At 63.7% G+C, this 57,528-nt stretch carries 51 protein-coding genes (2 of these 51 only partly in view); 21 read left to right on the top strand and 30 right to left on the bottom strand.

Features of this window, described 5'->3' with window-relative positions; genetic code table 11:
• The 5 genes from ACQR10_RS09035 to ACQR10_RS09015 all read left to right on the top strand — a co-directional run.
• On the top strand, positions 1–612 hold the 3' portion of the coding sequence (locus ACQR10_RS09035) for an ABC transporter ATP-binding protein (protein WP_316180084.1). It extends 228 nt beyond the left edge of the window; 612 of the gene's 840 nt are visible here — the last part of the coding sequence; the start codon falls outside the window, past its left edge; it ends in the stop codon at positions 610–612.
• A gap of 140 nt (positions 613–752) precedes the next feature.
• A complete protein-coding gene (locus ACQR10_RS09030) occupies positions 753–1,976 on the top strand; it encodes a phenylacetate--CoA ligase family protein (protein ID WP_316216909.1) in 1,224 nt (407 codons plus the stop codon).
• Between the two features lie 135 nt (positions 1,977–2,111).
• Complete coding sequence (locus ACQR10_RS09025) at positions 2,112–3,302, top strand: CaiB/BaiF CoA transferase family protein (protein ID WP_316216910.1); 1,191 nt, start codon at positions 2,112–2,114, stop codon at positions 3,300–3,302.
• Positions 3,303–3,468: 166 nt separating this feature from the next.
• Positions 3,469–3,630 (top strand): hypothetical protein, encoded by a 162-nt coding sequence (locus ACQR10_RS09020; protein ID WP_316216911.1) that lies wholly within the window; start codon positions 3,469–3,471, stop codon positions 3,628–3,630.
• Between the two features lie 579 nt (positions 3,631–4,209).
• Positions 4,210–8,121 (top strand): autotransporter domain-containing protein, encoded by a 3,912-nt coding sequence (locus ACQR10_RS09015; protein ID WP_434911916.1) that lies wholly within the window; start codon positions 4,210–4,212, stop codon positions 8,119–8,121.
• 268 nt (positions 8,122–8,389) lie between these two features.
• Here the strand turns inward: ACQR10_RS09015 and ACQR10_RS09010 are convergent, their stop codons facing one another.
• From ACQR10_RS09010 to ACQR10_RS08985, 6 genes are all read right to left on the bottom strand, one after another.
• A complete protein-coding gene (locus ACQR10_RS09010; RefSeq protein WP_316180076.1) occupies positions 8,390–9,910 on the bottom strand; it encodes a tripartite tricarboxylate transporter permease in 1,521 nt (506 codons plus the stop codon).
• A 120-nt stretch (positions 9,911–10,030) separates the two neighbouring features.
• Complete coding sequence (locus ACQR10_RS09005) at positions 10,031–10,573, bottom strand: tripartite tricarboxylate transporter TctB family protein (RefSeq protein WP_315803566.1); 543 nt, start codon at positions 10,571–10,573, stop codon at positions 10,031–10,033.
• Positions 10,574–10,605: 32 nt separating this feature from the next.
• Complete coding sequence (locus ACQR10_RS09000; protein ID WP_315803567.1) at positions 10,606–11,592, bottom strand: Bug family tripartite tricarboxylate transporter substrate binding protein; 987 nt, start codon at positions 11,590–11,592, stop codon at positions 10,606–10,608.
• Between the two features lie 133 nt (positions 11,593–11,725).
• A complete protein-coding gene (locus ACQR10_RS08995) occupies positions 11,726–12,523 on the bottom strand; it encodes an enoyl-CoA hydratase/isomerase family protein (RefSeq protein WP_315803568.1) in 798 nt (265 codons plus the stop codon).
• Positions 12,523–13,716 carry a pyridoxal-phosphate-dependent aminotransferase family protein gene (locus ACQR10_RS08990; RefSeq protein WP_316216913.1) on the bottom strand — a complete coding sequence of 398 codons (1,194 nt, stop codon included), beginning with the start codon at positions 13,714–13,716 and terminating at the stop codon, positions 12,523–12,525. Before ACQR10_RS08990 ends, ACQR10_RS08995 begins: the two co-directional genes overlap by 1 nt.
• Before the next feature lie 208 nt (positions 13,717–13,924).
• The gene (locus ACQR10_RS08985) at positions 13,925–15,130 is read right to left on the bottom strand and encodes a pyridoxal-phosphate-dependent aminotransferase family protein (protein ID WP_315803570.1); all 1,206 of its coding nucleotides are present in this window, start codon (positions 15,128–15,130) and stop codon (positions 13,925–13,927) included.
• Between the two features lie 128 nt (positions 15,131–15,258).
• On the opposite strand from ACQR10_RS08985, the gene ACQR10_RS08980 reads away from it, so the two are divergent.
• The 5 genes from ACQR10_RS08980 (at position 15,259) to ACQR10_RS08960 (ending at position 21,288) form a co-directional block, all read left to right on the top strand.
• Positions 15,259–16,017 carry a GntR family transcriptional regulator gene (locus tag ACQR10_RS08980; RefSeq protein ID WP_316216914.1) on the top strand — a complete coding sequence of 253 codons (759 nt, stop codon included), beginning with the start codon at positions 15,259–15,261 and terminating at the stop codon, positions 16,015–16,017.
• Between the two features lie 113 nt (positions 16,018–16,130).
• A complete protein-coding gene (locus ACQR10_RS08975) occupies positions 16,131–19,085 on the top strand; it encodes an FAD-binding and (Fe-S)-binding domain-containing protein (protein WP_434911915.1) in 2,955 nt (984 codons plus the stop codon).
• 122 nt (positions 19,086–19,207) lie between these two features.
• Positions 19,208–19,636: a GlcG/HbpS family heme-binding protein gene (locus ACQR10_RS08970; RefSeq protein WP_316180062.1), complete on the top strand. Its 429-nt coding sequence runs from the start codon at positions 19,208–19,210 to the stop codon at positions 19,634–19,636.
• 207 nt (positions 19,637–19,843) lie between these two features.
• Positions 19,844–20,848, top strand: a complete 1,005-nt coding sequence (locus ACQR10_RS08965) for an SDR family oxidoreductase (RefSeq protein ID WP_316216916.1) — start codon at positions 19,844–19,846, stop codon at positions 20,846–20,848.
• Positions 20,849–20,928: 80 nt separating this feature from the next.
• Positions 20,929–21,288: a VOC family protein gene (locus ACQR10_RS08960; RefSeq protein WP_315803575.1), complete on the top strand. Its 360-nt coding sequence runs from the start codon at positions 20,929–20,931 to the stop codon at positions 21,286–21,288.
• Here ACQR10_RS08960 and ACQR10_RS08955 read toward each other — a convergent pair.
• Complete coding sequence (locus tag ACQR10_RS08955) at positions 21,285–22,109, bottom strand: GNAT family N-acetyltransferase (protein ID WP_409997949.1); 825 nt, start codon at positions 22,107–22,109, stop codon at positions 21,285–21,287. The genes ACQR10_RS08960 and ACQR10_RS08955 overlap by 4 nt on opposite strands.
• A 486-nt stretch (positions 22,110–22,595) precedes the next feature.
• Between ACQR10_RS08955 and ACQR10_RS08950 the strand changes: the two genes are divergently transcribed.
• On the top strand, positions 22,596–23,804 hold the full coding sequence (locus tag ACQR10_RS08950; RefSeq protein ID WP_316216917.1) for a TIGR03032 family protein: 1,209 nt from the start codon (positions 22,596–22,598) through the stop codon (positions 23,802–23,804).
• A 369-nt stretch (positions 23,805–24,173) separates the two neighbouring features.
• Here the strand turns inward: ACQR10_RS08950 and ACQR10_RS08945 are convergent, their stop codons facing one another.
• From ACQR10_RS08945 to ACQR10_RS08925, 5 genes are all read right to left on the bottom strand, one after another.
• Positions 24,174–24,953 carry an enoyl-CoA hydratase/isomerase family protein gene (locus ACQR10_RS08945; protein ID WP_316216918.1) on the bottom strand — a complete coding sequence of 260 codons (780 nt, stop codon included), beginning with the start codon at positions 24,951–24,953 and terminating at the stop codon, positions 24,174–24,176.
• A gap of 72 nt (positions 24,954–25,025) precedes the next feature.
• Entirely contained in the window at positions 25,026–25,763 is a 738-nt protein-coding gene (locus ACQR10_RS08940; RefSeq protein ID WP_315803791.1) for an esterase/lipase family protein, read from the bottom strand.
• The gene (locus tag ACQR10_RS08935) at positions 25,763–29,188 is read right to left on the bottom strand and encodes an acyl-[ACP]--phospholipid O-acyltransferase (RefSeq protein WP_316180052.1); all 3,426 of its coding nucleotides are present in this window, start codon (positions 29,186–29,188) and stop codon (positions 25,763–25,765) included. Before ACQR10_RS08935 ends, ACQR10_RS08940 begins: the two co-directional genes overlap by 1 nt.
• A gap of 271 nt (positions 29,189–29,459) precedes the next feature.
• Positions 29,460–29,726 (bottom strand): hypothetical protein, encoded by a 267-nt coding sequence (locus ACQR10_RS08930; protein WP_315803580.1) that lies wholly within the window; start codon positions 29,724–29,726, stop codon positions 29,460–29,462.
• A 187-nt stretch (positions 29,727–29,913) separates the two neighbouring features.
• Entirely contained in the window at positions 29,914–32,001 is a 2,088-nt protein-coding gene (locus ACQR10_RS08925) for a molybdopterin oxidoreductase family protein (RefSeq protein ID WP_315803581.1), read from the bottom strand.
• Positions 32,002–32,368: 367 nt separating this feature from the next.
• Here ACQR10_RS08925 and ACQR10_RS08920 point away from each other — a divergent pair, with 367 nt between their 5' ends.
• From ACQR10_RS08920 to ACQR10_RS08910, 3 genes are all read left to right on the top strand, one after another.
• Positions 32,369–33,055: a GntR family transcriptional regulator gene (locus ACQR10_RS08920; protein WP_434911955.1), complete on the top strand. Its 687-nt coding sequence runs from the start codon at positions 32,369–32,371 to the stop codon at positions 33,053–33,055.
• A gap of 55 nt (positions 33,056–33,110) precedes the next feature.
• Positions 33,111–34,109 (top strand): TRAP transporter substrate-binding protein, encoded by a 999-nt coding sequence (locus ACQR10_RS08915; RefSeq protein WP_316216919.1) that lies wholly within the window; start codon positions 33,111–33,113, stop codon positions 34,107–34,109.
• A gap of 130 nt (positions 34,110–34,239) precedes the next feature.
• Positions 34,240–34,596 carry a TRAP transporter large permease subunit gene (locus tag ACQR10_RS08910; protein ID WP_434911914.1) on the top strand — a complete coding sequence of 119 codons (357 nt, stop codon included), beginning with the start codon at positions 34,240–34,242 and terminating at the stop codon, positions 34,594–34,596.
• Here ACQR10_RS08910 and ACQR10_RS08905 read toward each other — a convergent pair.
• Together ACQR10_RS08905 and ACQR10_RS08900 are read right to left on the bottom strand one after the other, a co-directional pair.
• Complete coding sequence (locus tag ACQR10_RS08905; protein WP_315803585.1) at positions 34,578–35,309, bottom strand: Crp/Fnr family transcriptional regulator; 732 nt, start codon at positions 35,307–35,309, stop codon at positions 34,578–34,580. The genes ACQR10_RS08910 and ACQR10_RS08905 overlap by 19 nt on opposite strands.
• Positions 35,310–35,881: 572 nt before the next feature.
• The gene (locus ACQR10_RS08900; protein WP_315803586.1) at positions 35,882–36,595 is read right to left on the bottom strand and encodes a helix-turn-helix domain-containing protein; all 714 of its coding nucleotides are present in this window, start codon (positions 36,593–36,595) and stop codon (positions 35,882–35,884) included.
• 140 nt (positions 36,596–36,735) lie between these two features.
• Here ACQR10_RS08900 and ACQR10_RS08895 point away from each other — a divergent pair, with 140 nt between their 5' ends.
• Complete coding sequence (locus ACQR10_RS08895; protein WP_315803587.1) at positions 36,736–37,053, top strand: c-type cytochrome; 318 nt, start codon at positions 36,736–36,738, stop codon at positions 37,051–37,053.
• 10 nt (positions 37,054–37,063) lie between these two features.
• On the opposite strand, the gene ACQR10_RS08890 is transcribed toward ACQR10_RS08895, so the two are convergent.
• The 3 genes from ACQR10_RS08890 to ACQR10_RS08880 are packed head-to-tail and all read right to left on the bottom strand — an operon-like array spanning position 37,064 to position 40,086.
• Positions 37,064–38,164, bottom strand: coding sequence for an ABC-type transport auxiliary lipoprotein family protein (locus tag ACQR10_RS08890; RefSeq protein WP_316180045.1), 1,101 nt, complete (start codon positions 38,162–38,164; stop codon positions 37,064–37,066).
• Positions 38,165–38,167: 3 nt separating this feature from the next.
• Positions 38,168–38,947: an ABC transporter ATP-binding protein gene (locus ACQR10_RS08885; protein ID WP_315803589.1), complete on the bottom strand. Its 780-nt coding sequence runs from the start codon at positions 38,945–38,947 to the stop codon at positions 38,168–38,170.
• A 2-nt stretch (positions 38,948–38,949) separates the two neighbouring features.
• Positions 38,950–40,086 carry an MlaE family ABC transporter permease gene (locus ACQR10_RS08880; protein WP_315803590.1) on the bottom strand — a complete coding sequence of 379 codons (1,137 nt, stop codon included), beginning with the start codon at positions 40,084–40,086 and terminating at the stop codon, positions 38,950–38,952.
• 161 nt (positions 40,087–40,247) lie between these two features.
• Between ACQR10_RS08880 and ACQR10_RS08875 the strand changes: the two genes are divergently transcribed.
• Together ACQR10_RS08875 and ACQR10_RS08870 are read left to right on the top strand one after the other, a co-directional pair.
• Positions 40,248–40,517 (top strand): hypothetical protein, encoded by a 270-nt coding sequence (locus ACQR10_RS08875; RefSeq protein WP_315803591.1) that lies wholly within the window; start codon positions 40,248–40,250, stop codon positions 40,515–40,517.
• The gene (locus ACQR10_RS08870; RefSeq protein WP_316216921.1) at positions 40,518–41,024 is read left to right on the top strand and encodes a phage holin family protein; all 507 of its coding nucleotides are present in this window, start codon (positions 40,518–40,520) and stop codon (positions 41,022–41,024) included.
• 38 nt (positions 41,025–41,062) lie between these two features.
• Here ACQR10_RS08870 and ACQR10_RS08865 read toward each other — a convergent pair whose 3' ends face one another.
• Positions 41,063–43,756, bottom strand: coding sequence for a bifunctional acetate--CoA ligase family protein/GNAT family N-acetyltransferase (locus ACQR10_RS08865; RefSeq protein WP_316216922.1), 2,694 nt, complete (start codon positions 43,754–43,756; stop codon positions 41,063–41,065).
• Between the two features lie 252 nt (positions 43,757–44,008).
• Here ACQR10_RS08865 and ACQR10_RS08860 point away from each other — a divergent pair, with 252 nt between their 5' ends.
• A complete protein-coding gene (locus ACQR10_RS08860; protein WP_316216923.1) occupies positions 44,009–44,998 on the top strand; it encodes a zinc-dependent alcohol dehydrogenase family protein in 990 nt (329 codons plus the stop codon).
• A gap of 22 nt (positions 44,999–45,020) precedes the next feature.
• Positions 45,021–46,565 carry an AAA family ATPase gene (locus ACQR10_RS08855; RefSeq protein ID WP_316216924.1) on the top strand — a complete coding sequence of 515 codons (1,545 nt, stop codon included), beginning with the start codon at positions 45,021–45,023 and terminating at the stop codon, positions 46,563–46,565.
• 40 nt (positions 46,566–46,605) lie between these two features.
• On the opposite strand, the gene ACQR10_RS08850 is transcribed toward ACQR10_RS08855, so the two are convergent.
• A complete protein-coding gene (locus ACQR10_RS08850) occupies positions 46,606–48,279 on the bottom strand; it encodes a PHA/PHB synthase family protein (RefSeq protein WP_410051428.1) in 1,674 nt (557 codons plus the stop codon).
• Between the two features lie 206 nt (positions 48,280–48,485).
• On the bottom strand, positions 48,486–48,848 hold the full coding sequence (locus ACQR10_RS08845; protein WP_315803596.1) for a hypothetical protein: 363 nt from the start codon (positions 48,846–48,848) through the stop codon (positions 48,486–48,488).
• A gap of 162 nt (positions 48,849–49,010) precedes the next feature.
• On the opposite strand from ACQR10_RS08845, the gene ACQR10_RS08840 reads away from it, so the two are divergent.
• Positions 49,011–49,739 (top strand): CBS domain-containing protein, encoded by a 729-nt coding sequence (locus ACQR10_RS08840; RefSeq protein WP_315753506.1) that lies wholly within the window; start codon positions 49,011–49,013, stop codon positions 49,737–49,739.
• Between the two features lie 53 nt (positions 49,740–49,792).
• On the opposite strand, the gene ACQR10_RS08835 is transcribed toward ACQR10_RS08840, so the two are convergent.
• The 6 genes from ACQR10_RS08835 to ACQR10_RS08810 all read right to left on the bottom strand — a co-directional run bounded on the left by ACQR10_RS08835 (position 49,793) and on the right by ACQR10_RS08810 (position 53,471).
• Entirely contained in the window at positions 49,793–51,055 is a 1,263-nt protein-coding gene (locus ACQR10_RS08835; protein WP_316216925.1) for a CaiB/BaiF CoA transferase family protein, read from the bottom strand.
• Positions 51,056–51,247: 192 nt separating this feature from the next.
• On the bottom strand, positions 51,248–51,709 hold the full coding sequence (locus ACQR10_RS08830; RefSeq protein WP_316180036.1) for a GNAT family N-acetyltransferase: 462 nt from the start codon (positions 51,707–51,709) through the stop codon (positions 51,248–51,250).
• A gap of 4 nt (positions 51,710–51,713) precedes the next feature.
• Entirely contained in the window at positions 51,714–52,013 is a 300-nt protein-coding gene (locus tag ACQR10_RS08825; protein ID WP_316216926.1) for a hypothetical protein, read from the bottom strand.
• Complete coding sequence (locus tag ACQR10_RS08820; RefSeq protein ID WP_315739049.1) at positions 52,010–52,393, bottom strand: hypothetical protein; 384 nt, start codon at positions 52,391–52,393, stop codon at positions 52,010–52,012. The genes ACQR10_RS08825 and ACQR10_RS08820 overlap by 4 nt, the downstream gene beginning before the upstream one ends.
• A gap of 1 nt (position 52,394) precedes the next feature.
• Entirely contained in the window at positions 52,395–52,637 is a 243-nt protein-coding gene (locus ACQR10_RS08815; RefSeq protein ID WP_316216927.1) for a hypothetical protein, read from the bottom strand.
• Between the two features lie 141 nt (positions 52,638–52,778).
• Positions 52,779–53,471 (bottom strand): hypothetical protein, encoded by a 693-nt coding sequence (locus ACQR10_RS08810; RefSeq protein WP_316216928.1) that lies wholly within the window; start codon positions 53,469–53,471, stop codon positions 52,779–52,781.
• 93 nt (positions 53,472–53,564) lie between these two features.
• Between ACQR10_RS08810 and ACQR10_RS08805 the strand changes: the two genes are divergently transcribed.
• Positions 53,565–54,329 (top strand): class I SAM-dependent methyltransferase, encoded by a 765-nt coding sequence (locus ACQR10_RS08805; protein WP_316216929.1) that lies wholly within the window; start codon positions 53,565–53,567, stop codon positions 54,327–54,329.
• On the opposite strand, the gene ACQR10_RS08800 is transcribed toward ACQR10_RS08805, so the two are convergent.
• The 4 genes from ACQR10_RS08800 to ACQR10_RS08785 all read right to left on the bottom strand — a co-directional run.
• Positions 54,283–55,257 carry a phage tail protein gene (locus tag ACQR10_RS08800; protein WP_316216930.1) on the bottom strand — a complete coding sequence of 325 codons (975 nt, stop codon included), beginning with the start codon at positions 55,255–55,257 and terminating at the stop codon, positions 54,283–54,285. The two genes, ACQR10_RS08805 and ACQR10_RS08800, sit on opposite strands and share 47 nt — an antisense overlap.
• Before the next feature lie 253 nt (positions 55,258–55,510).
• Positions 55,511–56,032, bottom strand: a complete 522-nt coding sequence (locus tag ACQR10_RS08795; RefSeq protein WP_316216931.1) for a hypothetical protein — start codon at positions 56,030–56,032, stop codon at positions 55,511–55,513.
• 9 nt (positions 56,033–56,041) lie between these two features.
• Complete coding sequence (locus tag ACQR10_RS08790) at positions 56,042–57,196, bottom strand: hypothetical protein (protein ID WP_316216932.1); 1,155 nt, start codon at positions 57,194–57,196, stop codon at positions 56,042–56,044.
• Positions 57,197–57,228: 32 nt separating this feature from the next.
• Positions 57,229–57,528: the 3' portion of a tail fiber domain-containing protein gene (locus ACQR10_RS08785; protein ID WP_316216933.1), read on the bottom strand. Its footprint extends 567 nt past the window's final position; the window shows 300 of its 867 coding nt (coding positions 568–867); the start codon falls outside the window, past its right edge — the gene reads right to left on this strand; it ends in the stop codon at positions 57,229–57,231.

Raw genomic sequence — 57,528 nt, 5'->3', positions numbered from 1 at the left:
GAGGTCACGCGCGGCGAGATCATGTTCGACGGCGCGCGCATCGACGGCATCGATCCGGAGAAGATCGTTCGCCGCGGCATCTTCCAGGTCATGGAGGGGCGCCGCATCGTCTCCGACATGACGTCGCTGGAGAACCTCAAGCTCGGCGCCTTCACGCGATCCGATCGCGAGGTCGCAAGCGACATCGAGATGGTGTTCAACTATTTCCCGCGGCTGAAGGAGCGCACCGGCCTCGCCGGCTATCTCTCCGGCGGCGAGCAGCAGATGCTGGCGATCGGGCGCGCGCTGATGGCGCGGCCGAAGATGATCCTGATGGACGAGCCGTCGATGGGACTGTCGCCGCTATTGGTCAAGGAAGTGTTCGCGATCATCAAGGAGATCAACCGCGATCTCGGCGTCACCATCCTGCTGGTCGAACAGAACGCGCGCGCGGCGCTGTCGGTGGCCAGCCACGGCTACATCATGGAGCAGGGAAAGGTGGTGCTCGACGGCACCGCCGACAGCTTGCGCGACAACGAGGACGTCAAGGAATTCTACCTCGGCGGCGCCGGCGACCAGCGCAAGAGCTTCAAGAACCTGAAGAGCTTCAAACGGCGGAAGCGGTGGCTGTGAACGTCACACTCCGTCATTCCGGGGCGCGCGGCACGCGCGAACCCGGAATCTCGAGATTTCCGGGTTCGGTCCAGTGCGCCAAATGGCTTCGCCAGTTCGCGCAGCGAGCCGTCCCGGAATGACGTGCCAGGACACGAGCAATGACCACCCACTACGACGCCCTCGAAACCCGTGATCCCGCAGCCCGCGAGCAGGAGCTGTTCGCCCGCCTGCCCGACGTGCTGCGTGCGGCGATGACGGCGCCGGCGTATGCGGCGCTGCTGCAGGGCATCGATCCCGGAGAAATCACGACCCGCGCCGCGCTGGCGCAGCTGCCGGTGCTGCGCAAATCCGAACTGCCTGCCCTGCACAAAGCTGCCCCGCCGTTCGGCGGCTTCGTCGCGCAGGCGCCCGGCGCGTTCTCGCGCCTGTTCACATCGCCCGGACCGATCTTCGAGCCGGAGGCAGCGCACAACGATCCCTGGCGCGGCGCCCGCGCGCTGTTCGCGTCGGGCTTGCGCAGTGGCGACGTCGTGCTCAACACCTTCAGCTATCATCTGACGCCGGGCGGCTTCATCTTCGATGCCTCGGCGCGCGCGCTCGGTTGCGCTGTCATTCCGGCGGGACCAGGGAACACCGAGGCGCAGTTCGAGCTGATCGAGGCCTATCGCCCGATCGGCTACAGCGGCACGCCCGACTTCCTCAAGATCCTGCTCGACGGCGCTGCCAGCGCTGGCCGCGACGTCTCCTCGCTCAAGCGCGCGCTGGTGTCTGGCGCGGCGTTCCCGCCGTCGCTGCAGGCCGAGATCAAGGCGCGCGGCATTGATGCCTATCAGGCGTTCGGCACCGCCGATCTCGGCATCATCGCCTATGAGACCGCAGCGCGCGACGGCATGGTCGTCAACGAGGACCTGATCTTCGAGATCGTCCGCCCCGGCACCGGCGATCCGGTGGCGCCAGGCGATGTCGGCGAGATCGTCGTCACGTCGCTCGATCCTCATCACCCCTGGATTCGCCTGGCCCTCGGCGACCTCACCGCCGCCCTGCCCGGCATCAGCGCCTGCGGCCGCACCAACATGCGCATCAAGGGCTGGATGGGCCGCGCCGACCAGACCACCAAGATCAAGGGCATGTTCGTGCGCCCCGAGCAGGTCGCCGAGATCGGCAAGCGCCACCCGGAGCTCGGCCGCCTCAGGCTGGTCGTGACCCGCGCCGGCGAGACCGACGCGATGACGCTGAAGGCGGAATGCGCCTCGCCGTCGGATGGCCTGCAGGACGCGCTCTCAGCGAGCCTGCGCAACATCACCAAGCTCGGCGGCGGCATCGAGCTGGTCGCGCCAGGCGCGCTGCCCAACGACGGCAAGGTGATCGCAGACGAGCGGTGAGACGGCGCGATGTTCCCGTAACGGGAAGCCCTGCACCAGCGGCATGAGCTGGGCGGCCCGCACCGCCCGCACGCAATTGTCGCCTCCCGCGCGCTCTCCTATACAGCCATGTCCCGTCTCTCGGAGTTCGTCCGCATGGCCTTTCCGCGCGCGTCCAAAGCCCTGTCCCGCTTCACCGTGCTCGATCTGACGCGGGTGCGCGCCGGCCCGACCTGCGCGCGGCAGTTCGCCGATTGGGGCGCCAACGTGATCAAGATCGACGCGATGATGGAGGACGGCGGCGAGGCGCTCGGCGGCCCGCGCCGCGGTTCCGACTTCCAGAACCTGCACCGCAACAAGCGCGCGATGACGCTCAACCTGAAGGACCCCAAGGGCGTCGACGTGTTCATGCGGCTGGCGAAGCAGGCCGACGTGGTCATCGAGAACTATCGGCCCGACGTGAAGACCAAGCTCCGCATCGACTACGAGGCGGTGCGCAAGGTCAATCCGCGCATCGTCTATGGCAGCATATCCGGCTTCGGCCAGGACGGCCCCTATGCCAAGCGGCCCGGCTTCGATCAGATCGCGCAAGGAATGGGCGGGCTGATGTCGATCACCGGCGCGCCCGGCGAGGGGCCGATGCGCGCGGGCATCCCGATCGCCGATCTCTCCGCGGGCCTGTCCTGCGCGATGGGCATCCTCACCGCGCTACTCGAGCGCGAGGTCTCCGGCGAGGGCCAGTGGGTCCAGACCTCGCTGTTGCAGGCGCAGATCTTCATGCTCGACTTCCAGGCCGCGCGCTGGCTGATGGAGAAGGACGTCGCGCCTCAGGCCGGCAACAACCATCCGACCAGCATCCCCACCGGCGTGTTCAAGACCTCCGACGGCTACATCAACATCGCCGCGACCGGCGGGCGGATCTGGGAGCGGCTGTGCCAGACGCTCGGCGCGCCCGAATGGATCGACAATCCGGACTACGCCACCGCGCCGGCGCGCTCGAAGAACCGCGATGCGCTCAACGCCGAGATCAACGCGCGCACGCTGGCGAAGACGAGCGAGCAATGGGTCGCCGGGCTCAACGCCGCCGGCGTGCCCTGCGGCCCGATTTACGCGATCGATCAGATGTTCGAGGATCCGCAAGTGAAGCATCTCGGGATGGCTCAGCAGGTCGCCAGCGACGACGGCCGTGACATCACGCTGGTGGCGCAGCCCTTCACCTTGTCGCGCACGCCGAGCCGGATGGCGGCGCGGCCGCCGGAATTCGGCGAGCAGACCGAGGAGATCCTTTCGGAATTCGGCTTTACCGACGGCGAGATCGCCGATCTCCGCCTGCATCGCGTCGTGTGAGCAGGTGCAATATGACCAAGCCGCGGCATCCCGCCGCTGTGGCCCAGATGTCACCACGTTGGAACTTCGACCTGGGCGGGATTGAGGCCAGAGCGAGACCGCGTTAACCTCTTCTCATCAGTTGACGCGGACCCCTAGGGCCCGCGGGCGTGAGGAGTAGCGGGTCATGAGCGCATCGGAATTGAACGAGTTTCTGTCGGCGATGGATATCGTCCGCGACGTCAACGCCGCCGCTCTGAATCACGACGGCGCGCTGCCCTTCGATGAGACGATGCTGGACAACGAGTCCGACTGGTACCACATGCCGCTCGCGGAGAAGGCCAACTGAGGCTGGCCTGCCTCAGGTTCATGCGCTCGCTGACCTGCATCACCTTTGCTCGAAGCCTTCGTTCCGAAAACCGGACGGAGGCTTTTTCTTTTCGAGGGTGACGGGATGAGCTGCGAACCCTGATCCACCGAATGCAAAAAAAAGCCCGACGCACGCGCCGGGCAAGGTGATCGTCTCGGGAGGAAACATCAGGGCGCGATGACCAAAGATCAGGCACCGCGCGTGAGCAGCACGACGTCTGCCCATGAATGAAGCCTACCACTGTGCTGCCTAAAATGCTGTCATCGCAAAGACACAACCTCTGGAGAAGCGCGGAAGCGATTCGAACAACGGTCCGTCGCTGCCGATCCGGCCTCTCGTAAACGTGTCGGCGGTGCCACAGTCCGATTACGATCTGCACTGCCGCTCAATTCACCCAAAAAGTCACAATTCCCGCCCCCGCAAATTTGCGTGCTTTGGACGACGGCCTGCGTCCGTCGATCGGTACCGGCCTGATATCGAGTCGCGCGAAGGGCTGAAGTGCTGATCCCAGGCAGATTGAAGAACGAGACATCGGCCGATTCACTCCGACGTACTCAGTTGCGTTGGCTGACAGCGACGACAGCGCTACTCACCGTCATGCTCGCCAGCCCACTCCTCGCCCAGGCGACGAGTGGCGGCGACGGCGGCGCAGCGACTGGGAATGGCGGCACGAGTTCGGCCACTGGTTCGGGCGGCGATGGTGGTGCCGGAGCCAGCATTGCGCAAGGAGGCGGCGGCGGCGGCGCGGGTGTGAACGGCGGCAACGGCGGAGGTGACAGCACGGGCCAGACCCTGGGGGGCCAAGGCGGCATCGGCGCGGGCGAGCGGGGACATGCCGGCGAAAGCGGCAGCGGGAGCACCGGCGGCGGCGGTGGCGGTGGTGGCGCTCATGGCGCGGTGGTCATCACGAACGACGTCAATTCGACAACCGTAACCGGCGGCAATGGCGGACGGGGCGGCTCGACCAGCCTCAGCTTCGGAGCCGGCGGCGGTGGAGCGGGCGGCTACGGGGTGGTCGTGGATGGCAGCGGCCTGACGTACACGAACGTTGGGGTGATCACTGCTGGTGGCGGCGGTCCCGGCGGCGTCGCCAACGGCACTGGTCGTGGAGGCGACGGCGGCGATGGTGGTTACGGCGTCTATCTGACCGGCACCAGTATCCTGGTCAATTCTGGCGCGATTTTCTGTGGCGTAGGCGGCGATGGCGGCAACACCGCCAACAGCATCCAATTCCACGCCGGTGGCGATGGCGGCAATGGCGGTGCAGGCGCGGTCTTCGCAGCCGGTGGAACCTTGATCAACTCCGGGAGCATCAGCGGTGGCGCTTCAGGAAACAAGGGCGTTGGCCCAAATGCGAACGACGGCGACTACCGTCCGGCCGGGGCCGGCGTCACCGGCGCCAATCTCACCATCATCAACAGCGGCACGATCTCGGCCGGGTTCAATACCGGCGGCGTCGCCGTGACCAGCGCCAACGCAATCACCTTCACCGGCGGCAGCAACACGCTGGAGATCTGGGCGAACTCGATCATCAACGGCAACGTGGTCGGCACCGGCAGCGACACCTTCCGACTCGGCGGCGCTGTGAACGGCACCTTCGACGCGTCCACGATCGGCGCCTCGGCGCAGTATCAAGGCTTCTCGAGCTTCGTGAAGACCGGCACGAGCACCTGGACGTTGACCGGCACCACGACCGCCGTCACGCCCTGGGCCATCAACCAGGGTGCGCTCGCGGTCTCCTCCGACGCCAGCCTCGGCGCGGCCTCCGGCGGGCTCTCGTTCGGCGGCGGCACGTTGCAATATCTCGCGGGCTTCAGCTCCAGCCGCAACATCACGCTCAATGCCGGCGGCGGCAGCTTCGACACCAACGGCAACAACGCCACGCTCAGCGGCACGATCACCGGCAGCGGCGGACTGACCAAGCTCGGCGCTGGCACCCTGACGCTGACCGGGACGACCACTTTTGCCGGCGACACCGTCATCAGCGGCGGCACCCTGCGGACCGGTGCGTCCGGCGTTCTCTCGGTCGCCAGCAGCTACATGATCGCGAGCGGTGCGACGCTCGACATCGATGGCACGGGCCAGACCATCGGCGGACTTGGCGGCAGCGGCAGCGTCCTCCTCGGAACCAACGGGTCGCTGGCGATCGGCGACAATGGCGGCGCCACCGTGTTCTCGGGCACGATCTCGGGCAGTGGCACCTTCGTCAAGAGCGGCCCGGGCGTGCTCACACTCGGCGGCACCAACACCTACACCGGGGCGACCATCGTCGATGGCGGCACGCTGCGCGCCGGCGCGGCCGGCGCCTTCGCCCCCTCGAGCTCCATCGAGGTCGACAATGGCGGCACTCTCGATCTCAACGGCTTCAATCAGACGATCGCCTCGCTGACGGGCGGCGGCGCCGTGCTGCTCGGCGCGGGCACGCTGACGTCAGGCGGCGACAACGCCAGCACGAGCTACACCGGCACGATCTCCGGCAGCGGCGGCTTCACCAAGGTCGGCACCGGCACGATGCGGTTCGACGGGCCGACCAGCTACACCGGCGCGACCACGATCGGCGCCGGCACCTTGCAGGCCGGCGCCTCCGGCGTGCTCGCCTCGGCCAGCGCGTTCATGATCGCGCCGGGTGCGACGCTCGATCTCAACGGCTTCGATCAGAGCATCGGCTCGCTGGCGGGGAGCGGAAGCGTCCTGCTCGGCGCGGCGACGCTGACGGCGGGCGGCAACAACGGCAATACGACCTTCTCAGGCACGATCTCCGGCAGCGGCGGTTTCACCAAGGCCGGCAGCGGCCGGATGACTCTCACCGGCGCCAGCAGCTACACCGGTGCGACCACCATCAACGGCGGCGTGCTCGACGTCGAGGGCGCGATCACCAATACCTCGGGTGTGACCGTCAATGCCGGCGGCACGCTGATGGGCGCGGGCCTGGTCGATCCGCCGATGACAGTCAGCATCAACAATGGCGGCACGCTCGCGCCCGGCAATGGCGCAGCCGGCTCGTCGATGACCATCGTCGGCAACCTCGCGTTCCAGTCCGGCGCCTTCTATCTGGTGCAGCTCGATCCGACGACGGCCACGTTCGCGAGCGTGACCGGATCGGCCACGCTCGGCGGCTCGACGGTGAACGCGGCGTTCGCCGGCGGTGGCTATGTCGACAAGCGCTACACCATCCTGACGACGAGCGGCGGCGTCTCCGGCCGCTTCGGCTCGGTGGTGCAGACCAACCTGCCCTCCGGCTTCAAGACCAGCCTGAGCTACGACGCTAACAACGTCTATCTCGATCTGATCCTCGCCTTCGCCCTGCCCGGCGGGCTCAACGGCAATCAGAAAGCGGTCGGCGACACGCTCTCGATCTTCTTCGACCGAACCGGCGACATTCCGATCGTGTTCGGCAAGATGAATCGAGCCGGGCTGACGCAGGCGTCCGGTGAGAGCGCGACCGGGAGCCAGCAGACGACGTTCAACGCGATGAGCCAGTTCGCGGGCCTGCTGACCGATCCGTTCGCACAGCGTGCTGGCGGCGGTACCGGCGGTGGCAGCGCGAGCAGCTACGCGGACCCCACGCGCAAGCGCACCAATGCCTTTGCGATGCTGACCGACGACAGGCCGGCGGACTTCGCGCAGCGCTGGAATGTCTGGGCGGCCGGCTTCGGCGGCTCACAATCGACCAGCGGCAATGCGGGCGTCGGCTCCAGCGACACCACCAGCCGCATCGCCGGCACCGCTGTCGGCGCCGATTACCGGATCGCGCCGCAGACCTTTGCAGGCTTCGCGCTCGGCGGCGGCGGCACCAACTTCAGCGTCGGCGGCCTCGGCTCCGGCCGTTCCGACCTGTTCCAAGCCGGCGCCTATCTGCATCATCATATCGGCCCGAGCTATCTCGGAGCCGCCCTGGCCTATGGCTGGCAGGACGTCACCACCGACCGTGCCGTCACCATCGCCGGCGCCGACCGGCTGCGCGCGACCTATCAGGCCCACGCCTGGACCGGCCGCATCGAGGGCGGCACCCGCTTCCTTGCGCCGGTCGGCGGCATCGGATTGACGCCGTACGCAGCGGCGCAGGTCACGAGCCTGCGGCTGCCCGGTTACGTCGAGCAAGCCGTCGCCGGGGCCTCGACGTTCGCGCTGAGCTACAACGGCAAGACGGTCGCTGATACGCGCACTGAGCTCGGCCTGCGGACTGACAAGTCCTATGCCTTGAGCGATGGCACACTCACCCTGCGCGGCCGACTCGCCTGGGCGCACGACTTCAATCCCGATCGTTCAGTCGCCGCGACCTTCCAGACGCTGCCGGGCGCGAGCTTCGTCGTGAACGGCGCAGCGCAGGCGCGCGATTCCGCGCTAGCGACCACATCGATCGAGATGAATTGGCTGAACGGCTGGAGCGCAATGGCCACATTGGAGAGCGAGCTCTCGAACGTCACGCGCTCCTATGCAGGCAAAGGGACCGTGCGCTACGCGTGGTGAGAGCTGGCGCGGCGCTCACCTCTCCCGAGGCAGTCCTTCGAGACGCCCGCCTAGGGGCGGGCTCCTCAGGACGAGGTCTGAATCCGCGGCGCGATCAAGATCCTCTCCATGAATACGCGGTCGGCGTGTTCATGGCCTCGTGTAAGGCGGCCGCTCGGTCCCTAGCCCGTCATGGTGAGGAGCGCCGCGCCCAGACCAACGAAAACGGCAACGGTCGAGCGCGGCGCGTCTCGAACCATGAGGCCCAATACGTCGCGGCCAGCTTGCCCTACGCCTCGGCCTTCGCCGCAGGCGCGCTGGACTTGCCGAAGCTCGCCACCAGCCGATCGATCAGCGGCCAGAACAGCAGCAGGATCGCCAGCGTCGTGATGGTGCCGACGAGACCGTTGGCCCAGAACACCTTCATGTTGCCGCCGGAGATGATCATCGACTGCCGGAATGCATCCTCGGCACGGCTACCGAGCACCAGCGCCAAGGTGAACGGCGCCAGCGGGATCTTGATCTTCTTGAAGACATAGCCGACGACGCCGAAGCCGAGCATCAGCCACACGTCGAACATCGCGTTCTGGATGGCGTAGGCGCCGATCGCGCAGGACACCACGATCATCGGCGCCACCGCCGCGAACGGCACGCGCAGGATCGAGGCGAAGATCGGCACGGTCGAGAGCACCAGCACGAGGCCGACGACATTGCCGAGATACATCGAGGCGATCAGGCCCCAGACGAAGTCCTTGTGCTCCACGAACAGCAGCGGGCCGGGATTGAGGCCCCACACCATCAGGCCGCCGAGCAGGATCGCCGCGGTACCCGAGCCGGGAATGCCGAGCGCCAGCATCGGCAACAGCGCCGCGGTGCCCGAGGCATGCGCTGCGGTCTCGGGTGCGAACACGCCCTCGATACGGCCCTTGCCAAAACTGTCCTGGTTCTTGGAGAAGCGCTTGGCGAGGTTGTAGCCCATGAAGGAGGCCGCAATCGCGCCGCCCGGCGTGATGCCGAGCCAGCAGCCGATCACTGAGGAACGCAGCAGCGTCATCCAGTATTTCGGCAGATCCTTCCAGACGGCGAGCACCGTGCGCAAGGAGATCGCGGCGGCGTGACCGCGCAGCGCCAGGCGTTCCTCCATCGTCAGCAGGATCTCGCTGATGCCGAACAGGCCGATGACCGCGACCAGGAAGTTGATGCCGCGCAACAGATCGGTCGAGCCAAAGGTCATCCGCAACTGACCGGACACGGTGTCCATCCCGACGCCGGCAAGCAGCAGACCGAGCGCCATCGCAATGACCGTCTTGTGCTTGTCCTCGCGTCCCAGGCCCACGAACGAGCAAAAGGTCAGGAGATACACGGCGAAGAATTCAGGCGGACCGAACTTCAGCGCAAACGACGAGATCCAGGGTGCCAGGAAGGTGATCAGCATCACCGCGACCAGCGAGCCGATGAACGACGAGGTGAAGGCGGCGGTCAGCGCTTCCGCTGCTTTGCCCTGCTGCGCCATGGGATAGCCGTCGAAAGTGGTCGCCACCGACCACGCCTCGCCGGGAATGTTGAACAGGATCGAGGTGATGGCGCCGCCGAACAGCGCGCCCCAGTAGATGCAGGACAGCATCACGATGGCCGAGGTCGGGTCCATCGAGAAGGTCAGCGGCAGCAGGATGGCGACGCCGTTGGGGCCGCCCAGCCCGGGCAGCACGCCGACGAAGACGCCGAGCACCAGCCCGACCATCATCAAGAGCAGCGTCTTCCAGGTCAGGAGGACCGCGAACCCGTGCAGCAGCAGACCCAAGGCTTCCATGATTTCAATCCAACTGTTACCGCGTCATTGCGAGCGCAGCGAAGCGATCCAGAGTAGAGTGCGCAGCCCTGGATCGCTTCGTCGCTTCGCTCCTCGCAATGACGGGGGATAGACCGGTGTTTAGTACCCGAACGCCGCTTCGAGCGGCCCCTTCGGCATGATCACGTCGAACACGACATCGAACGTCACGAACATCACGGCGCTGAACAGGAACGCCGTGAGCAGCGATTTCCAGATCGCGATCTTGCCGACGAGGCGCATGAACCCGGCGATGAGCAGGAAGCTCGCGACATAGATGCCGAGGAACTGCATCGCGATGCAGAACAACAAGGTCGGCACGAACACGGCCATCACGCGGCGCAGTTGCGCGCGCGTCACGAAGGTCTCGACTGCTTCCTTGCTCGACAGGAAGGCGGCGCCGATCCCGTAAAGGCTGGCGCCGCCGAGGATCACCGACAGATAGAACGGAAAGTAGCCGGGCTCCGGACCGGTCGAGTCCCAGGACGCACCGGTCCGCCAATTGTCCCAGGCGAGCACGACCGCGAGCGCGAGCAGCAGCAGCGACACCGCGACGTCGACGGTCCCGGTAGAGGTGACGGCCGGAGAATTCTCCTCCGGCGCGGTCGGATCGTCGACGGCAATCTCGAGCTCAGCGTTGGACATCGATCCTCCTCATCCCCTCGCCCCGTCCAGCCTTACTTGGCGACGAAGCCCGCTTCCGTCATCAGCTGCTTGTTGAGCGAGCCATCCTCTTCGAGGAACTGCAGCATGTCCTTGCCAGTGAGGAAGATCGGCTTCAGCGCCTGCTTCTCCATGTAGTCCTTGTACTCCGATGTCTGCACCAGCTTGCTGAACAGGTCGATGTAGAACTCCTGCTGTTCCTGCGTCACCTTGCCCGGCAGGAACATGCCGCGCAGCATCAGGTACTGCACGTCGAGCCCCTGCTCCTTGCAGGTCGGAATGTCGTTCCAGGACTGCGTTTCGGTGACCTTCGTCGTGTAGGAGATGCGCTCCTTGTCGAATACGCACAGCGGACGCACCTGGCCGGCGCGCCAGACTTCGAGATTTTCCGACGGATTGTTGACGTTGGATTCGGTGTGACCGCCGACCAGCTGGGTCGCGGCCTCGCCCCCCGACTTGTAAGGCAGATAGGAGAACTTGGCGCCGGTCTTCTTCTCCATGAAGACGGTCAGCACGTGGTCCTCTCGCTTGGAGCCGGTACCGCCCATCTTGAACGGCGAGGCCGACGTCTTGGCGGCATCGATGAACTCCTTCACCGTCTTTGGGCCGTTGACGTTGTCCCACAGCACGAACTGGTCGAGTGCGATCACCGCAACCGGCGACAGCTCGTGCCAGTCGAACGGCAGCTTGGCCGACAGCGGCAGCATGTAGATCAGCGAATAGGCGATCAGGATCTTGTTCGGATCGCCGTCGCTGGACTTCATGTACATCAGGGCTTCGGCGCCCGACGCGCCGCCCTTCAGCGACACGACAACCGGCTGCTTCAGAAGATTGTTCTTCTGAATGGCAGCCTGCATCATCCGCGCCATCTGGTCGGATGCACCGCCGGCGCCCGCGGCGACGACGATCTCGACCGGCTTGGTCGGCTCCCAGCCGGCAAAGGCCGGAGCGCTTGTGAAAATGGCCGCCGTCGCGGCCGCGATCTTGATCAGTTTGCGCACGTGTTTTCTTCCCCGTTCGAAACGCCAGCTTGCATCCTACCAGGATACTGCTGGCTTATTGTGGTCAGTTCAAGAACACAAGCACGATGCGGCCTCATGTTCCTCGGCATAAGGTCGCAAGCACGGCATCGGACTACTTGCCTTTCCAGTTCGGCGTCCGCTTGTTGAGGAACGCCTCCATGCCCTCGCGGAAATCCTCACTCATATAGGCGCGCAGGATCAAATCCTCGCCCTCGTCCCGCGACAGGGTCCGGCGGATGCGGCGCACCGCCTCCTTGGTCACCTCGAGGGTGATCGGCGCGTGCGAGGCGATGAGCTTCGCGGTCTCCAGCGCGCGTGTCTGCAGCGTCTCGACGTCGGGCACGATCTCGTTGAGCAGACCGAGCGCCAGCGCCTCGGGCGCCTCGACCAGCCGCGCCTTGAAGATGAGATCCTTGGTGCGCGCAGGCCCAATCAGCGAGACCACGCGCGAAATGTTCGACATCGACAGGCAGTTGCCGAGCGTACGCGCGATCGGAAAACCGATGCGCGTGGTCTCTGTGCCGATACGGATGTCGCAGCAGGCGGCGATGCCGGCGCCGCCGCCGGTGCAGGCGCCCGCGATCGCCGCAATCACCGGCACACGGCACAGTTCCAGCGTGCCGAGCACGCGGTCGATCCGCGCCTCATAGTCGAGCGCATCCTGCGCGGTCTTGAAGGCGCGGAACTGTGAAATGTCGGTGCCCGAAGCGAAGGCCTTGTCGCCGGCCCCGGTCAGGATCAGCGCCTTGATCGACCGATCGCCATTGATGGCCTCGCAGATCGAGGCCATCTGGTCGTACATCGCGAACGTCATCGCGTTGCGCGCCTGCGGCCGGTTGAAGGTGATCTTGGCGATGCCGTCGTCGACGGCATAGATGAGATCGTCGGAGCCGGTCACAGGCGCGGTCATCAGGCCACCTTCGGAATCGGCGCGGCCTCGCGCGCCTTGAGAACATCCATCGCCGCAAGCACGCCCCCGGCACGATGCGGCACGTTGGCGAGCGCCAGGCCCATCTCGACGCCGGAGAGCGTGCCCATCAGCATCAGGTCGTTGAAATGACCGATATGGCCGATGCGGAAGACCTTGCCCTTGATCTTGTTGAGGCCGGTGCCGAGCGACATGTCGAAGTTTTCCAGCACCGTCTTGCGGAACTGATCGGCATCATGGCCGTCGGGCATGACGACGCCGGTCAGCGCCGGCGAATGCGCCTGCGGATCGGCGCATTGCGTGTCGAGGCCCCACGCCTTCACAGCGGCGCGCGTCGCAAGGCTGTGGCGGCGGTGGCGGGCGAACACATTCTCGTGGCCCTCCTCCTCCAGCATCTTCAGCGCCTCGTTGAGGCCCATCAGCAGATTGCAGGCCGGCGTATAGGGAAAGGTGCCGAGCTTGTTGAAGGTGATGATCTCCTGCCAGTCCCAGTAGGAGCGCATGCCGGGATTGGCCTTGGCGGCGGCGAGCGCCTTCTCCGAGATGGCGTTGAAGCCGAGGCCCGGCGGCAGCATCAGGCCCTTCTGCGAGCCCGCGACGGAGACGTCGATGCCCCACGCGTCGTGCTCATACTCCATCGAGCCGAGGCCGGAGATGGTGTCGACCATCAGCAACGCCGGGTGGCCGGACCGGTCGAGCGCCTTGCGCACCTCGAGCGGCGGCGTCAGGCAGCCGGTCGAGGTCTCATTGTGCACGACGCAAACGGCCTTGATCTTGTGCGCCTTGTCGTCGACCAGACGCTGCTCGATCGCCGCGATGTCGGCGCCATGACGCCAGTCGCCGGGGATGAAGTCGACGTCGAGCTTGAACTTGTCGGCGATGCCCCGCCACAGCACAGCGAACTGGCCGGTTTCAACCATCAGCACCTTGTCGCCGGGCGCGAGCGTGTTGACGATCGCGGCTTCCCACGCGCCGGTTCCCGACGACGGATAGATGATCACCGGCTGCTTGGTGCGGAAGATGCGCTGGCTGGCCGCCAGCACCGCGAAGCCGAGCTCGGCGAACTCAGGACCGCGATGGTCCAAGGTCGGCATGTCCATCGCGCGCAGCACGCGGTCGGGTACGTTGGTCGGCCCCGGAATCTGAAGAAAATGCCGTCCCGTGTGCACAGTCATTGGCGTCCATCCCCGGTCATTTGGTTGGTGCGCGGACGTGGCATGCCACGCGCTCGCCGCGCTTTTCTCCCGCCAGACCGCTGGCGTCAATAAAGAAGACGCAAGCACCGATCGCTCCGGGCTGACATCCCTCAGATGCACACAAATCCCCTTCTTCTGTGCAGTGCGGCATAGCGGGGCACCCCGGCTTGCGGCACGCGATTTGGCCTCATGTCACCGCCGCAAGATGACTCGGCGCATTGCCCTGCGATGGCTCGTCGAGCAGGGCCATCGCGGCATCGACACCGCCGGCGCGATGCGGCACGCCGGCCGCGCGCAGCCCCATCTCGACACCGCTCAGCGCAGCCATCAAGGTCAGCGCGTTGCACTCGCCGAGATGGCCGATGCGGAACACCTTGCCCGCGACCTTGGACAGGCCCGAGCCGAGCGACATGTTGTACTTATCGAGCACGACCTGGCGGAACTGATCGGCGTCATGGCCCGGCGGCATGAGCACGGCGGTCAGCACCGGCGAAAAATCCTTTGGCTCCTGGCACAGCACCTCGAGGCCCCAATGCTCGACCGCGGCGCGGGTCGCGGCCGCAAGGCGCTGGTGGCGCGCGAACACCTGATCGAGCCCCTCCTCGAGCAGCACGGCAATCGCTTCGCGCAGGCCATAGAGCAGGTTCGTCGCCGGGGTATAGGGGAAGAAGCCATTCGCGTTCAGCTTCAGCATGTCCTCCCAGTCCCAGAACGAGCGCGGCATCTTGTTGCCCTTGGCAACAAGGCGCGCCTTGTCCGAGATGGCGTTGAAGCCGAGCCCCGGCGGCAGCATGAAACCCTTCTGCGAGCAGGATACGGCGACATCAACCTTCCACTCGTCGAAGCGGAAGTCGGCCGAGGCGAGACCAGAGATGGTGTCGACCATCAGCAGCGCCGGATGTTTGGCGCGGTCCATGGCGGCACGCACCTCGCCGACCCGGCTGGTCGCGCCGGTCGAGGTCTCGTTGTGCACGACCATCACCGCCTTGAGCCGATGGCCGGCATCGGCGACCAGCTTCTCCTCGATGACAGAGGGATCGACGCCACGGCGCCAGTCGCCAGGAATGAAGTCGACCTCGATGCCCCACCGCGCCGCCATCTGCCGCCACAGCGTGGCGAAGTGGCCGGTCTCGACCATCAGCACCCTGTCGCCCGGCGACAACGTGTTGACGATGGCAGCCTCCCAGGCACCGGTGCCCGAGGAGGGGTAGATGATCACCGGGCTCGTGGTCTTGAAGATTGTCTGCGAGCCGCTGAGCACGGCCCTCCCCAGCTCGGCGAACTCGGCGCTGCGGTGATCGATCACCGGCATGTCCATGGCCCGCAGCACCCGCTCGGGCACCGGACTTGGGCCCGGAATATGCAGGAAATGACGGCCTTGGGGACGGGTCACGGCAGAACTCCAGGGAGACGACGGCATTCTGGCACCCATGATTGCATTCAATTTCTTGACGTGCAAGAGCTTAAACGCATTCACGGATGAGGTCGACCACATCTGTAACTACCGCTACAATGGGTAAGATGAATTCCACGATTCCCGATATCGAGACGCCACCCTTGGCAGGGCCAAGCGGTCGATCCGTGCCCGCGCGGGACGAGACTTCGCTGCATGACGAGATCCTGGCACGGCTGCGCGACTACATCGTCGAGGGCCACGTCGCCGACGGCGGACGCCTGTCCGAGCGCCAGCTTTGCGAAATGCTGGGGGTATCCCGCACGCCCTTGCGCGAAGCGCTGAAGGTGCTCGCAGCCGAAGGGCTGGTCGAGCTACTGCCCAATCGCGGCGCCCGGGTGCGCCCTCTCAGCGCCGCCGACATCCATGAATTGTTCGACCTGATGGGAGGCCTGGAAGGCCTCGCCGGGCGCCTCGCTTGCGAGAAGATTTCAGATGAAGCGATCGCGGAAATCGAGCAATATCATCACGATATGTACGGGTTCTACATGCGGCAGGACATGCAGGGCTATTTCCGCATGAACCAGTTGATCCACCGCGCGATCGTCGACGCCGCCGCCAATGCCACCCTGCATGCGACCTATGAGAGCTTGGCGGGCCGCATCCGCCGGGTGCGCTTCTCCGCCAATTTCGCCCGCAAGCGCGAGCGCTGGAGCGAGGCCATGCGCGAGCATGAGCTGATCCTCGATGCGCTGCGCCGCCGCGCCGGAAGCGAGCTGTCGGACATCCTGTTCCAGCATCTGCGCAACAAGGGCGCGGCTGCGATCGCCTACTTCGCAGAGAGCCAGCCGCCGCTGGCGGGAGCCAAGCCGGACAAGGTCGAATAACGCCCGGGATTGCGCAAATTTGCATGCAATCAGATTGACGCATTTGCGGAAATGAATGACACCGGGCGGAACAGCGCCCGCCGGACGACAGCCGGGCCCGACCAGGGATCACCATGCCGAACGCCAAAGCCGGTCCGTCCAGGCTCGAACAGAAGCTCCGCGCCGAGATCACGGGCAACGTCTTCTTCGACCGCTTCAACCGCGGCCGCTATGCCACCGACGCCTCGTTCTACCAGGTCATCCCGGCGGGCGTGGTCGTGCCGCGCACGATGGACGAGGCGCTGCTTGCGCTCGCCATCGCCCGCGACGACGGCCGCATCGTCACGCCCCGCGGCGGCGGCACCTCGCAATGCGGCCAGACTGTCAACGAGGGGATCGTCGTCGATTTTTCCAAGCACCTGAACCGCATCGTCTCGCTCGATGTCGAGGCCCGGACCTGCGTGGTCGAGCCGGGCATCGTGCTCGACGATCTCAACCGCCAGCTCAGGAAACACGGCCTGTGGTTTCCGGTCGACGTCTCCACGGCGTCGCGCGCCACGATCGGCGGCATGGCCGGCAACAATTCCTGCGGCGGCCGCTCGCTGCGCTACGGCACCATGCGCGACAACACCATCGCGATCGACGCCGCGCTGGCCGACGGCACGCTGGCGCGTTTCGGCGAGGTGCCGCGCGACCTTGGTGACGTCAGCGCGCCCGACGGCGCCCGCGCGCTGTTCCGCGACCTGCTGGCGCTCGGCGAGCGCGAGGCGGCCGAGATCGCCGACAAGTTTCCCAAGGTGCAGCGCCGCGTCGGCGGCTACAATCTGGACGCGCTGACGCCGCGCAACGCGGCCAACAACATGGCCCACGTGCTGGTCGGCTCGGAAGGCACGCTCGCGTTCTCCACCCGGATCGAGCTCAAGCTGTGGCCGCTGATCCGCACCAAGGTGCTCGGCGTCTGCCATTTCGGCAGCTTCTATCAGGCGATGGATGCGGCCCAGCACCTGGTCAAGCTGAAGCCGATCGCGGTCGAGCTGGTCGACCGCACCATGATCGGGCTGGGCCGCGACATCGCGATGTTCCAGCCGGTGATCGCGGCAGCCGTGCGCGGCGATCCCGATGCGATCCTGGTGGTCGAGTTCGCCGAGGAGACTGCCGACGACAACCTCGCCAAGCTGAAGCAGCTCTCCGAGCTGATGGGCGACCTCGGCTTCTCCTGGAGCAACGAGATCAGCAAATGGGGCGGCGTGGTCGAGATCTCCGACCCTGCGCTGCAGACCGCGGTCGCCGACTTCCGCGCCGCCGGCCTCAACGTGATGATGTCGATGAAGGAGGCCGGCAAGCCGGTGTCGTTCGTCGAGGACTGCGCGGTGCCGCTGCCGCATCTCGCCGACTACACCGCACGGCTCAACGAGGTCTTCGCCAGGCACGGCACGCGCGGCACGATGTATGCGCACGCCTCCGAGGGCTGCCTGCATGTCCGTCCGGTGCTGAACCTGAAGCTCGAGAAGGACGTGAAGGCGATGCGCGCGATCGCCGAGGAAGCGTTCGCCATGGTGCGCGAGTACAAGGGCTCGCATTCCGGCGAGCATGGCGACGGCATCGTGCGCTCGGAATTCCATGAGCAGATGTTCGGCAGCCGCATCCTCGCCGACTTCAGGGAGGTGAAGCGGCGCTTCGACCCGGCGAACGTGCTCAATCCCGGCCGCATCGTCGATCCGCCCAGGATGGACGACCGCTCGCTGTTCCGCTATCCGCCGGACTACCGCGTCGACGACATCAAGACAGTACTCGACTGGTCGGCCTATCCCGGCGCCGCCGGCGGTTTCCAGGGCGCGGTCGAGATGTGCAACAACAACGGCGCCTGCCGCAAGCTCGACGGCGGCGTGATGTGCCCGTCCTACCGCGCCACCCGCGACGAGAAGGATGTCACGCGCGGCCGCGCCAACACCTTGCGACTCGCGATTTCCGGCCAGCTCGGTCCCGGCGCGCTGTCGTCCGACGAGATGATGGAGACGCTGAAGCTCTGCGTGTCCTGCAAGGCCTGCCGCCGCGAGTGCCCGACCGGCGTCGACATGGCCAAGATGAAGATCGAGGTGCTGGCGGCCCGCGCGACCACGCATGGCCTCACCTTGCGCGACCGGCTCGTCGCCTATCTGCCGCGCTATGCCGATATGGCTGCCCGCTTCGCGCCGCTCGTGAACCTGCGCAATCACGTCGCGCCCCTGCGCGCACTGATGGAGCGCGTCGCGGGCATCAGCGCCAGGCGCAAGCTGCCGACGTTCCGCAGCGACACCTTCCGTGTCGACGCCGACGCGTTCGGTCCGGCTGATGGCCGCGAGGTCGTGCTGTTCGGCGACACCTTCAACCGCATCTACGAGCGCGAAAACCTCGACGCCGCGCTGCGCGTGCTGATCGCCGGCGGCTATCGCGTGCATGTGCAGAAGCCGACGGATGGTGGCCGCCCGCTGTGCTGCGGCCGCACTTTTCTCTCCGCCGGCCTCGTCGACGAAGCCAAGTCCGAGCTGCAGCGCCTGGTCGAAACCTACGCGCCGTTCGCATCGCGCGGCGTGCCGATCATCGGCCTGGAGCCGAGCTGCCTGCTGACGCTGCGCGACGAGCTGCTGTCGCTGCGCAACGACGCGACCGCGAAAACGATCAGCGCACATGCGCTGCTGCTGGAGGAGTTTCTGGCGCGCGAGGCCGAGAGCGGCCGGCTCGCGCTGCCGCTCGCCCCCCTGCCCGGCAAGGCGCTGCTGCACGGCCATTGCCATCAGAAATCCTTCGCCGCCTTCAAGCCGGTCGAGCAGGTGCTGCGGCTGATTCCGGAGCTCGAGGTAGAGACCATCGAATCCTCCTGCTGCGGCATGGCCGGCGCCTTCGGTTATGGCGCGGAGACCTACGAGGTCTCGCTGCAAATGGCGGAAGCGTCGCTGCTACCAGCCGTGCGCAAGGCCGACGCTGCAACGTTCATCGTCGCCGACGGCACCTCCTGCCGCCACCAGATCCAGGACGGCGCCAATCGTGGCGCCGTTCACGCCGCGCAGCTCCTGGCGATGAGCCTGGAGCGAGGGCGCGCATCAACGTAGTTCGTAAGTGGGCAAAGCGAAGCGTGCCCACCACAGACCTTCCGCTTCGCCAGATGGTGGCACGCTCCGCTTTGCCACCCTACGCAGCTTCGTTTGAGTTAATGACACAGGGACTAACAGACATGGCCGATCTCACGCTCGACACCGCCCGCAAGATCCTCGATGCCACCCTCGCCAAAGGCCTCGAAAAGAAGCTCAAGCCGCTCGCCGTGATGGTGCTCGACGCGCGCGGCTGCCTGAAGGCCGCCGCCGCACAGGACGGCACCAGCCTGATGCGGGCCGAGGTCGCGCACGGCAAGGCTTATGGGGCGCTCGCGCTCGGCCTCGGCTCCCGCGCCCTGTTCCAGCGCGCGCAGGAGCAGGCCTATTTCATCGACGCCGTGAACACGCTGGCCCAGGGGCGCATGGTCCCGGTGCCCGGCGGCGTGCTGATCATGGACGGCACCACGCTCGTCGGCGCCGTCGGCGTCTCCGGCGATACCTCCGACAATGACGAGATCTGCGCGGTCGCCGGCATCGAAGCCGCCGGCCTCAAGGCCAATGCGGGCTGAGCTCGGTCGCACAGCAAAGCTCTGCGAATTCTACCGTTCCAACGATCTCGAGGGGACTGGCGTGCCCTCTCGGAGCTCGGTGGATCGCGCGTCGAACTCCCCGGCGCCGTCAAAAGCTGACGGAGAATTCATTCGGCCGGCTTGACCGGCCCGAAACATTGCCGGCCGCCGCACGTTTGTACCAAGGGGCGCGTGGAGAAACCGGACATGCCTCGCAGACGAACTCGCACCATCATCATCACTGGCGCCTCCGCAGGCGTCGGCCGTGCCATCGCGAAGCGTTTCGGCGAGGCCGGCGATCGCATCGGCCTGATCGCGCGCGACGAGGAAGCGCTGCGCGACGTCCAGCGCGAGCTGCAGGCGCGGTTTGCCAATGCCGAATACGAGGCCGTCGATGTCGCCGATGCGCAGGCCCTGTTCGACGCGGCCGAGCGGCTCGAGCAGCGCCTGGGTCCGGTCGACATCTGGATCAATGACGCCATGGAGACGGTGTTCTCGACCGTAGCGGACATCACGCCGGAAGAATTCCGCCGCGTCACCGAGGTCACCTATCTCGGCTTCGTGCACGGCACGATGGCGGCGCTGCGCTCGATGCGCCGGCGCAGCGAAGGCCGCATCATTCAGATCGGTTCGGCGCTCGCCTATCGCGGCATTCCGCTGCAGGCGGCCTATTGCGGCGCCAAACATGCGATCCGGGGCTTCACCGACTCGCTGCGTGCCGAGCTGATGCACGAGCGCTCGGGCATCACGCTCAGCATCGTCGATCTGCCCGCGGTGAACACACCGCAATTCGACTGGGCCCGCGCGCACCTTGCGCATACGCCACGCCCGATGGGCCGGCCGGTGGAGCCCGAGGTGATCGCGGACGCCGTCTATCGCGTTGCCGACGGCGGCTTCCGCGAATATTGGATCGGCTGGCCGACACTGCTCACGATCCTCGGTAACGCCGTCGCGCCGGCTTTGCTCGACCGCTACCTCGCAGCCAAGGCGATCGCCGGGCAACAGACCGATGTGCCGCTGGTGCCCGACCGCACCGACAATCTCGATCACCCGGTGACGCGCCTGCACCGCACCCGCGGTTCGTTCAGCCGCGGCGCGGCCCAGCAGACCCTGCTGGTGCCCGGTGATGTCGCGCGCGCGATGACGGTCGCGCTCGGCGCCGCGGTCTTTATTGCGTTGGGAGCGGCAATGAGCCGGCGGCGCTGGCGATGAGCCGCGACGCTGCCCTTGCCTGACACCGGCAGGATACGCTTTCCTGCAACGCGGCTTCCACTAGGGCTCGGAGCGCCTTCATGACCATCGAGAGCATCAGCGCGATCACCATCGCCACCCACGACATGGCGCGTGCCGTCGCCTTCTATCGCGCGCTCGGCTTCGACAACATCGCTCATGGCGGCGCCCACACGCCGTTCACGAGTTTCAGGGTCGGCTTCGGCTTTCTCAACCTGATCGCCATGCCCAAGGACAAGCAATGGAGCTGGTGGGGCCGCATCATCTTCCATGTCGCCGACGTCGACGCCGTCTACGCGAAGGCGCTCGGCGCCGGCTTCACGCCCTCGACCGAGCCGCGCGACGCCGAATGGGGTGAGCGCTATTTCCACCTCACCGATCCCGACGGTCATGAACTGAGCTTCGCGCGGCCGCTGGGCTAACCGAGCTCGAAGGTGGTGACGCCGAACACCCGCTCGATCCGTAGCGGCGGGATCGGCCCGGTGTACATCCGCGCGGTCTCGAACACCGGCTTGAGGCCGAGGCTCTCGGCGAGCGCCACCGCCGCGGAATTGATCGCGGGCACGTCGAGGAACACCTCGGCTTCGCCGGCCGTGCTCAACAGAGCCGCGATTACGGCCTCGGCATCATCGCGCCTCTCGGCAACCAGCGGACCGATCTTGTAGCCGATGCGGCACGGACGGATCACACCCCAGGCGGCTAGCGTATCGTCGCGGATCAGCGCCCGGCCGAGATGACCGGGCGTGTCGATCCAGGCCCGCAGGAATGCACGGCGCGGGGCAGGAAACACGGTCGCGTCTGACGCTTCGATATCGGCGAACGACACATCGCCCAGAGTGACGACACCTGATCGCTCCACCGACTGCGGCAGGGCTACGGGTCGCCCGCCGTAGCGGATATTGGCATACGCATAGCTGAAGCCGGATTTCCGGTAGTTGTCCTGCTGCGCGACCACGCCGTCGAGCCCGACGACCCGCGAACCCGCATGGGCCATCGCCGCCTGCCAGAGCCGCAAGCCGTAGCCGTGCCCGCGCAGCTCGGAACGGACGATGTAGAAGCCGAGAAAGGCGAAGCGGTCGTCGTAGTTCACGCAGGACACGGTTGCGACCGGCACGCCCTCACGCTCGGCAATCAGAAAGCCGCCGGGATCGACCACGGCGAAACAGGCCGCATCCGACCGGCCGGGATTCCAGCCCTCGGCCGCCGCCCAATCGATGGCGAGCGAAATCTCGTCCGGGCGCATCGGCCGGATGCGCAGGCCGTCAGCGTTGGGATGTCCGGCCGATGGCGTCATGTTCTCCTCGATCCGAATGCCGCAGGATCCATCAATCATGACGCCGTGCGAAGCTCGGAGCAACGCTGAACGCGCCATAGCGCCCGGTCGCCCAAGGTGTAATTGTCGGAACGATTGAAGGCCAAGATTCCGTTGTTGATCACGTCGCCGACGATCGGTGCAGGCAGAGTAGGCCCGGCGGCTATAGCCGGAAACAGCACCCACCAGCATCGAAGACGACAGCACCAGCTGCCGGCATAGAGACCTGTCGGACAAGCGCCCCCTCCTTGGGCTGGGAAATTCAACCTTTATATGTCAAAAATCACTCGACAACCAGGAGATGCCGCACTTCGATCACAAAGTCGTAGGTCGATCCCGTCTTTCGAGGCGCTCTCCTGGGCCGCGCTGAAGAGGTGCGGCCTCTTGTCGGGTCCACCGCCGTTTGGGGAAGCATCCATGTGCTGTCGTGACGATGTGCCGACATTCGAATCAAACGAGATTTTGCCCGCCGATCAAACTGGCCTGCGCCTTCCCGCGGAACAGGTCGGCCAAGCCGGCGGGGAGGCGCTTCGGTACTCCATGTCCCCCGGACTGCCCGAGTTTCTTGGTTCTCAGCGCATCGCTATCGTGGGTTCGTCCTATCAATCCGGCAAACTCTATTTCCTCGGTCAGAACGTCGATGGCGGGCTCTTGGTCCACGAGCGCCTCTTTCACAAGGCTATGGGACTCTGCGTCGTGGACAGAGACACGATTCTGCTCGCCACGATGTTCCAAATCCTGAAGTTCAGGAACGTGCTTGCGCCCGGCCAGCGGATCAACGATCTGCACGATGCCTGTTATGTCCCGCGCCAGATATTCACCACCGGCGAGCTCGATGTTCACGACGTCGGGGTGCTGAGCGATGGCCGCATCGTCTTCGTCAACACGCTTTACAATTGTCTTGCTTCAATATCGGAACGGCACAGCTTCACGCCGCTGTGGAAGCCTTCATTCATTTCGAAGATCGTCAAGGAGGACCGATGTCACCTGAACGGACTTGCCATCGAAGACGGCACCCCTCGCTACGTTACCGCGATCAGCAAATCGGATACCGTCGATGGCTGGCGCGACCGTCGCTCCGATGGCGGCATCGTCGTCGACGTGCACTCCAACGAGATAGTGATCGGCGGTCTCTCGATGCCTCATTCCCCCCGACTCTATCGCGGGAGATTGTGGGTGCTTAACTCGGGCACAGGGGAGATCGGGTGGATCGCGCATTCAGCAGCCGGCGCGACGTTCCAGGTTTTGGCCTTCTGTCCCGGCTTCGTGCGCGGGCTCGCGTTTTTCGGCAACCATGCCTTCGTTGGCTTGTCGAAACCTCGCTATGAGCGGTTCGAGGGTCTCGCACTGGATCGCCGGTTAGCCGAAACCGATTCCGAACCGTGGTGCGGAATCCAATTAATCAATCTCGATACCGGTGTCTGCGAAAACTGGTTTCGGATCGACGGGGCGGTAACCGAATTCTACGATCTGGGCGTGGTGGCAGACGTGGTGCGCCCCATGGCGATCGGCTTCGCCAACAACGAGATCCTTGATCTCGTCACCCATGATCCGATTGATGCCGCTCAGAGCGCTTGGCCTGTGCAGAAACGAGCGCCGGGAGTGGGGTCCCCGTGGCGGGCGTAGAGTTGCACGCTAGCCGAGGAACAAGTGCTCCTCAAAGACGGCAGGCCGCACGCACGTGACGGTGACCCGAAAGCCCGGGGCACCAGAGAGATCACGTATAAGCCGATTCACCTGCCCTGCGCCCTCTTCATCTCTGAGTGCTGAGACCAGAACGGGACTCGGGCGCACGGCGCCGCGAGATTGCTGACGAATATATTCTGTTGCTCGACGATGGCGACGATGTTGAGAACGCGCGCACGTCTCCACCAGCGTTATTCCGGACCGCGCCTGCAAGGCGTGGGCACGGAATCCATAACCGCCATCGGGAGTATGGATTCCGGGCTCGCCCTACGCGCGCCCCGGAATGACGACCTCATCATACGAGCGAAATCATTTCCCCGGCCACACCGGCTTGCGCTTCTCGGCAAATGCCTTCAGGCCTTCCTTGGCGTCCTCGGTCATCGCCAGCAGCGCGATCTGGCTTTCGAGATAGGCGATGGACTCGTCGAACGACATCGAGGCGATGGCGCGCATGGCGTATTTGCCGCGGCGGATGGCTGTCGGCGACTTGTCGACGAGGCGGCCGATCAGCCAGTCGATCTTGCCGTCGAGCTCGGCGGCGGGAACGACGTGGTTGAGCAACCCGGCGGCCTGTGCAGCCTTGGCGTCGAACGGCTCGCCCGTGAGCGCCCATTCGTTGACGAGACGCGGCGGCGCGATGCTCTGCAAGAGGCTCAGGACCTGCATCGGGAACACGCCGACCTTCACCTCCGGAAGGCCGAAGAGGACGTGATCGGCCGCGATCGCCATGTCGGTCATGCACAGCAGGCCCATGCCGCCGGCCATGCAGACGCCGCCGACCCGCGCGATCGCCGGCTTGGTGGCATTCTGCGACAGCCTGAGCAGATCGGCATAGTCGACATTGGGACGGGAGAAATCCATCGCGAACGCCGCGCCGGAGTTCTGCAGGTCGGCGCCCGCGCAGAACGCCTTGTCGCCCGCCCCCGTCAGCACGATCACGCGCACCCCGGGATCGTCATGCGCCTGGCGATAGCCGCGCGAGATGCCGGCGATGACGTCGCCATTCAGCGCGTTGCGCTTCTCCGGACGATTGATGGTGATCCAGAGGGCCTGCCCACGCTTGTCGAGAATCACGCTGTCGTCGGTCATCGCCTTGCCTGTCGCTTGCTGTCGGATGCGAGATTGTCGCGGGATAGCCGCGAGGAGCAAGGAAAACTTGCGTCAGGAGGCCGCGCGGCGGCCGATCTCATCGATGACGCCGCGCAGCAGCGGACGCGCAGGCTCGAACTGGCCGGTACGCAGGAACGCGATGGTCTGCCGGAACGACGTCGGATGCACCAGCAGTCCCACGTGCGAGGCCTTGACGGTCGTGTAGTCCGTCATCCCGACGAGCTTGCAGCTCTCGACCGAGACGCGGCCGTCGTTCGGCCATGGCAGCAGGAACAGCCCGGCGATCGGGTCGAGGAAACGGTTGCCGGCGATCACGCCGATCTCGTAGTCGGCGGCCGGCAAGGAGGCGAGCGTGACGTCTTTCGTGGTCACCAGTTGCAGGCCTGCCGGCCCGAAATAGGCGCGATACAGCCCGACGTTCTGCAGCCGGTCGGCGAGCTCGCTGCCGCCATTGGGCGTTCCGAGCATGACGACACGGCCGAGCCGCGCCGGCCGATGCTTCGCGATCGCGACCCGTGCCAGCAGCCCGCCCATCGAGTGGGTGACGAAATGGACCGGACCGTCGATCCCGGCGGCGAAATCGGCGATCGCCGGGCGGATGTCGTCAGCAAGAAACTCGAGCGGCTTCTTGCGGCTCTCATAGTCGAGGTTCAGCGTCGCAAAACCTGCGCGCTGCAACCGCTTTTCCAGCGGACGCAGCATCAATGACCGGCCGGCGATGCCATGCAGCAGCACAACCCCCGCGTCGCGGGGGCCACTGTGCTGAGAACGCCGGCGCAGCGATGCGATCACGCGACTTCCCGCTCCTCCGGCTCGCGCTCCGTCGTAGCGGTTGCCGCACTCGCCTCGGCAAGCGCTTTGGCGCCGACATAGTCGGTCTTGCCCGAGCCGAGCAGCGGGATCTTGTCGACCACCATCACGACGGCCGGCACCGCAAGCTCCGGCGCGCCTTGCGCCTTGGCCTGACGCTGTATCGCGGAGCGTTCGGCATCCTTCTGCGTCGTGATCAGCACGATGCGCTCGCCCTTGCGCTGGTCGGGGATCGACACCGCGACCGAGGCTGCCTGCGGCCACAAAGCCGCGGCGATCTGCTCGACCACCGTCAGCGACACCATCTCGCCGGCGATCTTGGCAAAGCGCTTGGCGCGGCCCTTGATCGTGATGAAGCCCTGCGCGTCGATGGTGACGATGTCGCCGGTGTCGTGCCAGCCCTCCGGCAGTGCCTCGAGCACGCCGGGATTTTCGGCCCTGACATAGCCGAGCATGACGTTGGGGCCGCGGACCGAAAGCCGTCCGCCCTCCTCGATGCCCGGCACCTTGTCGAGCCGATACTCCATCAGCGGCGACAGGCGGCCGACGGTGCCGACACGGTTGGCCATCGGCGTGTTCATCGCCAGCACCGGCGCGGTCTCGGTGACGCCATAGCCTTCGAGAACGCGGATGCCATAACGCTCCATGTAGATCTGCCGTGTCCGATCCTTGACCGGCTCGGCGCCGGCAATGACCAGCCGCAGGGTGCGGAAATCGTAGGCATGAGCGGAGCGCGCGTAGCCGGTCAGGAAGGTGTCGGTGCCGAACAGGATCGTGGCGCCGGTCTGGTAGATCAGTTCGGGCACGATCCGGTAATGCAGCGGCGACGGGTACATGTAGATCGGGATGCCCGCCAACATGGGCATCATCATGCCGCCAGTGAGGCCGAAGGAGTGAAAGACCGGCAAAACATTGAACACAAGATCGTTAGCGTTGGCATCGACCCTCGCCAATGCCTGCGCGGCATTCGCGAGAATGTTGCGATGGGACAGGACGACGCCCTTCGGGGTGCCTTCGGAGCCGGACGTGAACAGAATCACCGCCGGATGGTCGGCATTGCGGGCGACGCGCGGCTTGGTGCCGTCGATCATCCCCTTGATCTTGTCGGCCAGGCTGACGGAGGCCTTGACGTCCTCGAGATAGACCAGGCGGGCCTGTCCTTCGATCGCCGCGATCAGCTTGTCGAGCTTGCCCTTCTCGATGAAGGCCCGCGACGTCAGAACGGTCGTGACCTGCGCCGCCTTCATTGCCGCCAGCACATTCACCGGGCCGGCGGAGAAATTCAGCATTGCCGGCACGCGGCCGATCGACTGCAGCGCCATGAACACCACGGCGACGCCGGCGGAGTTCGGCAGCAACAGGCCGATGTTCTCGCCCACCATCGTGCCCTGCTCGAGCTTGCGGCTGAGCACCTGCGAGCCGAGCAGCAGCTTGCGATAGGTCAGCTTGGTGCCGAGCGGATCCTCGATCATCACCTTGCCGGTGTCGTGGTCGCGATGGGCATGGGCGAGCGCCTCGAACAGCGTCCGATCCAGCATGGCGTTCTTGACCATGGCGTCGATCATCACGTCCTGCAGCGCCGCGCCGGCCGCATTGCGGCGGGTCTTGCCCTTGAGAGCCGCATCGATGGTGAGCTTCACCGGCGGCAGGATCGTCACCGTCACCTTGGGAAACCAGGAGCGCTTGATCTGGCCATCCTTGAGATAGCTGAGATGCGAGCGCTGCGCGCCCTCGATGCGAACGGGCACCACGATGGCGTCGGCCTTGTCGGCGATCATTGCGGTGCCGTCATAGACCTTCATCAGCGAGCCCGACACAGTGATGCGGCCCTCGGGGAAGATCACCACCGGCTCCTGGCTGGCGACCAGCTTGATCAGGTCGCGAGCACCGAGCGGCTTGGTCGGGTCGATCGTGATGTGGCTCACCAGCTTCAGGAAGACCTTCGCCCACCAGGCCTTGGAGATCCCGGTGTCCACGGCGAAGGTCGCATCAATCGGAAGCACCGCGTGTAGCAGCGGACCGTCGATCAGGCTGACATGGTTCGGCGCGATCAGCATGCGGGTGCCGGCTGGCGGCAGGTTCTCCAGGCCGCGCACTTCGGTGCGGAACAGAGCACGGAACAGCATCGCGCCGAAATCGCGCACGCCCTCCCTGCCCCATTTGTTGAGCACGAACCAGACGGCGCCGAAGCTGGCCAAAGCCAGACCGAAGAAGATCCAGGCGATCGAGACGCCCGCGGCCTGCAGGCCGGCTACGCCCAGCGAGCCGACCACCATGAAGGCGGCCTGCAGCACATTGCCGGCAGCGATGACCCGGGCGCGCTCGGTCGGCTCCGACCAGGCCTGCACGGCGGCGAACGCCGGAACCACGAACAGGCCGCCGCCAAAGGCGAAAACGGCGAAATCGATCAGCATGCGCGCGCCCGCCCAAGAGCCGACGAAGGCGAGCGGCGTGAGGCCCTTTGCGGCCTCGGTCGTCCCGATCGCCCAGGACAGATCGAGGCCGAGCACGCCCATGAGGATGGCGCCGATCGGCACCAGCGCGAGATTCGGCCTGACGTGGCTGAGATGCGCTGCGAACAGCGAGCCGATGGCAATGCCAATCGCGAAGATGGCGAGGCACAGAGTGACCACGCCCTCGGTGCCGCCGACGACATCCTTGACCAGCGCCGGCAGCAGCGACAGCACGACGGCGCCGACCAGCCAGAACCAGGACACGATCACCATGCCGTCCCACAGCCGCGGCGCGGCGTACAGCGACTTGAGAAGGTGCGAGGTCGAGGTCCAGGGATTGGCCGTGATGCGCAGATCGGGGGCCGACGGCGACGTGTGCGGAATGCGCGAGGCCGACGCCCAGGAGATCAACGCGAGGCCGATGACGGCGAGAGCGACCCATCCCATGTGCGACGAGCCGGAGACGAGTTGGCCGCCGGCGATGGTGCCGATCAGGATGGCCATGAAGGTCGCGCCTTCGACCAGCGCGTTGCCGGTTGCGAGCTCACCGACCGTCAGTTGATCGGGCAGCATGGCGTATTTCACGGGACCGAACAGCGCGGCAATGACACCGAACATGCCGAGGGCGACGAACAGCAGCGGGATCGAATGCAGAAAGAAGCCCAGCGCCGCAAAGGTTGCGGCGAAGATCTCCGCGAATTTGAGCCGGCGCGCCACGATTCCCTTAACATATCGATCCGCCAGCTCGCCGCCGAGCCCGGACAGGATGAAGAACGGAAAGATGAAGACGGCGCCCGCCACGGTCACAAGCGCGTCGCCATGCGTTGCCACGGCGCCATAGAGCAGCATGATGACCAGCGCATTCTTCAGGACGTTGTCGTTCAGCGCCGAGGAGAATTGAGCCCAGAACAGCGGGGCAAAACGGCGCGACGACATCAACTGCTTGATCATGATCGATTCCTGATGTGCTGCAGCGGCTTGGCCGCAAGGATCGCAAGAGTCTTGAAGGTTGGTGATGAAATGAGGCGGAGCCGGCGATGCATCCCGTTAGACGCGGTCATGCGGTTAGGCGTTCTGTTGTTGGTCGCCGACCAGGACGGAAAATAGCGCGAAGGTCGTGTGCAAAAGGCTTATCCAGACCGATGGCAACGGGACGGAGGGGGTGGGACGCGAGGACATGGTGACCGCTTCGTTGCGCATCAGATCGGGATTTGAGACGAGGTCAGGTCAGTTCGCTCAGGTAGTGGAAGCAGCCGAACAGGCCGCCACGGCGCAGCCGGTGCCCTTCGCGCCCGGCGGCACGAAACAGACGTTGTCCCGCCAGCCGCCTCGTTCGCCGCGCAGCCAGCAGACCGGCAACATCACAAGCATTTGCGATCCGCTCGACGCGCGCCGTCAAAAGGTGAGACGCGAACCGCGCGAGACCGTTCAGTCCTGTCGGCGCATTGGTCGAAAAAAAATGGGGAGCGCGAGAGTCGAGAACCTGCATGAGACTTCTCCATATTTTGAGCAACGCTCAAAATATATATCGCACTTTTGAACGACGCTCAAGAAGAGAATGTAAAACGTCAAAGAAGGGTAAAATGATCCTGCGAGGCGCCCGCCCCTCGGCGTGAGGGGCAATTAGGGCCCTCGAATCAGAAGGGATTTTCGATAACTCGGCTTGCCCCAGTGGGTCAGCCTGCCGATTTGCGCAGCCAGACCTTGTTGTCGTGGAAGGCCGCGCCCCCGATCGGGGCGACGGTGTCGGCGGCGGTGAGCACGTTGATGCCGCGTCCCCCGACATGGGCGCGATTGGGATGGATCGATTCGGCGATCAACACTCCGCGCCGGACTCCGTCGAACAGCCGGGCCGCAAGCGAGGTCTGTCCGCGCTCATTGCCGAGCGTGACGATGTCGCCGTCGACGATGCCGAGCGGGGCTGCATCCAGCGGATGGATCATGACGGAGGGGGCCCCTTCCCGCGCCTGCGACGATGGCGTCTCGTTGAAGGAGGTGTTGAGGAACGAGCGTGCGGGACTGGTTGCAAGCCGGAACGGATGCTGCTGATCGACCTCTTCGGTCACCGCCCAATGGTCGGGCAATGACGGCATGCGCTCCGGATTGCCCATGACCCGTCCGAATGGCGGATGAGCCCAGTCGGCCTTGAAGTGGAATTTGCCGTCCCTGTGCGCGAAGCCGTCGAGATAGTGCGACGTGCGGAAGTCCGGCTGAAGGTCACGCCAGACATCGGCCTCGAGCCCGGCGATATCGCCATGGCCGCTCTTCTTCAACGTCGCATCGATCAGCTCGCGCGGCGACATCTCGAAGCCCGGATGCACAGCCCGCAGCCGCCGCGCCAGGCCTTGCAGCACCTCGTGGTTGGAGCGGCACTCACCCGGTGGATCAATCAGCTTCGGTCCGACCGAGATGTGCTGATGGCCGCCGCCGTAATAGAGATCGTCATGCTCCATGAACATCGTGGCGGGCAGCACGATGTCCGCCATCTGCGCCGTCTCGGTCATGAACTGCTCGTGGACGGCGACGAAAAGGTCTTCGCGCGCAAATCCGTTGCGAACCAGCTCCTGCTCGGGCGCCACCGTCATCGGGTTGGTGTTCTGGATCAGCATCGCCTTGACTGGCGGGCCTCCACAGAGGGCCACCGCGTCTCCCGTCAGGATGCGCCCGATCTGGGACTGATCGAGGAAGCGGGTGGAATGATCCACGGCGTCATGGCCCTCGATGATCGACTCATCGAAGTGCCAAAGCGCGGCGTTGTTGAAGAAGGCCCCGCCTCCTTCGTACTGCCAGGCGCCCGTCACCGCGGGAATGCAGGATGCCGCATGCATCTGCGTGGCACCGTTCCTGCTACGGGTGAAGCCGTAACCCAGCCGGAAGAAGGTGCGCTTCGTCTCTCCGACCAGACGGGCGAACGCCTCGATCTCGGCCACGGGAACGCCAGAGATTTGCGATGCCCATTGCGGCGTCCGCGTCTGCAGATGCGCTTCGAGTTCCGCAGGGCAGTCCGTGTACTTCTCCATATAGGCGCGGTCGGCAAAGCCGTCGCGAAACAGCACGTGCATCACGCCGCAGGCAAAGGCGCCGTCGGTGCCCGGGCGCAGGATGATCTTGATGTCGGCCTGCTTCATCGTCTCATTGTCGTAGACATCGATCGCGGCGATCTTGGCGCCCCGCTCTTTTCGGGCGCGCGCGGCATGAGTCATGACATTGACCTGCGTGTTCACCGGGTTCGTGCCCCAGATCACGACCAGGTCCGAGAGCGCCATTTCCCGCGGATCGACGCCGGCGATCTTCCCGGTGCCGATGGCAAAGCCGATACGCGCGACATTGGCGCAGATCGTCGAGTAGAATCGCGAATACTTCTTCACATGGGTGAGACGATTGAGGCCGTCGCGCATCACGAGACCCATCGTGCCCGCGTAATAATACGGCCATACCGACTGAGCGCCAAAATCCCGCTCCGCCTGGAGAAACCGCTCCGCGATCTCGTCCAATGCCTCGTCCCAGGAGATGCGTGCAAAATGCCCTGATCCTTTCGGACCGACGCGACGCATCGGATGCATCAGCCTTTCAGGATGATGAATCCGCTCGGCATATCTCGCGACCTTGGCGCAAACCACGCCAGCCGTATAGGTCTGCCGTTTCGAGCCGCGAACGCGGCCGATCGTCTTCCGATCGAGCACTTCGACGTCGAGCGCGCAGGCGGACGGACAATCGTGCGGGCAGGTGGAATGGCGGATATCGACGCGGGTCTGCTGGTTCATGCCCGATTGGTAGCATCAAAGAATGCATCCGCCGAGAGCATTCGCGAGGCATTCGCATGAACAAGATTCGTACGTGTCTGCATCACCGCAGATCTGGTTCTGGACGCGGACAAGTCGCCGCCGACGACGGCTGATCCGCCGTTAGGGGCGAGATGAAGACGGCAAGAAAAGACGATAGGCTTTGTTGCGTGCTCGTGTTTGCTGCCTGCGACGGTCTACACCGCAGCGCACCATCACGAGCCCTCAGCTGACGGCAATTTCGATTGCAAAGCGATTTTCATATATTAATATATCAGTTGAGGAAACGAAAATGTCCGGTCGCCCCCCGAGGAAATTGGCCGCAGCGCCACGGCCCGTGGTAGCCCGCATGCGCCGCAATGGTCGACCCCGCGGCGCGACAGCAGCGTCACGCATCTACACCGATCTCAGGTCGGAACTCGTGTCGCTCGTGCGCCTGCCGGGCGAACCGATCTCGGAAGCGCAGATCGCGACGGCCTATGGCGTCAGCAGGACACCGGTCCGCGAGGCCATTCTGAAGCTCTCGGACGAAGGGCTGGTCGAGATCTTTCCGCAGTCCGGCATCTTCGTCTCGCGCATTCCGGTCGCAGCACTCCCCGAGACCATCATCATCCGAAAGTCTCTCGAAGAGACCACCGCACGGATGGCGGCCGAGCATGCAACATCGAGCCAGTTGCTCAACCTGCATGCGACCCTCGAACGTCAGCGCGAGGCCTGCGCCGCAAAGGATCGCGAAGCCTTCCACCAGGCCGACGAGATGTTTCACGCTGGCATCGCCGAGGTCGCCGGCTATCCCGGTATCTGGAAGCTGATCGTTCAGGTCAAGGTTCACGTCGACCGCTATCGCCGCCTGACCTTGCCGCAGATCGGACGGATGGCCGAAGTGATCGCAGAGCACGAACCAATCCTTCAGGCCATCGAACGGCGCGATCCGGATCGTGCCCGGGCTACCATGGCGAGTCATCTGGAACGCCTGCTCGACGACATCTCTGAAATTCAGACCAAGAATCCAGAGTATTTCGATCAACCAAGCTAGCGAGATGATCGCATCGAACCTTGCGGCGACACGATCACTTCGGCGGAGAGACGCCATGAAAAGACGCGATTTCATCAGACTGAGCGTGGGCTTTGCGGGCGTTGCAACGCTGCCGCCGATCTCGGCCGCCCTTGCGCAATCGAAGGCGGTGTTCAAGGCATCCGACGTTCAGCCGCCGGGGTATCCGACGGTTGCAGCAACAGAAAACCTCGGCAAGAAGCTTGCGGCGGCCACCAGCGGCAGGCTGTCGATCCAGATGTATCCGTCCGCTCAGCTCGGCGGCGAGAAAGAGACCATCGAGCAGACCCAGATCGGGGCGATCCAGATGCTGCGAGTCAGCGCCGGCGCGCTCGGCCCGATCGTCGATGACGTCAACGTCGTCAACATGCCCTTCCTGTTCAAGAGCATCGAACATTCGGAAAAGATGATGGACGGTCCGATCGGTCAGGACCTTCTGGACCGCGTCAGCGCCAATGCCAGCGCAAATCTCGTCGCACTCTGCTGGATGAATTCGGGTGCGCGCAGCATCTACAATACCAAGAAGCCCATCAGGACGGTGGAGGACGTGAAGGGGCTGAAGATTCGCGTGATCGGCAATCCCATCTTCATCGACATGATGAACGCGCTCGGCGGCAACGGCGTCGCGATGGGGTACGATCAGGTCTTCAGCGCGCTGCAGACCGGCGTGATCGACGGGGCCGAGAACAATCTACCGAGCTACGTCTTCAGCAATCACTACACGGCCGCGAAGTACTATTCGCTCACCCAGCATCTCGTCATTCCAGAAGTCCTCGCGTTCTCGAAGCGCGCCTGGGCGAACCTGTCGACCGACGACCAGACCTTGATCAAGAAGTTCGCACGCGAAGCACAGATGGAGGAACGCGAACTCTGGAAGGTCTACGAGCGGGAAGCGATGGAGAAGGCCAGGGCCGCCGGCTCCGAAATCGTCGAAATCGCCGACAAGGCGCCGTTCCAGAAGGCCGTAAAGCCGGTCTGGGACAAATACGGTCCGAAGCACCAAGAACTGATTAAGCGCATTCAGGACATCGCGTAGACCGCGCGCTCGGTTCGGACGATCGGGAGGCTTACGATGGCCGGACTCCATCTCCGGCGATGGATGCGCTGCATCTCGCCTGCGTCATCGCGGGCGTGACGGCGCTCGTGCTGATCTCAGCCCTCATCCTTTGGGCGGTCTTCACGCGCTACGTCCTGAACAGCGCGATCTTCTGGCCCGAACCGATGGCCGTCCTGTTGTACTGGCGCCACCAAGCCACAACGCCGTCCTGTACTCGCTCGCGACCGGTGGGGCGTTCTCGATCAGCGTGCTGCTCATGGCGGGTATATTCCCGGGACTGCTGCTCGGCTTCTCGCGGATCCTGCTCTGTACCGTGTTCGCCTATCGCGAAGACCATCCCCACAGCCGGCAGGTTCCAGCCAAGGATGCGATCAAGATCACGATCGATCGCTGGCCGGATGCGGCCATCATCGGTTCAGCAGGACGCCGGAAAATGCCTCTCTGCCCCTACTCGTCCTCGTCTTGACCGGTCTCTGCCAATCCGCGTAGCGGCTCGGGGTTCAGAAGAACGATCGCCCCGTGCTCGAGGCGGACCCAGTCCCGCGCGGCCCACGCACGCAATTGCTTGTTGATGCTCTCCCGCGTCATGCCGACCATTTCGCTGATCTCCTGCTGAGTGATGGCAATGGTGCGGCTCGCGGCATCCAGCTTGCGCTTGTCGGTCAGGCCGAGCAGTGCACTGGCAAGGCGGCGAGGAAGATCCTGAAGGATGACCTGCTCGACCTGGTCGCTGGTCCAGCGCAGCCGATCGCAAAGCAGCTCGATGAATTTCATTGCCAGCACCGGTTGGCTCTTCACGAACGGCAGGAATTCGCGCCGATCGATGACCAGTATCTCGCAATTCGTGTTGGCCGTTGCATCGGCTGTGCGTTCTCGTCCGTCGAGCACGGCGACCTCGCCGAATATCTCACCCGCGCTGATCAGGTTCAGGATGGCATTGCGGCCGTCGGGCGACGAGACACTGATTTTGACGGTGCCACTGATCACGGCATATAAGCTCGAGCCAGGATCGCCTTTTGAGAAGATGGTTGCACCGCGCTTGAGCGATGTCGGCTTGGCGTAGCGGCAGAGCTGATCGACCGCATCAGCCTCGAGCTCACGAAAAATCGGATGCTGACGCAGCACCGACAGTTTGCCGTTATTGGTAGGTCGGACGCTCGCCCGCTTTTCCTCAGTCACACCGCATCTCCCAGGCGTCCGAATACCGCCGCCCAAGGGAAATGTCCAAAGCTGGTGGCCAAGGCCCCGCGGATGTCAGGGGACTATGGACACGCCTACAGCCACCAGCAAAAACGATCCCTCGGACTTGCGACCACCGATCCTCGATTTCATTGCATCTCGGAATACGGCAGATCGGCGGATTGTCCAGGAAAATGCGGCGAACGCTCAACGGCGAAGCCATGTGCCAATCGACGCCGGAGGCGTTTACGCCGCCGGGACGGGCCCTGCATACATTGTGCAACGCGTGAGAGTCGTCCAGCCGCCCCGTCGGACCGGCAGCGCTACTCTTCTGAGCGCAAGATGCCGCAGCCCAAGGGCAGCCTGTACCTCACACCCGATGCCTTGTCTGTGAATCAGCCCAAAGCAGGACCGCAGCGAACCCGACAAAAACCCCCACAACTGCAAAGCTGACCATCATAGCGTCCAGCGGCATGTCTCTCTCCCCCTGTTCGAGTTTGAGACACAGTTCCCTATCGGCTGCGCGACAGTCTTTGATCCAGATCAATGCAATGCGGATTTCGCCCGCGATGTCAGGCAGCAGCCATTGCTTCAGCTCGCGCCGAGTCCCGAAGCGAGACGCCCCCGGGCAGGATCGCGATGATGCCCTCCCGTTCGAGCTTCGTGAACGTTCGACTGACGGTCTCGATGGTGAGCCCGAGATAGTCGGCGATATCCTGCCGACTCATCGGCAACGGTACCATGTTAGAGGCCCCCCGAAGCTCCACCAGCCGATCCCTCCAGCCAACGAGGAATGTCGCGACCTTCTCCTCGGCTGATCGGCGTCCGAGAAGTACCATGTGATCACGCGCCTGATTCAGCTCCTGCACGGCCAGTTCGTTCATCCGGCGCAGCAGATTCGGCTTGTCCTCGGCAAAGCGTCCGAACGGTCCCTTCGCGAACTGGCAGACGGTGACGGGACCGATCGCGTCAGCCGAAAATCCGTGCCGTTCCTCCGTCGTCATGCCGACGAAGTCGCCGGGCAGCGCAAATCCGACGATCTGCCTGCGTCCGTCGGGGAGAAGCTTGTAGAGCCTCATGACCCCATCCAATAAATTGTAGAAGCAGGACGACGTATCTTCTTGCGCGAAAACCGTCTCGCAGGTCGCAAAATGGGCTCGGCGGCTGAGGTGCTCGAATTCGCGCATCTCAAACTGGTCGAGCGACGCACAGACACTGAATCCCCGCACGGCACAATCGGCACAGGCCTGCCCGTGGAAATCGATTGCAACAAGAGACGTCTTCATACGAGGGCTCCGGTGGGCCAAGCGCAAAGCGAATGGTTGCATTCTAACGGACGCTCGAAGTTCCGATTGATTCAAATCAAACGAACCAACAATCCGGGCCCTATCGTGGCCGCCACTCCCAACACCAATGGATATCGTGAATGCAGCGGCTTGTTCTGTGCCACCTTCTCGCCGCCACGATGTTGGCGACACCGTCATACGCAGCGTCGACAGCAGAGCAACGCGGACAGGCTTTCGCGAAGGCCCACTGCGCACGATGTCACGCCATCGGTCGAACGGGAGAGAGTCCCTTCGAACCGGCCCCTCCGTTCCGCAGCCTGCATCTCCGCTACCCGATCGAATCGTTGGGCGAAGCGCTCGCGGAGGGGATCATGACTGGTCACCCGGCCATGCCCCAATTCCAGCTCGCGCCGCCGCAGATCCACGATCTGCTCTCGTATTTGAAGAGCTTGGAATAGCCCCGTCGCTTCAGAGCGCCTGTATCGTCCAGGTCAAAATCGATTTGGCAATCCGGCCGAAGGCCTCGTCGAAGGCGGACACGGCATCAGCAGGATCAAGCCGGGCAACGGGCTGGTTTTCGTCAAACAGCCGAGACGCGATGGCCTTGCCGTTCTTGTCGACGAGGCGAGCCGACAGGCCGATCTCCACCGCGGCGGTATCGGCATTGATCCGGAAACGGCGGACATCAATCAGCAGCTGAAAATCCGGCTGGCCCAGATCGGATGTCCGCAGCGGAGCGTGGGCCACATCGTAATTCTCGAAGGCATCGATCAGACGTGATTGCAACAACTTGGGGATGCTGTCAGCCCACAGGAAATCACCGAACCCCGGGTAATCCTTTGTTGGCGTGAATAGCATGCGCTGAGTCTGCAGCATCGCCACGGCCGTGGGCTCAGGTATCGCAAGCTGCCCCTTGATGGTCTTGTTGACCGGCCCCAGTTCTCGCGGCGCGCTCAGATCATAGGTGACTTTCTGTGCTGGAGCACCGCCTCCCGTCATTTTCTCCAGACCCGAGACGATTCCATCGAGCTTGCCGGTATTCCGCGCAAGGCCGTCTGAGAATGTCTTGAGGTTGGCGATCGTATCTTTGAGCGGCCCTGCATTCTCCGCAAGAACTGCATCGACACGCCGCAGGGCGTCCCGGGCGGCCTGCGTCATGCTTTGTCCGGCGCCCGGTTCTGCAATCAAGGTCGATACGGCACTCGCCGCTCCTGCCGACGCGCCACCCTCCAGCGCGATCACCGGCACTCCTGTCAGCCCCTGAAATTCCAACCCTACTTTGGTGTCGGCGCGCACGGGAGTCGTCGACGCCACGGAAATCGTTGCGTTGACCCGACGCGGATCGTTCGCCGCCAGACCGAGCTCGGTCACCTCGCCGACCCGGATTCCATTGAACAGAACGGCAGCCCCGACCAGCAGGCCGGGCACCGAGCCCTCGAACTGCACGTGATAGGTCGTGCGAGGACCGAGTCCTCCGGTGTTGTTGAGCCAGTAAACGAAGCCAAAGATTGCGACGATGGCCGCCAGCACGAAGCCGCCGATGACAGCGAAGGGTGCACGGGTTTCCATCTTTCAACTCGCTTTTGGTTGCAGCATCTGGGATCGCTTGCCGTGAAAATAGGCTTTGACCCATGGATGTTCTGATCGGAGGAGGTCGCTCATAGGACCAATCGCCACGATCCTGCCATCGGCCAACGCAGCGACACGGTCGCAGACCGTGTTGAGGCTGGCGAGGTCATGGGTCACCATAAACACCGTCAGTCCCAACGTCAGCTGGAGCGTCTTGATCAGGGCATCGAAGTCGCCGGCGGAAATCGGATCGAGGCCGGAGGTCGGCTCGTCAAGAAATACGATCGCCGGATCGAGAGCGAGGGCGCGCGCCAGCGCCGCGCGCTTCGTCATGCCACCGGATAGCTCGGCTGGGAATTTATCACCGTCCTCTGCGCGAAGGCCGACCATTTCGAGCTTGGCTATCGCGATCTCATCCATCAACTCCTGCGACATCTGCAGGCTCTCGCGCAGCGGAAACTGAACGTTCTGCTTGACCGTCAGTGACGAGAACAGAGCTCCCTGCTGGAACAGAATTCCCCAGCGCTTCGCTGCCGCCTGCGTCGTCCGCTCCTCGGCGCTCCCAAGGGTTGTCCCCATGACCTCGATAGACCCGCTGCGCCGAGGAATGAGCCCGATGATCGTCCGCATCAGGACGGATTTTCCGCCGCCTGACGCGCCTACCAACCCGAGAATCTCACCGCGACGAACATCGAGCGAAAGATCGTTCAGAACGAGCTGCCGGCCGAACCCGACAACGAGATCGGTCACGCGGATCGCGCTGGACACGCCAAGATCATCCATTGCTACATTCCAATGGACGCAAAGAACACGGCGAAAAGACCATCGAGCACGATGACCAGGAAAATGGATTTCACCACGGATGTCGTAGTCTGTTGCCCCAGCGATTCGGCACTACCCTTCACACGAAGTCCCTCACTGCAGGCAACAATGCCGATCACCAAGGCCATGAACGGCGCCTTCAATATTCCCACTTCGAAGTGCGTCACCGAGATGGCATCGTGTAACCGGGCGATGAAGATTGCCGGTCCCATGCCGCCATAGAGCTGGGCCACCAGCCCTCCTCCATACAGGCCAGCCATCGAGCCAATGAAGGCGAGAATTGGCAAGGTCAAGATCAACGCAACGATACGGGGCAGGATCAGCACCTCGACAGGATCAAGTCCCATCGTCACCAGCGCATCGATCTCCTCGCGCATTTTCATCGATCCAAGCTCGGCCGTGTAGGCGCTTCCCGACCGTCCTGCCACCATGATCGCGACGATCAGAACGCCAAGCTCGCGCAGGACCAGAATTCCGACCATGTCGACGACGTAAGACTCGGCACCGAAACGTCGAAAATGGAAGATCCCCTGCTGGGCAATGATGGCGCCGATCAGAAAAGTGATCAACACCACGATTGGAATGGCCTGCCATCCGATGCGGTACATCTGATAGACGAGGGAGGTCACGCGCAGAGATCGCGGCCGGCGCAGCGTCCGCAGCAGCGCAAAGAACAGCGCGGCCAACATGTCCAGAAACACCTTGATATCCTGGGCGGCCCCCAGACTCGAACGACCGAGGTCGGTGAGTTTGGCAAGGATCGGGTTCAGTCTCGGTGCCGGCGCGACGGCTCGTCGATTGACCTGCCGGACCTCCTCGACGAGGCCGATGTAGTTTTCTGCCACCCCGGTCGTCTCGACCCGCCGACCGCCAACAGCAGCCCGGCGGCCGAGCTTCTCAAGCAACCAAGCACCCACGGTATCGATTTCGCTGACGGCTCCAAGATCAAGCTTCACCGCAGTCGCGCTGTTGATGCTGTTGCCGACAGAGCTGGTCAAGCTCTCGAGCTCTGCCACGTTCAGGGACACCCATGATCCGCTCGGACGAAGCTCGAGCACATCCTCCGTCGTCGCGGCGGTCAGTCCCGGATGAGCACGCAATTGGATGTCTCCCTCAGTCGGCGTGCCGAGGCACACCCGTTCCTAAATCGCGCCGATCTGCCTCGCTTGATCTGCGTCAATCCCGTCAGCGCAACGGGTTGAGCGAAATCAAGCATCGTGCCGAGCTACGTTCTACAGTGATTTTGACCCGAGGACAAAACATGGCCATCGACCCGACGACGCTCCGGACCGAGTTGGAGAGCCTGACGCGCGAGCTAAGCCAGCTGTTGCGGGGCGCGGGTGCGCCGCGTGACAACCCGGACGCGCAACCAGCTGCCGGAATGCTCGCTGCAGCGATCGAGGGGCTAGACATGCGTCTAAGTGAGACCGACGTTCAGGTGGAGCGGATGATCAGGGATCGTCCGATCGCGGCGACAGCTTCGGCCTTCGCCTTCGGGCTCGCGGTTGGCCTCCTGCTGCGGAGAACTTAAGTGGATACCGAAAATGTCGTTAAACATTTGCGCCTTCTCTGGCGGACGGACCGGGTCATTGCCGACATCAGGCTCCGGCATCTGCTCGTCGGACTCGGCCTCCGGGCCTTTGCGGCGCTGATCGCCGTCTTTGGCCTCCTGATGTTCGAGCTGGCGGCCTACCTTGCGTTGGTCCAGATCACCTCTGCAGTCGTGGCAGCCGCAGCACTCGGAGCCTGCAATATCGCGATTGCGGCGATCCTCCTGATCATCGCATCCCGTGCACCGTCCGGCCGGGAACTCGAACTAGCCAACGAGATTCACTCCTCGGCGATGGACTCGCTGCAGTTGGAAGCACGAGCTTTGCAGTCCCGGATATCGAGCGTGGTCAACCATCCGCTCAACAGCCTCATTCCGCTGCTCATCGTTCCCATTGCGACGATGATCATCAGAACTCTCCGCTCGCATGGCGCCTCCGAAGGCGAGGCGGCGAGGCCACCGTCCAATGACGACCACCATCCGACCTGAACCGATGGATCCGGTGAGAGGACACCAAACACCTAAGCTTAGAGCCTGAGTTTGACATTGCAAAGGTCGCGCTCGGTTGGATCGGTTCTGACCTCGAAACCGAGGTTCCTACACATCTCCAGCATGACGACATTCTCCTGCAGGACGTCACCGGAGATCATCTTCAGGCCCTCCGACTTGGCATATTCGATGATCAGCTGCATCAATGCCCAGCCGAGTCCGCGTCCCTTGAGATCCGACCGCAACAGGATTGCGTACTCCCCGCTCTCGTAAACCGAGTCGGAGTGAATCCTCACGACGCCGACCAGTTCGTTTGTCGCTTCATCGAGCGCCACAAAAGCCATCGCGCGCGCATAGTCGAGCTGCGTCAGGCGCGCGATGAACTCGTGCGTGAACTCCTTCATGGGGGCAAAGAATCGAAGACGCAGGTCTTCCGGAGTGACATGCTTGAGGAACTCATGAATGGTTGGCTCATCCTCGGGTCGGATCGGTCGCGCAAGGATCCGCCAGCCGTCCTTGACCTGGAGATGCCGTTCCCATTGGCTCGGATAGGGCCGAACGGCGAAATTCGACGGACCAGAGCCTTTGAATTTCGGCGGAACCCTGCCGACGGCGACGCGCGCATCGACGGCCATGACGCCGCTCTCGTCGGCGAGCAGCGGATTGATATCGAGTTCGCGAATCTCGGGAACGTCTGCTGCAAGCTGCGCAAGCTTGACCAGCACCAGTGCGACTGCATCGGGCTTGACCGCGGGGACATCACGATAAGCGCGCAGCAATCGTGAGACGCGCGTCCGCTCGATGAGGTTTCGCGCCAGATGGAGATCGAGCGGAGGCAGACCGAGCGCCTTGTCGTTGATGATCTCGACGGCGGTACCGCCCCTGCCGAACACGATCACGGTTCCGAAGATCGGATCGTCGGCAATGCCCATGATCAGCTCCCGCGCCTTGGCGCGGACGATCATGGCTTGCACGATCACGCCGGAAATCCGTGCGTCGGGCCGAAGGGCCTTCGCGCGGGCCATGATCTCGTTCGCCGCGTTACGCACGGCCTCGGCCGTGGTGAGATTGAGCACGACACCGCCGACGTCGGATTTGTGAATGATATCTCTCGACAGAATCTTGAGAACGACAGTTGTGCCTTGAGCGAACAACTGTTCCGCATACCCGACCGCCTCGTCGACCGAGGACGCAGCGAACGTCGGCACCATCGCAATATCGTAAGCCTCCAGCAGGCGACTGATCTCGACCGGATCGAGCCAGGTCCGCCCGTCGGCGAGGGCTGTCGCTATAATTCCGCGGGCTGCGTCGACGTCGGGCGCAAAAGAGCTCGGCATGGCCGGCGGGACAGCGCCAAGCGATTCGACCACCTCCCGATGACGAACGAGATGCATGAAGCCGCGAACGGCATCATCCTCGGTTGGATAGTTCGGGATTCCTGCCCCGCTCAAGGTCTCGATGACCGGCTGCTCCGCGCCGACCCATGCCGCCAGAACCGGCTTTGCCCAGCGCCGGTGCTGCTTTCGATAGGTACTGACGAACTCGGTGACAGCCGTGGCGATGGCGCTAGCGGATGCAATCGCGGTCTGAACATTCATGACGAGAATTGCATCGTTGGCTTGATCGGCGAGCAGCGCTTCGAGCGCGAGCGTGTAGCGTGCGGCATCGGCATCGCCGACGATGTCGACCGGGTTGGATCCGGACCAGGTCGGCGGCAGGATGGCGTCAAGTTTGTCGTGTACGACCGGCGAAAGTGCGGCAGGCACGCCTCCGAGCTCGACCAGTCGATCCACGGCGAGCACGCCGATCCCGCCGCCATTCGTGAGAATGGCGAGCCTCTTGCCCATGGGCGACTCCACCCGCCCCAGCGTTTCGGCGCAGTCGAACAACTCGCGCAGATCGGAGACCCGCAGAACGCCGGCCCGGCGAAAAGCCGCATCATAGACGGCATCGGCTCCCGCCAGCGCGCCCGTATGTGTCGCCGCAGCTTGCGCACCGACGGCACCGCGGCCCGACTTTACGACCACAACCGGCTTGACCCTTGCCGCCCCTCGCGCCGCGGACATGAACTTTCGCGCGTCCTTGACGGCTTCGATGTAGAGCAGGATCGCGCGGGTCCCACCGTCCAACGCGAAGTGGTCCAGAAGATCTGCGAGGTCGACGTCCAACTGATCGCCGATCGAGACGATTCCAGAAAACCCAACACCGCGCTGAGCAGCCCAATCTACCATCCCCGCCGCAATAGCGCCGGACTGGGAGATGAGCGCCAGGCTCCCTGCAACCGGCATGTGCGCCGAAAAGCTCGCATTGAGCTTGATGGTCGGCATCATGATGCCGAGACAGTTCGGCCCAATGAGACGCATGCCGTATTTCTGCGCCGCCTTCTCGGCCTGATCGGCGAGCGACCCCTCACCGTGCCCGAGACCCGAGGTAATGATCAGAGCCCCTGCCGTTCCCAACGCCCCTGCGCGCTCAATGAGATCCGGGATCGAGGGGGGCGGCGTCGTGATCACAACCAGTTCCGGCACGAACGCCAGTTCGGCGAGGCTGCCAACGGCTGCGATATTGGATATTTCCCGATAGCGAGAATTGACAAGGCCAAGCTTGCCCTCGAACCGCGCCTTGACGATATTGTCGAGAATGGCCTTCCCTACCGAGTTCGGTCGCGGACTTCCTCCGATCAGAGCGATGGAGCGTGGCAAAAGCAGGTTCCGCAATCGGTAGGTCGACATTTGCACGTCCAACATCAGTTGGTGAAAGGCGGGTGAATCCCGGCGATTGATCTTAGTTTCAATCCGCAGCCGGTCTAGCGCGACTTATCATCCCAGCATAGTGACAGATGCAACCGCTCCGTTCCCTGACTGCGCCTGCCGGCTCTGCTCGGTAGGCCGCAATATTCGGACCAAGTCCTTGATGAGTATCAAACGATCGCCGGGCTGATTATTATCTTAATGCCCTGCAAAGTCGTCCGGGAGGCATCTCCGATGCGAGCGATGGTTCTGCGAAAGCCTGGAGCGCCTCTGCAGCCCGAGACACTCGCGGACCCCAATCCCGGTCCCGGTGAGATCCGCGTCAAGATCAGGGCATGCGGCGTGTGTCGCACTGACCTGCATGTGTGCGACGGTGAGCTTCCCGACATCCGGTATCCGATCATCCCCGGACACGAGATCGTCGGTCACGTCGATCAGATTGGTCCTGGTGTGACGACGCACAGACTGGGCGAACGCGTCGGAATTCCATGGCTGGGGCATACATGCGGCCATTGCGCGTTCTGCGCACGTGGTATGGAAAATCTCTGCGACCAGCCGACGTTTACCGGCTATACGCGCGATGGCGGCTATGCGACCCACACCGTCGTCGACGCAAATTATGCATTCCCGCTCGATGGTCTGGAGGATGACATCGCCACCGCACCACTGTTGTGCGCCGGCCTGATCGGCTGGCGATCCCTGGTCATGGCAGGGGAAGCCGAGAGGCTTGGCATCTACGGATTCGGCGCGGCGGGTCACATCGTTGCCCAGGTGGCCCGCTGGCAGGGGCGTCAGATCTATGCGTTCACCCGCGAGCACGACGAGGCTGCGCAGGATCTGGCTCGCCAACTTGGCGCCACATGGGCCGGAGCGGCGGGCCAGCGTCCCGATGTTGCTCTGGACGCGGCCATCATCTACGCGCCAGCTGGCGAGCTTGTTCCGGCCGCTCTGCGGGCTGTTCGGAAGGGTGGCCGGGTGGTCTGCGCAGGTATCCATATGAGCGACATTCCGACGTTTCCCTATTCCCTTCTCTGGGGAGAACGCCAAGTGGTGTCCGTCGCCAACCTGACGCGACAGGACGGTCTCGATTTCCTGCAGGTCGCGCAGCAGGCTCAGATACGGACCCATACGACGCCCTATCCGCTGTCCGACGCAAATGACGTTCTGGCCCGCCTGAGGCGGGGTGACGTCGTCGGCGCGGCGGTGCTTATCCCGGACTTTTGAAGTGAATGTGGTAACCCCGCCCATGGCATCACCATCCGATCAGGAACTGGTCTTCTCCTTCTTGGGCAATACCACCCGACATCCAGGTGTCCGCCGGATCGACACGCACGCGGCTTCAGTGTTTCTGATCGGCGACCGCGCTCTGAAGATCAAGCGCGCCGTTCGGCTGCCATTTCTGGACTATTCGACGCTCGATCGGCGCAAGGCAGCGTGCGCGAAGGAAATGGAGATGAATCACCCGTTTGCTCCAGACATCTATCGGCGTGTCGTCGCCATCACCAAGGCGCCAGACGGATCATTCGAAGTCGATGGATCCGGCACTCCTGTCGAATATGCCGTCGAGATGCGTCGCTTCGATGACAGCCGGACACTCGATCACCTCGCTCGCCACCAGCAATTGGAGATCGGCTTGGGCGAACGTCTGGCGGAGACGATCGCGGCGTCGCATGCCGTGGCCACCCGGATGCCGTCCAACGCGTGGACGCAGTCGCTTCCAGTCTGGATCGACGCGTTCGTCGCCAGCTTTCGAAACGTCCCACTATTTGACGCTACGCAGATCGAAGAACTCCGCGCTCTTTGCCACTCGGCCTTCACACGGCTCTGTCCCCTGCTCGAGCAACGCGCAAAAGAGGGGCACGTGAAGCGCTGCCACGGCGACCTCCATCTCGCAAATATCGTTCTCATCGACGACAAGCCGGTGCTGTTTGACGCCATCGAGTTCGACGACCGGATAGCCACGATCGACGTCCTCTACGATCTCGCGTTTCCATTGATGGACCTCTTGCACTTCGGGCAGTCGATCGCCGCCAACCATCTCTTGAATCGCTACCTCTCGATCGCTGCGCCCGACCAGACCGGTGGATTGGCTGCTCTGCCTCTGTTCATGGCGATCCGGGCCGCTATCCGTGCGCAAGTCTTTCTTGCAAGGCTCGACCGCAGTGATGCCGAACACTCGGAGGCAGACCGCTCTGCGACCATCGGGATCGCAGAGAGCTACTTCCAACTTGCGCGCAGCCTCATTCGGCCGGCGGAGCCGAGGGTGGTCGCCGTCGGCGGATTATCGGGAACGGGAAAATCTGCGCTCGCCCGGGCTCTGGCTCCCCTCTTGGCTCCTCCACCGGGAGCAATCGTGTTGCGCAGCGACGTGCTGCGCAAGCAACTATCCGGCGTGAAGGAAACCGAACGCCTCCCAGCTGCGGCCTATACGCCGGCATCGAGTGCACAGGTCTATCGAGAGTTGACGACGCAGGCCGGCCGCGTGCTCTCACAAGGCTTCACGGTGATCGTCGACGCCGTGTTTGCACGTTCGGATGAACGACAGGCGATCCATGATCTCGCGAACCGGCTGAAGGTGCCCTTTGCCGGCCTCTTCCTCGTCGCAGATTTGCGCAGCCGGCAGGAGCGGATCCACCATCGAGTCGACGATGCGTCCGATGCAACGGTTGGAATTGCCGAAGATCAGGAACGCTACGACATCGGCGCCCTGGATTGGCTCCGGGTGGATGCGTCGGGCACGGCCGAGACGACACTGGAACGAAGCCGATCATTGCTCCGGATCGGCACCTGAGTCCGGTGGAATAACGCTGCCTGACCGCCACAAGCGGCGACTACGTGTGCACGTAGTCGCCCGGCGCGTCTCCGAGATCATTTGAACGATCTGCCCCGAGTTGCGGCGGCGCGCCCGGTGCACCCGACTGCTGTCCAAGCCACGCCGTCCACGCCGGCCACCATGACCCCTCCAGTTTTGGCGAGGTGCTCTGCCACTCGTCCGGCCCGAGATATGGCGCGTCGGCTGCCTTGGTCCGCGTCTGATGGGAGCGCCCCTGCTCGCCCGGCGGCGCCACGATGCCGGCATTGTGGCCGCCGCTCGCAAGCACGAAAGTGACGTCGGCATCAACTTCGTAGTGGACCTTGTAAGTCGACTTCCAGGGCGCAACGTGATCACGCAGGGTCCCGACCACGAACATCGGCGTGTGGATGTCCGAGAGCGAAACGGGTTTCCCCTCGACCCGATATCGCCCCTCGGCGAGATCGTTGTTCAGGAACAGCTTGCGCAGATACTCGGAGTGCATCCGATACGGCAGCCGCGTCGCATCTGCGTTCCATGCCATCAAGTCGCTCGGATTCGCGCGCTCACCGAGAAGATAGTCGCGCGAGACACGCGACCAGATCAGATCGTTGGAGCGCAGCAATTGAAATGCGCCCGCCATCTGCGTGGTGTCGAGATATCCACGCTCCCACATCATGTCTTCGAGAAAGGCGACCTGGCTTTCATTGATGAAGAGCGTCAGCTCTCCCGCTTCGGTGAAATCGGTCTGGGCCGCAAACAGCGTGATCGTCTTCAGACGCTGGTCACCGTCCCGTGCCATGGCCGCCGCCGTGATCGAAAGAAGCGTTCCGCCGAGACAATAGCCTGCGGCATGAACCGGCGTATTCGGAATGATCGTTCCGATCATCTCCAGGGCCGCCATGACGCCCAGCGAGCGGTAGTCGTCAAACGCAAGATCCCGGTCTTCCGCGCCGGGGTTTCGCCAGGAGATCATGAAAACCGTAAAGCCTTGGTCGGTCAGGTATCGGACCAGCGAATTGTGCGGCGATAGATCCAGGATGTAATATTTCATGATCCAAGCCGGTACGATCAGGACCGGCTCCGGTCGCACCTTCTCGGTCGTCGGCAGGTATTGAATCAGCTCAATCAACTGATTGCGAAGCACAACCTTGCCCGGTGCGGTCGCGACGGTCTTGCCGGCGACGAACTCACCATTGCTCGATATCTTTCCGGGCTGCATTACCTGCATGATATCGGCGAGCCAGTTCTGCCAGCCGAAGATCAGGTTCTCGCCACCGCTTTGAAACGTCTTTTCCAAGACTTCCGGGTTGGTCGCGGCAAAGTTCGATGGTGCGAAGATGTCGAGCAGTTGACGAATTGAAAAGTCGACGACGGCTTCGTTGGCGGGGTCGACACCACGAATGCCGGTCGTCGCCTTGTGCCACCAATCTTCCCCGAGCAGGAACGCCTGGGCGAACAAGTTGAACGGGTACGTCGCCCATTGCGGCGTGGAAAAGCGATGATCGTTCGCCTGCGGTTTGATCAGGTCCCAAGGACCACGATTCGGGTCTGCAAAATGCAGGGACCGTTCAGCGACCTGCTTTGCGCCGTACCAGGCATCTCGAACGATTTCGATCTGGCGCTGAGGTGCAGCGGCCAGATGACAAGCCCAATCCAGATACGCCATTGATAGAGCGGCCGGGGAAATTCCGCCGGTGAGCCGAGCCAGCATCGCGCTGAAGGCCTTGTCCAGCTCGTGATCCTCGCGTCGAAGCTCGCCGGAGCTCGCGTCGGCTTCGCGGGAGAGCAACTTTGCGTCGGATGCGGCGAGCGCAGCAGCCGGCTTCAAAGAGGTCCCTGCAGAGACAACGGCACTGCTTCGGTCGTTGTCGGTCGTTCCTTCGCGTTCCCGTTCGGGACGCGACACACCCGCACTCTTCAGTTTCGCCACCGTTGCCCCATAAGATTCACGCTGGCATCAATCAGGCGCTGCCCGTGCTTGAAAAGTCGATCGCAATCACGCCTGACGAAATCAATCTGATGCCGTCCACATTCCTGAACCATCGCCTGGATTCCCGTCACGGAATGCACGCCGGCCAGCTTCGACACGAACTCGGCCAGCAGATGCGTCTCCGTACGCGCGCGATCCAGCACTTCGTTGCTGGCAAACAGAATCTCCTCCATGATGATCTGCTGGGAACCAACGAGCAGCTCAAGTGCGTGCTTGTTGGAGAGAGCGACACGTTCGGACAGTTCGGCCGTTTCGTCGGCCAGGATCTTGGTCCCGGAGAACTCGGACATGGGCACCTCTCCTCTCGCTGGATCAGAAGGCCGTATAGCTGCAATTCAAAGCCAAGACCTTGAGCTGCGTCAATGACGACGGCGGCACCTGCTTTGACCTGCGTCAATTCAAGACCGTGGCAGCGGGTTACTTTTTTTTAGCTTTTGACATTGGAGTTCGCCATGCGCGCCCATCAGATCATGACCCGCCCCGTCATCACCGTCACCCCTGACACTTCCATCGTGGATGCGGCAAATATCATGCTTCAACGGCACGTCAGCGGCCTTCCAGTGGTCGATCCCGGCGGAAAGCTGGTGGGCGTCGTCTCGGAAGGCGATTTCATCCGCCGAACGGAGATCGGCACCGGGCGAAAGCGCGGCCGCTGGCTGCGATTCATTCTCGGGCCCGGAAAGTCGGCGGCCGACTTCGTCCACGAGCATGGTCGCAAAGTGTCAGAGGTGATGACCAAGTCTCCCTTGACGATCACCGAGGACGCCGCGCTGGCTGAGATCGTGGAACTGATGGAAAAGAACCACGTGAAACGGTTGCCCGTGGTCAAGGGAGACCGAGTGATCGGCATCGTGTCACGGGCGAACCTGCTGCAAGCGGTCGCCGCGCTCGGGCGGCAGGTTCCGGATCCAACGGCCGACGACGATCACATCCGCAACCGCGTGATCGACGCCCTCGAGAAGAACGACTGGTGCCCGTTCGGATTGTCCGTCATCGTTAAGGACGGCATCGTTCATCTGAGCGGCGTCATTACCGAGGAGCGGTCGCGGCAGGCGGCAATCGTTGCCACCGAGAACATCTCTGGCGTCAAGAAGGTGCATGATCATCTGTGCTGGGTCGACACCATGTCGGGCATGTATCTGAACTCACCGGAAGACGATGAGATGGCCAAAGCCGGCTGATGGCTGCTGAGGACGCTGCCGCTCCTCCGTGTCCGGCAACAGTGACGATGCCCTCAGGCTCCCGGATTATTGCGTCCGAACGTCCCTACCCGACGCAGGGCTTCGATCTCCTGCTCGGTGTACCCAAGCCTGTGGCGCAGGATTGCGGCCGTATGCTCGCCGAGCCGCGGCGCCGCCGTCGGCTCGAGGGTTGGTGTGAGCTTCATGGTGATTGCAGGCTCGACGTTGGGTATCGAGCCTGCTGTCGGGTGCGGAATACGACAGGTGCGGTCGCGCATCCGGACCTCGGCCGCGTTGAACGCCTGCTCGACTGTTCGAACGCGTCCAACCGGAACTCCAGCCTGGTTCATCCGGGATATCCAGACATCCATCCGTTCCGTGGCAAGGATATCGGCGATGAGGCCGCGCAGTTGCGTACGGTTGACCCATCGCGCCCTTCGCGTGGCAAAGCGAGGATCGCTCAGGAGATCCGGACGACCAAGCACCTCAGTCGACAGCCGGCGGTAGAGCCGATCGTTGGCACATGCGATGTAGAGCGGGCCATCTGACGCTTCAAAGACGCCGACCGTCGGAGAGTCGTTCGGCGAATTTCCCGTTCGCGTGGGGTTCACGCCATTCATCAAATACGCCATTCCGGAGAAGCCTGTCATCGCCAACGCGATGTCAAACAGCGCCACCTCGACGTGCTGCCCGCGACCGAGCCGCTGCCGGGCGGCAAGTGCCAACAGGATGGCATTGCAGGCGGACATGCCGGTGGCCAGATCAACGATCGGAGGACCGGTCCGCACCGGCGGACCGTCGGCGAAACCGTTGAGGGACATGAACCCGCTTTCGGCCTGGGTGATCGGATCGAACCCTGATCGCCACGCGAATGGACCGGAGCGTCCGTAAGCCGAGATCGAGCAATAGATCAGCCCGGGATTGGTGCTGGACAATGCCTGATAGTCCAGCCCGAACTTCTCCATGACGGACGACGAGAAATTCTCCACGACGATGTCGGCCTTGGCGATCAGCGCACGCGCGACGTCTCTGGCCTGCGGGATCGTGAGATCCAACACCATGCCGCGCTTGTTCCGATTGAGGCTGAGGAACGCAGCGCTCTCTCCGCCGAGCTCGGCGTGCTCGTATGCCCGGGTATCGTCCCCCGTGAGCGGCTGCTCGATCTTGATCACCTCGGCGCCGAAATCGGCCAGCGTCTGTGTGCACGCGGGCCCTGCGACGACACGTGTGAAGTCGATCACCAGCAGACCAGCCAGCGCGGTCGGCGCGTCAGGCGACCGTGGCGCACGCTCTGGCAGGGTGACCTCGGCCGGCATCCCAGAGTCCTTCCCGCGGCTTTGATCGTCTGAAGCGATCTTCCATTCACTGCCGGGCGCGGCTTGCCTCCAACGTCCGACAACGCATGGTTAGCTCAACGGCGGCCGCAAAAAAAGCCTGGGTCGGAGCTGTCGAGCCGGGCTAGTTCTGCTGCAGCGCAATGCAATCTGCATAAGGCGTCGGTCGACAGCTCACCGCCGGATCATCTTGCGCCAATAAAGCGAGTTCCCCCAGGCCCAGGGCCGGCCCGGTTGGAACAACACATATCCGCACCGAATGAAATTGTTCGCGGAAACGATGTTGCAGGTCGTGTCCGAAACGATGCAATCCAGTCCCGAGCGGCGCGCGCGCAGCTCGATCGCACGCATCAGCCGCCGCTGCAGGCCGTAACCACACCGCTCTTGGAGAACACCAACCCTCGAAAGGTAGGCGATGCCTTTGCCGAGGGATGACGGCGTCATTCCGGCGAAGGCAACGGGCCGTCCGAGCTCGGTCGATATCCACCATTGTCCGCTCTCGAAATCAGGCAGAGGCGCGCAATCGAGGAATGTGCGCGCATGGAGCTCCTTCAAGGTGTCGAGAACGTCAGGCTCGCAAGCGTCGACCTCCCTGATGCGGAAGCGGCGGTCTCGCCGTAAGGTCCTGGCTGGCACGGCATTACCTTCCGAGCACGACTTTGATGCCGAGCCAGATCGCGCCGATCAGACCTGTCGCGATGACCGTGATGACGGCCTTGAACGTGTAGCTCTGAGCCTGCTCCACGCTCTTGCGCCAGCGCCGCAGGTGCTGGAAATCGGCTCTCAGCTCCTTCCGATCCTCCTCCTCGATGCCGAACGAGGTGAGAATGGTCGCGATCGCCCTCATCACGACGGCATCGATCTCGTCGCGCTGAAGCTGACTCTGCTTGGCCAGGGTCTCGGCGACGACGGCCGTGATTTCGTCATGGGTGATGTTCATCGCCTGATGATCCTCGCTACATTTTCGAAGCCGCGCTTGGCAAAATAGAAGGAGATGACGAGATTCGCGGTCGTCGACGCGAAGCCCGCGAGCGGATCCGTCGAGCCGAGCCCGAGCACCTTGTCCCACACCAGCAGCTTGGCAAAGTAGATCGAGACGCAGTAGCCGATGAGCTTGTCCGGCTCGTACCAGCAGCCGATTTCGGCCGCACGCAGCCGGAGCTGCGCGTCGCTTTCGGAGACCTGCGCGGCGATCTCCGTCGCCGCCAGGTCTGCCGCGATCTTGGCATCCGCGTTGCCTGCCCTCAGCTTCGCCTGGTAGGCATCGATCAGCCCTTTGATCACCGGCCCACCCAGAAAGCCCAGAATGCTCATCCACATGTCACGACGCCCTCTTGAGCGAGCGCAGCCGTGCCAGAATCGTGATCAGCGAGATCGCGAGAAAAATCCGGCCGACGGCACGGGTATCGCCGATGGCGGCACTGATCTGGTCTTTCAGGCTCGGGTCTCCGAGCGCGTCACTGACGTTGTCGGCGATCGACAGCAGAAACCCGATGACCGCCAGCGCGTAACCCCAGGCGATCGTCAGCGAATGACGACACGCGGCCTTGACTTTCGTCCACATGATGAATCCTTTCCGAAAAAAATGCGGAGACGACGCCGCCGGCCCTGCGCGAGCCGCGCTCGGCGCCCTGCAATAGTTGAATATTGTCCGAGGCCCGCCCGTCCGTCGGTACGCCGACGGGGAGCACGAGGATTGCGCCGGTCAGCGATTGCCGAGAATGCGTTTCACCAGGGCAGCAAAAAGGGCCCCAATGGAGCCCTTTGCCGGATGTCTGATGGATGCGGAAGCCGACGTCGGAGGCCCCTTGTCGGGTGGCCGTTCCGCCCCCACAAGACCGGGCGGGAAGCTGATGGTCGCATCGATCTCCATCATGGCCTTGAGCATCCCGGCGCAACCCGGCTGCCGGTCGACGGCCTGGGGATCGTAGACGCCGTCGCGGACATACTTGCCGGCACGATATTGATCGGTTCCGGCCCAGACATAGGGTGACGGCACGCCCCGGCGTGCATAACCGAGCCCATTATACTGCTCGAGAAGCGTCAAGGCGCCGCCAATCGACCAGTCCTGCCACCGCGCCGCATGCGGCGCGCAATTGACGAGCGCGTCAACCGCAGCGTCCTCCCACGAGGCGAACGGTCCTCGTCCCGCAGGCACATGGACCGACACCCGGTCCCAGGGATCCCCCTGCGCCAGCGACCGGGACCAGCTCTGCGACGATTCGCGCTCGTGGATAACGGCGATGATCGGCCAGGGGACACCGGTCCGCTTGGTAACGGCCTGATAGCGAGGCTTGGCCGCAATGAGACGTTGGGCTGCGGCATCCATGTTGCGGGTGAACCTTGCCACTTGCCATTTTTTGGCGTTCGTCGTGATTAGCGTTCTGATATCGGGCATTCTGAGGTCCGAAAAATATGGTTGGATAATCTTGCGATTAAACGGGCCGCGTGATTGTCTCTCTGAACGCGATACAGCCTTGAGATGAGCTCCATGAACCCGAACTATCGTTATGTGTTTGATCGTGCCGTCTCGGCCTCCGGAACTGCTAACCCGAAAGTCTTGGACTACGGCTGTGGTCGGGGAGAGGTGGTGACCTTTGGCCGTTCAATGGGGTACGAGTTTTTCGGAGTCGACCGTACTGCTCCCGCTTCGGAACGCCCCAGCCATTTTCAGCCGCTTGATGGGACGCGTATTCAGTTCGAGGATGCATTTTTCGACGTGGTGATTTCGAACCAAGTTTTTGAACACGTGTCTGATCCGCCAGCCGCCCTAGCGGAGATCGCACGCGTCCTGAAACCAGGTGGGGTATTTATCGCTCTATTTCCGTCGAGGGCGGCGTGGTTCGAGGGGCATGTTGGTGTTTATTTCGTGCATCGAATGCATCGACACCTCGCCAAGGCGTATCTAGAGATCTGCCATCGGTTGGGGTTCGGCTATTATCGCGAAGGTAAATCAGCCCGTGCGTGGGCTGATTTTATGCTGAACCAGCTCGAAACGGACGTTTTCTACCACTCGCCGGCTGATCTCAAACAATGGTGGACCAACGCTTTCGGAAGCACGCCAGTCGCTATTGAGCACGATTTTATGCTCTATAGACTGTCGAGCTCGCCGCGACTGCGTTCGTTCTCGCGAATTGTCAGTGCGCCGATATTTGGGCCAATAGTTTCTTTTATATGCCAGAAGCGGGCAGGCATCGTCTGGCGTACGACTAAATCACCCTCAGGATACGATTGCACAAAATCGTTGGCTGCATGACGTTGTGTGCCGCTCCACCACCTGAATTCTGAATACTAATTCCGGTAAGCGCAGAACTTGTGTTCAGGGTGGCCAGACTTGCGAAATTGCCTGCAACAGCGTTCACATTTCCACCGGGCGCGTAACTCTGCACGGTGTGACTATGACCGGGATCGCTCACGCCATGAGCGTGGCTTGGCATCTCACCAATAACGAGGACGTGCGCATCTTCACCGCCAAACCCGCCGATGCTGTGGCGCACGCTGGCAAGCCCGCCACTTACGAGACGATTGGCGGTCGCTCCGCCCATGTTGTCCACGCACGCGGTCACGCGCCCCCGTAAATCGGGAAGATTAAACGTGGTCGATCCGTCCCCCGTTCCAAACGCTGTTCCCATAAGTGCAAATAGGACGGAATAAGTTGTGCGGCTGATCGATTGCCCATACGGGAAAACAAACGAGCTGTTCGGCGCGGTCGAGCCCCAGAACTCAAGACTCGCTCCGATCGGAACATTGTAAGGATTGCCGAAAAACCCATGCAGGTAAAAGGCGCCATCGCTGTTGTTGTAAGCGGCCACATATGGGGTGCCTTGGACAATTGTGCCGGCCGGCAGCTCGATATTCGGGGCGGTTCTCAGTGCTTTCGCACCAAGGCCGTCTACATTTAGAGTGGACGTCCCACCATTGGTGACGTGCGGCGTGAACGCGATGATCTGTCCGTTGAGATGCGGCAGCGAATCGAATTGCTGGTTGCTCGTTACGGCGTAGGCGGTGCTCGTGCCGCTCGTTGCGATCGCGCCCGCGATGTCGTCGCGATATTTTGCGGTCGCCGCCATCATGGCCCGAGCGGAGTCGTTGATGCTCGACGGGACCTGTCCTTCGGACCAGTTGATCGTTGGATCGGCCGTGGCATCCGCCGATGCGGTCTGCGACCATCGATAGAGTGTCATTCTGCTTCTCACATAGAAATGGCAGCCGCGCGGGCTGCAGGGGCCGGTTTGTGGCTGTTCGATGCGGGGATCGCGGCACGTGCCCGATGATCGATCACGCATCCATGGCTAGGTCTCTCGCCGTAGCGTCAGATACTGCTCGCATGCACAGGACGGCGCCCTGGCGATCAGCAGATTGCGGATCACCCCTTTGGGCACTCCGGGACTTTCTCTTGCGATCGCGTCCACACGCGTCTGCACGACGCGCTCGATCTCACCCCGAAGCTCCTGAATCCTGTCTTCGATGGTCAAATCGCTGCGATTCTGCTTCACCGTTCTGATCCTCCTTCATCGTACGCTCCGCCGATCGGAGCCGAACGAGCATCTTGTTCGTATGCGCGAGCGCGTGCTGCGTGCGTCTCAAGCTCTTCTCGCGCCTCGTCTCGTGGTCCGCGATGAAACGCTTCAGGTCGTGGGGCAAGGCCTTGAAGCGCTCCTTCCAGGGACCTGGCCAGGATTGCGGGGGCGAGAGCTTGGCGATGCCGTCGAGGACGATCGCGACCGGCGCTCCCGCCGTGGGATCAGCCAATCCCAATGAGACATGAGCTCTGGAGATGTCGAGAATCGCCTCCCAGAGCGGCTCGACACCGATGCCGCCGTGTTCTCGGGCAAAGCGGGCGACTGCCGCCGGCGAAGCCGGACAGAACGACTCGCGCTCCCGCTCGCACCAGCGAGCGAACAGCGGAGCGCGCTGCCTGCGCGCCTCGGCAAGCGCAGCCAGAACGGGGTTTGTCATCGACCGGACTCACGGCCTGCCGGATCTGCGGGCCTGGTAGAGGGCGACCGCGTCCTTGAGATCACCCGACGATGTCAGGCGGGCGTTGAGCGCCCGCAGATCCGTCCGTCCCCGCTCCCCTGACGAGGCTGAGACACCCGGCCGCACCACGGGCGGGACAGCCTTCGTCACCGCGGCATCCTTTGCCCGCATCATCAGTCGATATCGCGCCGCGTCGTACATCATCCGCTGAAAGGTGGCGTGGCGCATCAGCGGCTCGGTCTGGAACAGCCGGTTGAGCTCCGACGCCGAGATCCCGCTCTCCTTTGCCGACGCCATGATCTCCGCGGCAACGGCCTGGCGTATAGCGCGCGGCTCGCTCTTCAGCATGTCCTCGAGCCGATCGTCCTGGTCGTGCGCAAAGGACTGGAAGCTCCGTTGAGCCGCTTCGGCGTGCTGGCGCTGCGCCTCGGCCTGCTGTGCCAGCAACTGATCCGACATCGCGACGGCTGCCTGGATGCGTCCAAACCTTGCCGGATCCTCGCGCGACATCCGTTCGAGCGCGGCGGGGACCTGCCCGGCAGGCATGCCGGCGAATTCGGGAAACTGGCTGAGAAAGCTCGCTTGCGCAATCTGGACGGCAGACGCCAGACCTTCCTGATAGGATTGGCGGGCCTGCTCGGCTTCGCCGATCTTCTCCTCGATCGCCTGCAGCACCTGCGGATGCTGCAACACCTTCTCCAAGTCAGGCGCAAGTCGCGACGAGGCATCGTGCTGCGCCGGATCGGTCTCGGCAGCAGACTCGGCAGCCCGCGAGGCCGGTTCGAAGCCGTCGGGCTCACCATTTGCCGGCGAACCCAAGCGGTCGCCCGGATCGGAATCCGGCGTCCCGCGAGATACCTCACCCGCCTCAGCGGCCCGGACGCGCGCGTGATCACGCGCCGCGCGATCGAGCGTGACCGACTCGCCGCGATCGACCACGTTGCCGGCTTCGTCGACATACTCCCGAACCATCACCGGCGGGCGTGGATCGGTGCGCTGCTCGGCAGCGTCGCGCAGCGATGCAACGTCGCCGTCGAGCGGTTCGCGCTCCGGCCGCTCCTCCGGATCCGGCATCGGCCGATAGCCGGCATTCTCCAGTTCGAATGCCGCCCCCGTCAGGAGGTGCTCTGATTCATCTGACATTCACTACCGCTCCCTCGAGATGCTGCTCCGAGCTACTTCTTGCCAAACGCGCCGCTGAACGGCTGGAGCAGGCTGCCGATTCCGCCGGCGATCTTCGCAAACTGATCGGCACCGGACATCTCCTGTGTTCCGGTCATGGTGCCGTTGGTCTGCTGACCGAGCTGAGCGATCGGCGTTCCGATCTGTGCCAGGAGCCCCAGCGCCTGCACCGGAATTCCGCGGCGCTGCGCCTCCTCCGCCAAGGTGGCATTGGCGCCATAGTTCTGCGCATCGAGCGCCGCCTGCGACGCTGTCACGCCCTGCCCCTGGTTGGCGAGGGATTGCTGCTGCAT

It is taken from the genome of Bradyrhizobium sp. HKCCYLRH2060 (assembly GCF_051168135.1).
Classification (GTDB): domain Bacteria; phylum Pseudomonadota; class Alphaproteobacteria; order Rhizobiales; family Xanthobacteraceae; genus Bradyrhizobium.
The sequence above is the reverse complement of the archived record's forward strand: the minus strand, read 5'-3'. Positions and strand labels throughout refer to the sequence as shown.

What these genes read in the sequence shown, in the direction of transcription:
- ACQR10_RS09030 (WP_316216909.1), top strand. Translation starts at nt 753, where the DNA reads ATGACCACCCACTACGACGCCCTCGAAACCCGTGATCCCGCAGCCCGC.
- ACQR10_RS09025 (WP_316216910.1), top strand. Translation starts at nt 2,112, where the DNA reads ATGGCCTTTCCGCGCGCGTCCAAAGCCCTGTCCCGCTTCACCGTGCTC.
- ACQR10_RS09020 (WP_316216911.1), top strand. Translation starts at nt 3,469, where the DNA reads ATGAGCGCATCGGAATTGAACGAGTTTCTGTCGGCGATGGATATCGTC.
- ACQR10_RS09010 (WP_316180076.1), bottom strand. Translation starts at nt 9,910, where the DNA reads ATGGAAGCCTTGGGTCTGCTGCTGCACGGGTTCGCGGTCCTCCTGACC.
- ACQR10_RS09005 (WP_315803566.1), bottom strand. Translation starts at nt 10,573, where the DNA reads ATGTCCAACGCTGAGCTCGAGATTGCCGTCGACGATCCGACCGCGCCG.
- ACQR10_RS08995 (WP_315803568.1), bottom strand. Translation starts at nt 12,523, where the DNA reads ATGACCGCGCCTGTGACCGGCTCCGACGATCTCATCTATGCCGTCGAC.
- ACQR10_RS08990 (WP_316216913.1), bottom strand. Translation starts at nt 13,716, where the DNA reads ATGACTGTGCACACGGGACGGCATTTTCTTCAGATTCCGGGGCCGACC.
- ACQR10_RS08980 (WP_316216914.1), top strand. Translation starts at nt 15,259, where the DNA reads ATGAATTCCACGATTCCCGATATCGAGACGCCACCCTTGGCAGGGCCA.
- ACQR10_RS08975 (WP_434911915.1), top strand. Translation starts at nt 16,131, where the DNA reads ATGCCGAACGCCAAAGCCGGTCCGTCCAGGCTCGAACAGAAGCTCCGC.
- ACQR10_RS08970 (WP_316180062.1), top strand. Translation starts at nt 19,208, where the DNA reads ATGGCCGATCTCACGCTCGACACCGCCCGCAAGATCCTCGATGCCACC.
- ACQR10_RS08965 (WP_316216916.1), top strand. Translation starts at nt 19,844, where the DNA reads ATGCCTCGCAGACGAACTCGCACCATCATCATCACTGGCGCCTCCGCA.
- ACQR10_RS08960 (WP_315803575.1), top strand. Translation starts at nt 20,929, where the DNA reads ATGACCATCGAGAGCATCAGCGCGATCACCATCGCCACCCACGACATG.
- ACQR10_RS08955 (WP_409997949.1), bottom strand. Translation starts at nt 22,109, where the DNA reads ATGCGCCCGGACGAGATTTCGCTCGCCATCGATTGGGCGGCGGCCGAG.
- ACQR10_RS08950 (WP_316216917.1), top strand. Translation starts at nt 22,596, where the DNA reads ATGTGCTGTCGTGACGATGTGCCGACATTCGAATCAAACGAGATTTTG.
- ACQR10_RS08945 (WP_316216918.1), bottom strand. Translation starts at nt 24,953, where the DNA reads ATGACCGACGACAGCGTGATTCTCGACAAGCGTGGGCAGGCCCTCTGG.
- ACQR10_RS08935 (WP_316180052.1), bottom strand. Translation starts at nt 29,188, where the DNA reads ATGATCAAGCAGTTGATGTCGTCGCGCCGTTTTGCCCCGCTGTTCTGG.
- ACQR10_RS08930 (WP_315803580.1), bottom strand. Translation starts at nt 29,726, where the DNA reads ATGCAGGTTCTCGACTCTCGCGCTCCCCATTTTTTTTCGACCAATGCG.
- ACQR10_RS08925 (WP_315803581.1), bottom strand. Translation starts at nt 32,001, where the DNA reads ATGAACCAGCAGACCCGCGTCGATATCCGCCATTCCACCTGCCCGCAC.
- ACQR10_RS08920 (WP_434911955.1), top strand. Translation starts at nt 32,369, where the DNA reads ATGCGCCGCAATGGTCGACCCCGCGGCGCGACAGCAGCGTCACGCATC.
- ACQR10_RS08915 (WP_316216919.1), top strand. Translation starts at nt 33,111, where the DNA reads ATGAAAAGACGCGATTTCATCAGACTGAGCGTGGGCTTTGCGGGCGTT.
- ACQR10_RS08900 (WP_315803586.1), bottom strand. Translation starts at nt 36,595, where the DNA reads ATGAAGACGTCTCTTGTTGCAATCGATTTCCACGGGCAGGCCTGTGCC.
- ACQR10_RS08895 (WP_315803587.1), top strand. Translation starts at nt 36,736, where the DNA reads ATGCAGCGGCTTGTTCTGTGCCACCTTCTCGCCGCCACGATGTTGGCG.
- ACQR10_RS08890 (WP_316180045.1), bottom strand. Translation starts at nt 38,164, where the DNA reads ATGGAAACCCGTGCACCCTTCGCTGTCATCGGCGGCTTCGTGCTGGCG.
- ACQR10_RS08885 (WP_315803589.1), bottom strand. Translation starts at nt 38,947, where the DNA reads ATGGATGATCTTGGCGTGTCCAGCGCGATCCGCGTGACCGATCTCGTT.
- ACQR10_RS08875 (WP_315803591.1), top strand. Translation starts at nt 40,248, where the DNA reads ATGGCCATCGACCCGACGACGCTCCGGACCGAGTTGGAGAGCCTGACG.
- ACQR10_RS08865 (WP_316216922.1), bottom strand. Translation starts at nt 43,756, where the DNA reads ATGTCGACCTACCGATTGCGGAACCTGCTTTTGCCACGCTCCATCGCT.
- ACQR10_RS08860 (WP_316216923.1), top strand. Translation starts at nt 44,009, where the DNA reads ATGCGAGCGATGGTTCTGCGAAAGCCTGGAGCGCCTCTGCAGCCCGAG.
- ACQR10_RS08855 (WP_316216924.1), top strand. Translation starts at nt 45,021, where the DNA reads ATGGCATCACCATCCGATCAGGAACTGGTCTTCTCCTTCTTGGGCAAT.
- ACQR10_RS08850 (WP_410051428.1), bottom strand. Translation starts at nt 48,279, where the DNA reads ATGCTGGCTCGGCTCACCGGCGGAATTTCCCCGGCCGCTCTATCAATG.
- ACQR10_RS08845 (WP_315803596.1), bottom strand. Translation starts at nt 48,848, where the DNA reads ATGTCCGAGTTCTCCGGGACCAAGATCCTGGCCGACGAAACGGCCGAA.
- ACQR10_RS08840 (WP_315753506.1), top strand. Translation starts at nt 49,011, where the DNA reads ATGCGCGCCCATCAGATCATGACCCGCCCCGTCATCACCGTCACCCCT.
- ACQR10_RS08835 (WP_316216925.1), bottom strand. Translation starts at nt 51,055, where the DNA reads ATGCCGGCCGAGGTCACCCTGCCAGAGCGTGCGCCACGGTCGCCTGAC.
- ACQR10_RS08825 (WP_316216926.1), bottom strand. Translation starts at nt 52,013, where the DNA reads ATGAACATCACCCATGACGAAATCACGGCCGTCGTCGCCGAGACCCTG.
- ACQR10_RS08820 (WP_315739049.1), bottom strand. Translation starts at nt 52,393, where the DNA reads ATGTGGATGAGCATTCTGGGCTTTCTGGGTGGGCCGGTGATCAAAGGG.
- ACQR10_RS08815 (WP_316216927.1), bottom strand. Translation starts at nt 52,637, where the DNA reads ATGTGGACGAAAGTCAAGGCCGCGTGTCGTCATTCGCTGACGATCGCC.
- ACQR10_RS08810 (WP_316216928.1), bottom strand. Translation starts at nt 53,471, where the DNA reads ATGCCCGATATCAGAACGCTAATCACGACGAACGCCAAAAAATGGCAA.
- ACQR10_RS08805 (WP_316216929.1), top strand. Translation starts at nt 53,565, where the DNA reads ATGAACCCGAACTATCGTTATGTGTTTGATCGTGCCGTCTCGGCCTCC.
- ACQR10_RS08800 (WP_316216930.1), bottom strand. Translation starts at nt 55,257, where the DNA reads ATGACACTCTATCGATGGTCGCAGACCGCATCGGCGGATGCCACGGCC.
- ACQR10_RS08795 (WP_316216931.1), bottom strand. Translation starts at nt 56,032, where the DNA reads ATGACAAACCCCGTTCTGGCTGCGCTTGCCGAGGCGCGCAGGCAGCGC.
- ACQR10_RS08790 (WP_316216932.1), bottom strand. Translation starts at nt 57,196, where the DNA reads ATGTCAGATGAATCAGAGCACCTCCTGACGGGGGCGGCATTCGAACTG.